The sequence below is a fragment of the Pseudomonas helleri genome, from assembly GCF_045830615.1.
Classification (GTDB): domain Bacteria; phylum Pseudomonadota; class Gammaproteobacteria; order Pseudomonadales; family Pseudomonadaceae; genus Aquipseudomonas; species Aquipseudomonas helleri.
Map to the genome: position 1 here is coordinate 1,645,349 of NZ_CP174501.1, position 57,671 is coordinate 1,703,019.

Here is a 57,671-nt window from a genome sequence, read left to right on the forward strand (position 1 = left end):
GGTGTCGAAGTCTTGCGGCGCTACGGTGATGCGCGCCACGGTTTCGAATGGCGCATCAGACGCCTTCCATTCAACACTGGTGTCTTCAATCGGCATGTAGCGGTTGGCATCCTGACGCTGAACCTGCAACACAAAACAGGCAGGCGTGCGGTCTGTGCTGAGCTGCTGAGTCAACGCACTGCGCAAGAAGTTCGGCAGGTCCTGGTTTTGTTTGGGCAGGCTGTAGGCCGGGCAGCTGTCTGCGTCCGGTGCCACTCTGAATTTGGCATTGGCCGTCCCGAACTTGTAAGGCGACACCGAGTAGTAGGTGGTTTGTGTCGGGCTGGCGGGTGCGGGTGCCAGAGTGGCCAAGGCAATAAACAAGTGCTGCACTTGCCAACTGCGCGGATCCCAGGACGGGAAAAACGCCAGCACTTTTTTGCCGTCGGCCTGGGCCGCGATGTTTTGACGATATTCCGCCACATCGCTGACAAAGAAGTTGGGGTGGTTGAACATCACAAAATCCTGTTCGCCGCGCCCTTGCTGGCTGGGCAACAGCTGCGTGCCCGGCACGTCCTGCAACTTGATCGCCATGCCGCGGGCGTCGCGGATGCTGTCAAATTGCGGGTAAGCATTACCGTTGGACAGGCGCATCACGGCTTGCCAGGTTTTGCCCGGCGCCGCAAATACGCCTTGGCGCAAGGCCGGGGCCAGGTCATCGAGCACCTTGACCTCAGCTTTGACGCAGCCATGCGCCTTGGCGTGTGCATCGCGCAGGTAGCGCGTGTTCTCGCGGTACTGGTCGACGATTTTAATCGCCGTCTGGATCGTGTCTTGCGTCATCGCGGCTTCACCAGCCGGGATTTGCTCCTGGGCCGAGACCGGGCCGCGGTACTTCCAGGCATACCAGCCTGTTGTCAGCGCCCAGCCCAGCAGCCCCAGCACGATGAGGGCGAGCAACAGCTTGCCCAGCCAAGTGCCGAGTCGAAGCCATAAAGTGGTCAGCATGCAAACATCCTTTTAATCGTTATTCGTTGGGCAACTGGTGTTCGAGCGGGCCGCCGAGCACTTTCAGGTACTCGATCAAGGCCCAGCGCTCTTCAGGTTGCAGCAGGCGACCAATCACGCCGTTGCCCTGTGGTCCGGCCCGGAACTCGTGGCCGCTGTTGTGGTTGCCACTGATGCGGGTGTCCAGCACGAAGCCGCCGTCAAAAGCGTCTGTGCGGTAGCCCAAGTGGCGCGGGTCGTACTCAAAATTGCCGCGGTAGAAGGTTTGTGCACGTTCTGACTGCGGCGACAGCAATTGATACACCGTCGGTACAGAACCGTTGTGCAGGTAGGGCGCGGTGGCCCAGATGCCATCCAGCGGGCGTGCCTTGTAGGCGCGCAACTCGAGTACGCCAATCGGCAGGCCAAAGCCGTTGAGGCGTGCTTGCTCTTCAGGGCTGACGGCAGCGTCCTGGTAGGCGCGCTTTTCAACAAAGGCGGTGACATAGGCCAGGCCCTTGGCGACGGACAACTGATGCATGTCCAGCGGCTGCTCGCTCTTGGGGAGGAGGTTGACGTTCATGCTGGCCAGCTCGGCCGGGTCCCACTGCAGAGCGCTGAGGTCGTAGCGATTGTCTGCGATGTTAGTGGCGGTATTGGGGTCGGTACCGATCACTTCGACCGGCAGCATTTTAAGTTGCTTGACCAGACGGCCGTTGTCTTCAACCACGGGCGGCACGTGGCAACCTGCGCAGTTCTCGGTAAAAAGACGGCGGCCTTTGGCGGCCAGCGGGCGGTCGATCTTGCCGAACAGGTCTTCGGGCCAAACGGGAGGTTTGAGTCGTTGTAGGGTTTCTTCAATCAGGTGCAAGTCGTTGACCCGCACGCTGGACGGGTAGCGCTGGTCGCCTTGCAGCGGCTGACCGTGGCTGTCGAAGAAGTTCAGGGTTGCGCCGACGCCCAAGGCTTCACCAATATTGCGTGCCATGGGCTGTTGGGCCGAGCCATTCCATTGCACCCAGTCGAACGTCCACATGTCCCACAGGTGCGGGTAGTCTACCGGTGCATTGGCCACTCGATAGTTGTCGGGCGAGATCGCGTCGCCGAAGCTGGCATTGGCAATCCGGCCAAAGGCATCGGTGCGCCCCGGGCCTTCGAGCGTCGGGTAAAGGCCGCGATGGGTGTCGTTCCAGGCCACGGCCAGAAAGGTGTCCAGCGAGGCCTTGAAGTCCTTGCGCAGTTGCTTTTGCCCGGCTTCATAGTTGTCGCCCAGAACCGTGCGGGCAAAGCGCTCAAATTTCCAGGGGTTGTAATACGTGGCTGCCAGGCTTGCGACCAGCGCCTGGCCAAAGCTGCCGCCGCGCAGGGTCGGTACGCTGGAAGGCAGCACATGTTGCGCCGGGCCACCGTCAATGCGCAGGGCCTGGCCTTTGTAACGCAGCTCGCCGGTGTGGCAGGCCGCGCAGGTGATGTCCAGATACTCAACGGGGCTGCCGGGGTTCTGATGGCGGGTGAAGCCGACGGGCAAGTTGGCCGGATTGGCGGCGCTGGCTTGCTGCTGCGGGTCGATCAAAAAGCCAAACCGCGCCAAATACTCAGGCGCAGCGAAGCGTTGCGTCGAGAAGGGCAGCTCAAGGGCACTGAACCAGTCGTAATGCAGGCCTTTCACTTGGGTGCCCTGGGGCGTGTAGTAATAAAGTTGCCGATCCGCCTCGCTCCATTGGTCCTGGTAGTGCACGTGCTGCGGCGCGGTGTAAGCAGGCAGTTTTGGGTTGGCGATGAAGTAGACAACCACACACAGCCCTAACACCAAGGCCACGCCAAGCCCTGACAGCACACGGTAAAACAATCGCAAAATAACGCTCCTTGTAGGAATTTTTTCAGTCTTATGCCTGAGCGAGCGGCTAGCATCAAGTGGCTATCGGTTTGATCGGGGAGGGGAGGGACAGGTTTGACAGCATGCTTGAAGTGTTAGCAAAAGTTGCGGTAATTATGAATTGTGATTTAGACATGAACTTATCCGCGATTTGCCTCTCTCATGCCGGTAGCCATTGGTTGCGGCCGCCTGATAAGCTCGCGGCTTTATTCGATTGCCCATTTGGCGCATGAACAAGGAAATAGCATGAAACAGCATCGGTTGGCGGCAGCTGTGGCTCTGGTAAGCCTGGTACTGGCGGGTTGCGACTCGCAGACCAGCGTAGAGCTGAAAACCCCGGCACAAAAAGCCTCTTATGGCATTGGCCTGAACATGGGTAAAAGCCTGGCTCAAGAAGGCATGGATGATCTGGATTCCAAAGCCGTAGCCTTGGGCATCGAAGATGCCGTCGGCAAAAAAGAGCAAAAGCTTAAGGATGACGAACTGATCGAAGCGTTCGCCGCCCTGCAAAAACGCGCTGAAGAGCGTCTGGCCAAGATGAGCGACGAAGCCTCTGCCGCCGGTAAAAAATTCCTCGAAGAAAACGGCAAGAAAGCGGGTGTTGTCACCACTGCTTCTGGCCTGCAGTACGAAGTCATCAAAAAGGCCGATGGCCCACAGCCAAAGCCAACTGACGTCGTGACCGTTCACTACGAAGGCAAGCTGATTGACGGCAAGGTTTTCGACAGCTCGATCGAGCGCGGTAGCCCGATTGACCTGCCAGTCAGCGGCGTGATCCCGGGTTGGGTTGAAGGCCTGCAACTGATGCACGTCGGTGAGAAGTACAAGCTGTACATCCCTAGCGAACTGGCTTACGGCGCACAAAGCCCAAGCCCGGCGATCCCGGCCAACTCGGTGCTGGTATTCGACCTGGAACTGCTGGGCATTAAAGACCCTGCAAAACCAGAGGCCGATGCTGCCAAGTAAGCAGCCTCTGTTTTCACACAACGCCCCGTCCTGACGGGGCGTTGTTGTATCTGGGCCTGGCCCGTCTGTTTATCCCCCCGACCAGCGGTTATTTGTCGCATCTGTTCTGGTGGCTAGTAGTTGCTGACCATCAAGTCAATGAATTTATGGGTTTTTTTATGTGTGTAAAAAATGCCCGATCTAAGCGCAGCCCTTATAGAACGTGGCTTTCAGAGCGAAAAATCTGCTCTGTTCACAAGGTTATCCACAATTTGTGTGGATAACATTTCGCGTTTATCGGGCTTATTCCTGCGACGAAGGTGAACACGAGCAAGAAGATCAAAAACCCCAGAGACCTCAGCGGCTGTTAGGATTAAGCTTCTAAGGAAAATTCCGACTTGATCTGTCTAAAAATCTGACGGGGTTAGCAATGGATCTTCAAATCATCAAGCGCAATGGAGAACCCGAATATGCGGTTCTTTCGTGGCAGAGCTACCTGGCGCTACTCAAGGCCGCGGGTATCGACGCTCCGGTAGCGACAACACTCATCCCTGATACTGAACGACAGCCGCCTGAGCCTGTACAGGCGCTGCCAGGGCTCGATCAACTGCGTGGTCTGCGCGAGGGCAAGGGTTTGGCCCTGGAGGTGCTGGCACGCACGGTAGGCATTAGCCCGTCGTACCTGGGAATGATCGAAACCGGTGAACGTCTGCCGGATCTTGCCATTCGCCGCAGCCTGGCCTGGGAGCTGGGCGTTGCGGGCTGGAGGGAAGCCTCATGAACGTGCGCATCAGTCGTCAACACTGGGATGGGTTACTGGCTGAGCTTGATCAGGCGCGTCGACAGCGCCATTTAGTGACATACCGGGCATTGCTGGAGCGTTTGCAGTTGCCCAGCCCGGCCATGTTGACCCTCACCTCCGCGCTGGAGCATCTGGCGGCAATGGACGTGAAGGCTGAACAGCCGCTACGCAGTTCGCTGGTGATCAGCCAAGGGGCGAGCCGTCTGCCCCGCACCGGTTTTTTTGAATGCGTGGGGCGCCTTGGGCGTTTTGCCGGGCCGCCGGATGGCGTCGCGGCCGCCTCCTGGCACGCCTCGGAAGTGGTTCGGGTGTTTGAACACAGTTACGAACACGAAGAAGCGTAAATAAAAAAGGGCGGGCCGCATGATGCGGCCCGCCCTTTTTACACCAAAACCCCGTAGGAGCGAGCTTGCCTCGCGATCTTTTAAACGTTCAAAAGATCGCGAGACACGTGAAAGTTACTTCTTCGCTGCCTGTGGGTTGAGCTTGAGGTAGTCCAGCAGGACGCGCCCGGTTTCACTCAGGTAAGCGTCGTCTTCTGGCTTGGTCTTTTCAGGCTCCACCGGCAAGGCGTCTTCGTCTTCTTTCTTCATTTCCTTGAGCGGTGCTTCGCCTTTGGCCTTGCGGCGGGCGTTTTCCATCACCAACTGCTGGGCATCGATATCGGCGTGTTGTGCGCGACGGTCGGCCTCGTTCAGGCTCACGGTTTTCTCGGCCATCAGCTTGTCGGCCAGGGCCAGCTTGTCGCGGATAAAGATGAACTCGGCATCTTTAGCCACACGCGCATCGTGATCCGCTTTCAGTTGCGCAATGAACGGCTTGAACGGGTCAGCCGCAGGCTTGATCGCAGGGCGGATAGTGTCCCACGGCATGGCCTCGGGCAGTGCACTTTCACCGATTTCCTTGGTGTCGATAATCGACGGGAAGGCAACGTCGGGCAGTACGCCCTGATGCTGGGTGCTCTGCCCGGAAACCCGGTAGAACTTGGCCAGTGTCAGTTTCAGTTCGCCGTGGTTCAGCGGCTGAATGGTTTGCACCGTGCCCTTGCCGAACGTTTGGCCACCGATAATCAGCGCGCGGTGGTAATCCTGCATGGCCCCGGCAAAAATCTCCGACGCCGATGCCGACAAGCGGTTTACCAGCAACGCCATCGGGCCTTTGTAGAACGCTCCCGGGTTTTCGTCTTCAAGCACGTCGACTTTACCGTCAGCGTTACGCACCAGAACCGTCGGGCCTTTGTCGATAAACAGGCTGGTCAGCTCGGTCGCTTCCTGCAACGAACCGCCACCGTTGTTGCGCAGGTCGATAATCACGCCATCGACTTTTTCATTCTGCAACTCGGTCAGCAGTTTTTTAACGTCGCGGGTCGTGCTCTTGTAGTTTGGGTCACCGGCACGGTAGGCCTTGAAGTCCAGGTAGAACGCCGGGATTTCGATCACGCCCAGTTTATAATCTTTGCCATCCTGCTTGAGGTTGAGGATCGACTTTTTCGCCGCCTGCTCTTCAAGCTTCACCGCTTCACGGGTGATGGAGACAATCTTGCTGGTCTGATCGTTAGGCGCATTGCTCGCCGGAATCACTTCCAGGCGCACCACAGAGCCTTTAGGGCCGCGAATCAACTTGACCACTTCGTCCAGGCGCCAGCCGATCACGTCGACCATCTCTTTGTCGCCCTGGGCAACGCCGATGATCTTGTCAGCCGGAGCGACTTGCTTGGTCTTGTCGGCGGGGCCCGCCGGCACCAGGCGCACGATCTTCACCTGGTCGTTATCGCTCTGCAACACGGCGCCGATGCCTTCCAGCGACAGGCTCATGTTGATGTCGAAGTTTTCCGCGTTATCTGGCGACAGATAATTGGTGTGCGGGTCGTAAGACATGGCGAAGGTGTTGATGTACGCCTGGAAGATGTCTTCGCTGCGGGTCTGATCAAGACGACTCAACTGGTTCTTGTAGCGCTTGGTCAGCAGTTCCTGAATTTTCGACGGCTCTTTGCCAGCGATTTTCAGGCGCAGGACTTCGTCCTTGAGACGTTTGCGCCACAGATCATTGAGTTCGGCTTCAGTCTTGAGCCACGGAGCGTCCTTGCGGTCGATCTGCAGGGTCTCTTTGGTGTTGAAGTCGAACGAGTCCACGCCTTTGTTCAGTTCGCCAAGGGCGAAGTCCAGACGCGACTTGACGCGATCCAGGTAGCGCTTGTAGATGGTGAAGCCGGGATTGAGATCGCCGCTCTTGAGGAAGTCGTCAAACTGGAATTTCCATTTGTCGAATTCGGCGATATCACTGGCCAGAAAGTAACTGCGCGAAGGATCGAGCAGCTTCAGGTAGCTGTCATAGATGATCGCGGAACGTGCGTCATCCAGTGGCGGCTTGCTGTAATGATGGCGTTTGAGCAGCTCAACAACGTTAAGACTGGCAATTACCTCATCACGATCGGGCTGAAGGTTATCCCAACTGTTAGCGGCGAACGTAGTGGCCGAAAACGGCAAAACGCCTAAGCCAATGAAGAGTGCGAGAGCGGTGCTAGGGAATAAATGCTTCATGCTGAGTCGACGCGGGGGCAATTGATAACGCATATTAGGCCGTCTTTGAAGTCGCCGGTTCCCTAAGAACCGGCCGCATAATGCAAGAAGCCCGATGCAGCAGCACCGGGCTCAGTCCAGACTCACTATGGAGGCACTGTGAAAGCATTGCAAGGCGTTGAGGGACAAGTGAAGTGGGTTGAAGAACCAAGCCCACGTTGTGATGTAGGACAAATTCGAATTCGTGTGGCGGCAGCGGGCCTTAATCGCGCCGATCTTTTGCAAAGCCAGGGGTTGTATCCGCCACCGCCTGGCGCCAGCCAGATGCTGGGGCTGGAGTGCTCGGGTGTGGTCAGTGAAGTCGGGCCGGGGTCTTCCTGGCAAGTCGGAGACCGCGTGTGTGCGCTGTTGGCGGGCGGCGGCATGGCGCAAGAGGTCGTGGTTGATGCGCGCCATGCCTTGCCGGTGCCCGAAGGGTTGTCGCTGATTGAGGCGGCTGCCCTGCCCGAGGTGTACAGCACCGCCTGGCTTAATCTGTTCCAATTGGCGGCCCTGAAGCCGGGCGAAAAAGTGTTGCTGCATGCCGGAGCAAGTGGAGTTGGTTCAGCCGCTATTCAGCTGTGCAAAGCCTTTGGCAGCCCGTGCTGGGTGACGGTCGGTTCGGCCGAGCGTCTGGCCTATTGCGAGGCCCTGGGTGCCCAGGGCGGCGCAGTGCGCACCGAAGGGCTGGGCAGCCTCAAGGCGCTGGGGCCGTTTGACGTGGTACTCGACCCGGTGGGCGCCAACTATGTCGAGTCCAACCTCAAGTTGCTGGCACTGGACGGGCGTTGGGTGTTGATTGGCTTGATGGGTGGACGCAAGGCCGAGCTGGACCTGGCCTTGGTGCTGGGCAAGCGCATCCAGTTGCTGGGTTCGACATTGCGCAGCCGAGGTGACCAGTTCAAGGCGGATTTGCTGAGTGATCTCAATCAGCAAGTATGGCCGTTGTTTGCCGAAGGCCGCTTGAGCCCGCAGTTGGCCAAAACCTTCCCGATTAAAGAGGCTCAGGCGGCGTTTGCCGAATTGGCCAGCAATCAGGTGTCGGGCAAGCTGGTGCTGGTGATCGACGCGGAACTGGTTTAAGTCATACACAAATCTGTAGGAGCGAGCTTGCCTCGCGATCTTTTAAAAAAGATCAAAAGATCGCGAGACAAGCTCGCTCCTACGATTTTTCCATTTTACTTCCAGTGATGAATCGGCCAGCCTGCCTTCTCTGCGTGCTCAAGCAATACCGGGTCCGGGTTGACCACATGCGGGTGATCCACTTTGAGCAGCAACGGCAAGTCGTTGCGTGAGTCGGAATAAAAACTCGCGCCCTCAAGGTTTTCTTCTTGCTCGTCCAGCCATTCCAGCAGGCGCGTGATCTTGCCTTCACGGTAGGTCAGGGTGCCCACGGTGTTGCCGGTGTACATGCCGTGTGCGACTTCCAGTTCAATACCCAGCACTTCATCAATGCCCAAACGCTCGGCAATCGGTTTGACCAAATGCACGCCCGATGCCGAAATAATCAAAATGCGATCCCCGGCCTTGCGGTGAGCGGCCACGGTTTTGGTCGCGTCACTGAAAATGATCGGTTCGATAAAGTCTTCAACCCATGGGCCGACCAAATGCTCGACTTCTTCAGGGGTACGCCCGATCAAGGGCTCCAGGCTGAAGGCCATGTAGTCTTCCATCTTCAATTCGCCTTGGCTGTAGGCGTGCATCAGTTCGTTATTGCGCTTTAAAAACTCCTCCGGATCGACCCACCCCAGGCGGCCCATTTGCTCGCTCCACAAGGTGGCGCAGTCGCCATGAATCAACGTTTCATCCAGGTCAAAAATTGCCAGGGCCATCAGTGCAACTCCCTTTTCATGGTGCTCAAAAGCATCAGGCTACCTCACATAAGGCGCTGGAATCGATGGTCAACGCCACGCGCTGACCATCCGCGTACAGGTCGGCCGCAGAACGGTTGAGCACATCCACGATCAACTCCACGCCACGGACTTCGACCCTATAGCGGATCACGTTGCCCAGCAGGCTGTGGTTGCGGATGAGTGTGTCGGCCTCGCCGTGCAAGCTCAAGCCCAGGGTTTCCGGGCGTATGGCGATGCGGCTGGTGACCGGGCGCTGCAACAAACGGCTGGCGGTGTCGGCGTCCAGCAAGTTGTAGTTGCCAATAAAACTCGCGGCAAACACGTCCACCGGCGCGACATAGAGGCTTTCGGCATTGCCGCTCTGGACGATCCGGCCCTGGTTCATCAGGAATATACGATCACTCATGGTCAGCGCTTCTTCCTGATCGTGGGTGACGAAAATAGTGGTCAGCCCCAGTTCGCGCTGGATCTGCCGGATCTGCTCGCGCAAATGCTTGCGGATACGGGCGTCCAGTGCTGACAACGGTTCGTCCAGCAGCAACAGGCGCGGGCGCGTCACCAGTGACCGGGCCAGCGCCACACGCTGGCATTGGCCGCCCGAGAGTTGATGCGGGTAGCGCTTGGCAAAGTCATTGAGCTCGACCAGTTGCAGCACCTCAGTCACGCGTTTTTGGCTGTCATTGGCGTTGACTTTTTGCATGCGCAGGCCAAACGCAACGTTTTGCTCAACGGTCATGTTGGGGAACAGCGCGTAGCTCTGGAACACCATGCCAATCCCGCGTTTTTGCGGATTGAGCGGCACGATGTCCTGGCCATCGAGTAGGATCTTGCCGTCATCCACCGGCGTCAGCCCGGCGATGCAGCGCAGCAGCGTTGACTTGCCGCAGCCCGACGGGCCGAGCAGGGTGACGAACTCGCCCTTGCTGATGGTGAAATTGATGTCGCTGAAGACCGGCGTGCCGGAGTAGGTTTTTTGCAGGTGTTCGACGCTGACAAAACTCATTGGCTTTTGTCCTTGTTCAGGAAGGTGGCAACCCAAGTCAGCACCAGTACAAATAGGAAGTACGAGATCACCAGCGCACTGGTGAAATGGCCGCTGCTGTTACGCATGTTATTAAGGAACACCTGCAAAGTTTCGTAGCGGGTGCCGACCAAGATGTTGGCAAACACAAACTCGCCAAACAGGAACGAAAACGACAGCAGCAACGCCACCAGCAAGCCTTTGCGCAAGTTCGGCAACACCACCAGAAACGCCGCCTGCCAGGTGCTGGCGCCGAGCAGTTGAGCGGCGTCCATCAGGTCGTGCAGGTTGATGGCTTGCAGGTTGTTGGTGATGGCCCGGTACATAAAAGGCAGGGCCACGGTGAAGTAGCAGCCGATCAGGATCCACGGCGTACCGACCATGGCCATCGGCCCCGAGCCGTAGAGTTGCAGCAGACCAACCGACGACACCACCGGCGGCACCGCAAACGGCAGCAAAATGAGGATGTTCATCAGCGCGTCGAGCTTGGGGAAGTGGTAATGCACCACAAACAGCAGCGGCAGAATCAACACCACCGATAGCAGCAAAGACCCGAAGCAGATCAACAGGGAATGGCCGAATGCGGTCAAAAAGCGCGGGTCGCTCCACAGTTGCAGGTACCACTTGAAGGTAAAGCCGCTGGGCAACACGGTGGCGGACCAACTGCTGGCGATCGAGTACACAAATGTGCCCAGCAGCGGCAACAGCAAAATAATAAACAGCAGGTAAACCACCGTGCGGTGATAAACGCTGGCGGTTCCGGTTTCAGCGCGCGACATGGTAGCTCCTCTTTAACAGCCACTGATGCACCAGCGTCACCAGGGTCATCAACCCAACCAGAATCACCGCCAGCGCACTGGCCATGTTCGGGTCCAGGCTGATGTCACCCGAGACCATCGCGGCAATGCGGATAGGCAATACGTTGAAGTTGCCGGTGGTCAGCGCATACACCGTGGCGTAGGCGCCCAAGGCGTTGGCCAGCAGGATCACAAAGGTGCCCAGCAGTGCCGGTGTGAGGACCGGCAAGCCAATAAAACGCCAGAACTGCCAGCTGTTGGCCCCCAGCAATGACGCTGACTCGCGCCAGTCTTCACGCAGGGCATCAAAGGCCGGGTACAGCAGCAGAACACCTAGCGGGATCTGGAAGTAGGTATACAGAATAATCAGGCCGGTTTTGGAGTAGAGGTTGAAGTCCTCGATGATCCCCGCCTGTTTCAGCATGATCGTGATACTGCCGTTAAACCCCAGCAGGATGATGAAGGCAAAGGCCAGCGGCACCCCGGAGAAGTTGCTGGTCATGTTGGCGAAGGCGTTAACGAAGTTGCGCAGCTTTGAGTCGACTTTGTGCAGCGAGTAGCTGCCGAGTACGGCAATCACGATGCCGAACAGGCTGGACCAGAAACTGATCTCCAGGCTGTGCTGGATGGCCTGCAAATAGAACTTCGAGGCGAAGATCTTGCTGAAGTTATCCAGGCCCCAGCCGGTGTCTTCTGATTGCAGACTGTGTACCAGCACCCACACCAGCGGGGCAATCTGGAACACGATAAAGACAATTGCAAAGGGCGCGAGGCACAACAATGCCAGCCATTTACCACGGGTCATGGCGCGGGTCTCAATAAGGTCTGGCACAGCGGTTTGTCATGGGCGACGCCCAGCAATTGGCAAATCGTGCCGCACAGTTCGGTTTGTTTGGGGGTGGCCTGCGGGTCCAGGCTAAAGGCGTCGCCAAGTACAAACAGCGGCACTTCACGCTCTTCGGGTAACAGGCCATTGTGCGAGCGGTCGTTGTTCATGCCGTGATCGGCGGTCACCAGCACCTGGTAGCCCGCGTCCAGCCAGCCTTGCAGGTAATCGGCCAGCACAATGTCGGCAGACCGTGCGCTGTTGCGGTACTGCGAGCTGTCGAGGCCGTGCTTGTGGCCGGCATCGTCGATGTTCATCGGGTGCACCAGCAAAAAGTCCGGCGCATGGCGCAGGCGCAGGCTTTCGGCATCGGCAAACAAATGGGAATCGGGGTAGTGATCGTTCCAGTAAAAATGCCCGTGCTGGATGGGCAGGTCGCTGTCTTCAGTGTGGCGGTCACGGGCCGCGATAAAAGGCGAGCGGTTATACAGTTCGCTGACCCAGTGGTAAGCCGCGGCGGCGGTGCTCAAACCTGCCTCGCGGGCGTAATGGAACACGCTGCGCTGGTGAGACAGGCGCGAGACATTGTTGTGCACAATGCCGCTTTCAATCGGCGGCACACCCGTGAGGATGCACTCGTAAAGAGGGCGCGACAGCGCTGGCAATTCACAGGTGAGCTTGTACAGCGTGGCGCGTCCTGCGCTGACATACGCCTGCAAATGCCCCATGGCATGGCGGGCAACGTCATGATTGAGTCCGTCGAGTACCACCAAAATGACCTTGTGTTTCATGTACTGCGACTCCGCGGGTAAAGCACAGAATGTGTAGGAGCGAGCTTGCCTCGCGATCTTTTAAACGCTCAAAAGATCGCGAGACGAGCTCGCTCCTACAGGGGAGGTACAGCTCTTTACTGCATGTTGATGATGACTTCTTCCTGCCATTTCTGAGGCAGGGCCTTCGCGGTTTTTTCCCATGCGTCGGCGTCTTTGATCGGCGTCACGTTCTTGTACTGCTCGTTAGGCAGCAGCTTGGCCTTCACGTCGTCTGGCAGGGTCAGGTGTTCGGCGCGGATCGGGCGGGCGTTGCCACGCGCCAGATTGGTTTGGCCGGCATCGCTGAAGATGTATTCGCGGGTCAGTTTGGCGGCGTTCGGGTGTTTGGCGTATTTGTTGATGATGGTGGTGTAACCCGAAATCACAGAGCCGTCCGACGGGATCAGTACCACGTAGTCATCCGGGTTGGCCATTTTGGCTTTGTAGCTCAGGCCGTTGAAGTCCCAGACCACGCCCACTTCAACTTCACCTTTTTCCATGGTGGCGATGGTCGGGTTGGCCAGTGACAGGCGGCCTTGCTTGGCGATATCAGCAAACATCAACAAGGCTGGCTGAATGTTCTTTTCATCACCGTGGTTGGCAAAGGCCGCAGCCAGAACACCGTTGGAGGCTTGCGCGGCGGTGCTCACGTCACCGATCGAGACCTTGTATTTACCGGATTTGAGGTCAGACCATTTGGTAGGCACTTCAGAGCCGTGCAGCAGCTTTTTATTGACGATAAACGCGATGGTGCCGGTGTAGGCCAATGCCCAGTTACCGTCTTTGTCCTTGGCCCAGGCCGGGATCTGTTCCCAGGTGGTGGGTTTGTAGGGCTGGGTCACGCCTTTGGCCACCGCGATAGGGCCGAAGGCGGCACCGACGTCACCGATATCAGCACTGGCGTTGTCTTTTTCGGCGGCAAACTTGGCCACTTCCTGAGCCGAACTCATGTCGGTGTCGACATGCTTGAGGCCATACAGCTTGTTCAGGTCTTCCCACGTGCCTTTCCAGTTGGCCCAGTCATCGGGCATGCCGACACTGTTCACGGCGCCCTCTGCCTTGGCGGCAGTTTCAAGTGCTTTTAAATCGACATCGGCGGCCATGGCCGAGGTGCAAAGGGCGATGCTGGTGCCTAACAGTGATGCCAGAAAAAACTGTTTCATCTGAAGCTCCTGTGGGGGGTGTTCACGCTGGTTTTTTTAGAGTTTTGCAGTGGATTGGTCTAGGTCAGCAATACCTGAGCCAATTTAAGGGGGCTGCATGACACTTTAATGTCGGCATTGGTTGTGCAAGCACTTTTACAGGCCCGCCACGCGCCGTGAGCTAAGCGTAGACCATGGTCAAGGCCCCGGCGGGTGTGGACTTGAGGGTTAAAAGAGGTGTCAGTGTCATCGAACAGTCATCTGCACTGCCTAGGCTGGCATCCTCAAGAGTTAAGTGTTTTGCAGGCCGAGCCTGCCCACATTTGGTGCTGGACTAGTCCAGATAGGTAACGTTGATGCGTGAAGGTGCACCCAAAGCGGTGACAGCCATTGGTTTGGCCCTGCAAGAGCAAATCGAACATGGCTTGCTGACCTGCGGCAGCCAATTGCCGGCTGAAAGAAAACTCAGCGAACTGTTCGCGACCACCCGCATCACGGTGCGTGAAGCGTTGTTGCAACTGGAAGCGCAAGGCGTGGTGTATCGCGAGGAGCGGCGCGGCTGGTTTATTTCGCCGCCGCGCCTGGCCTACAACCTGATGCAGCGCAGCCACTTTCACGCGATGGTCAGCGCCCAGGGACGAGTGCCGACCACCGAGGTGATTTCGGCGCGCTTGCAGCCGGCCTCGGCCGCCGTGTGCGCACGTTTGCAGTTACCGGCGTTTTCCAGCGTTATCCAGATCTGCCGGGCGCGGCGCATTGATGGGCGTTTGGTGCTGTATGTCGAGCATTACCTGAACCCGCAATACTTCCCGCAGATTCTGGATTTTGACCTCACGCAGTCGATCACCGAGTTGTATGCGCGGCACTACGATTTGCATTACGGGCGGGTGCGTTTTGAGATCGTGCCGACCGCCTTGCCCGCCGAGGCGGCGGCAACGCTTAAAGTGTCGACGGGCAGCCCGGGGTTGAGGATCGAGCGCATCAACTATGACCAGCACCAGCGGCTGATCGACTGTGACATTGAGTATTGGCGACATGACGCGATCCACGTTGGTGTGGATGTGCTGGAGCGTTAGGCCTGCGGCTTGCCTTGCGAGCTTTTAAAGGTCAAAAGATCGCGAGGCGAGCTCGCTCCTACAGGGGGGGTTATTCCTTTTGTAAGTTCCCGCTGCTGGCGGTCACTACCTGCACGCTCAGGCGTGGTGTCGCGAGGTCAAGGCCGGCTTCATCCAGATGGCGCTTGAGCGACAGGTTGAACGCCCGTGACACTTCCCATTGCTTGATCGGCGCGGTTTTGAAGCGTGCGCGCAAAATTGCGCTGCCCGACTCGAAACTTTCGACCCCTTGAATCTCCAGCGGCGACCAGATGTTGCGGCGCTGCAGCGGGTCGGTGCGCATCTTTTGTCCCACCTCGCGCATCAGCTTGATGGCGTCGTCGATTTCCATGTTGTACGGGATCGCCACGCGGAAGATCGCGTAACCGAACTCGCGGGAATAGTTTTTGATGCTTTTGATTTCACTGAACGGAATGGTGTGCACGATGCCGTCAATGTCGCGCAGGCGCACGGTACGAATCGTCAGGCCTTCGACCGTGCCCAAGTGGCCGCCGACATCCACGTAATCGTCGATGGCCAGCGAGTCTTCAATGATGATGAACAAGCCGGTAATCAGATCGGCAACCAGCGACTGTGCACCAAAACCAATGGCCAGACCGATCACGCCGGCACCGGCCAGCAGTGGCGTGACGTTCATGCCCATGTTCGCCAGTGCGACGATCAGCGCAATGATGAAAATGGCTGCAAACAGCACGTTGCGAATCAGCGGCATCATGGTTTGCGCGCGGGCATTGGCCAGGCCTTTGCGCGAACGGGTCAGGGCGTGGTGGATGGCGGTATCGGCGAGAATCCAGATCAGCCAGGCAAACAGTAACGTCCCCGCCAGGCCGAACAGCTTGACGCTGATTTCATGGCCTTCACCCTCGGTGAAACCGATCAGAGAGAGGCCCCACACGCGCAACCCCAGCTCGATGAACACCAGCCACACAATCAAGTGCGCCAGGGTGTAGACAAAGCTCTTGAGCCGTTCCGAATACAGCGCGTGGCGCTTGGGCCCGCGTTGTGGCTTTTGCGCATGGCGGCGCACCAGCCCGTTGATCACCATGCACAGCACCACCAGCACGGCGCAGATCAGCGACTGGCGCAGCGCGGTGCTGGTATCGCCCGCCGACAAGAAGGTGGCGAACAGTGAGATGCCCACCAGAATCAGCGCGGCGATGTACCAGTAAGTGCCGAGGGTCTCGATGCTGTCGCTCAAGGCGCGGCGGGTGAGGCGGCGTGACAGCGGCTGGTTACGGATAAGGTGAGCGATGGGGCGGCGGAAGCGGATGATAAACAGCCCGGTCGACAGCGCCGCCATCACGTTGGCAAACGTGGCCACGGTATGTGCCAGGTGCACGCCCAGTGAGGCGACCATGCGCGGGTCGCTGAGTGCTTCACCAAAGGCGGCAAAGCTGCCGATCCACCACAACGGGCGGAAGGCCTGATGCCGCAGAATATGCAGGGCGCGATGACGGTGCGGGCCATCGAGCAATGAAAACAAAATCACGCAGGTGGCTGAGAAGCAAGTGCCGATCACCAAGGCGTAAGCCAGCGCCATGGCCAGGTCTTTGCCCAGTGACGATGGCAAGGCGTAACTCATGTACACCGTGATCACCAGCGCCACCAGCCAGGGGCCGAGCTTGCGCAAGGCAAAGCGCAGCATGTCGACGGCTTTAGGGTGCTGCGGCAGTTCCTCGCTCAGGCCAAAGCGCAAGCGCACGCGATGGCTAACCCAAATCAGCAGTGAAGCCAGCAGGCTCCAGATCATGATGATCAGCGCAAAGGCAAAGATGATGGGCACCCATTCCTTGGCGGGCAGCATCAAGGCCACCAGTTCATCTTTGGCCTGGCCGATTTCTTCGCTCCAGCGCGAGGTGGGGCTGTCGTTACCCGAGAACTGTTTTTCGAGGTCGGCGAGGGTGCTGCCGATCAAACCCAACACGCCGATTTCAGCTTCGGGCTGGGCTTTTTTGGTGGCATCGCGAAGCTTTTTAAGGTCCGCCAGCAACTTGCTGCGTTGCTGGTCGTTCTCAAGGTTTTTGATCACCTCGTCCAGCGACTGGCCCAAAGGCTCGGTGGGTTGCGTTTGGGTTTTATCCGAACTGGGAAGCAGGCTGGTTATGCCCACAGCTTGGGCCGAAGCGAGCGGCAGCAAGGTCAGCAGACAAATCAGTAGCCAATAGGGCCGGGCAAAGAGACGAAGAAACACTAGGCGATCACCCTCGGAAAGTACGGATCGGACGAGTGTACGCTAGGCCCCGCGATCATTCATTTCTTGTCATACATAAAATAAGTGATCGCGGATGCGGTGCTATTTATTGATTCAGTTTGGCGAGAATTTTAAAAACGATGGTGCCGAAGATCAGCAACATGCCAAACCAGATCGACAGTACACCGGGTTTACTGTCGCGAAAGTTGAAGCCAATGGTGAGCAGCAACATACCAATCACAATGGGGATCAACATGGAATTAAAGGCGGATATTTCGAGCATGTTCTGGACCTGAAGAAGTTAATCACCCAAGTCTAGGTGGCTTTACGCAGAAGTGGGGTGATGTGTATCAAAAATGAATCGCCCGGGCACTGTGCCTGTGTAGGAGCGAGCTTGCCTCGCGATCTTTTAATTGTTTAAAAGATCGCGAGGCAAGCTCGCTCCTACACAGGTTGGGTGTTTTACGGAAGTTCGTTGCTGGCGTAGAACGCGCTCAATACTTTGACCAGGTGCGCCAGGTCGTGGCTACCGGCCAGTTCACGGATGGAGTGCATGGCGAAGGTCGGCAAGCCGATGTCTACCGTACGCACACCCAGGTGGCTGGCGGTGATCGGGCCGATGGTTGAGCCACAGCCCATGTCGCTGCGCACCACAAAACTTTGCACCGGCACTTCAACCGCCATGCACAGATGACGGAAGAACCCCGCCGTTTCACTGTTGGTGGCGTAACGCTGGTTGCTATTGACCTTGATCACCGGCCCGGCATTAAGTTTGGGGCCGTGGTTGGCGTCGTGCTTGTCGGCGTAGTTGGGGTGCACGCCGTGGGCGTTGTCGGCCGAGACCAGCAGCGACTTCTGAATGGTGCGCACAAATTCGTCACCTTCCGGCAGTACGCGCTGGAGGATCTGCTCCAGCATCGGGCCGTCCGCGCCGCACGCCGAACACGAGCCGACTTCTTCGTGGTCATTGGCCACGAACAGGCAGGTTTCGTCGGTGTCGGTGTTCAACAGCGCTTGCAGACCGGCGTAGCACGACAGCAGGTTGTCCAGGCGCGCACCGGCAATAAAATCACCGTTGAGGCCGATCACCGCAGCGCTTTGGGTGTCGTAGAAGCTCAGCTCATAGTCGAGCACCACGTCGGCGTTCAGGCCGTGTTCGCGGGCAAGCTGGTCGGTGAGCAGGGCGCGGAAATCCACGCGCTCATCACCTGCAACCTGCGCCAGAATCGGCGGCAGTTCGGTTTGCGGGTTAATCGCCCAGCCTTCGTTGGCCGTGCGATTAAGGTGGATAGCCAGATTGGGGATGGTCGCAATCGGCGCGCGAAAGTCGATCAACTGGCTCTCGACCTTGCCGTCACGGCGGAATGTCACGCGCCCGGCCAGCGACAGGTCGCGGTCAAACCAGGGGGCCAGCAACGCGCCGCCGTAGACTTCCACGCCCAACTGCCAAAAACCCTGGCGTTGCAGCTCAGGTTGAGGCTTGACCCGCAGGCAGGGGCTGTCTGTGTGAGCGCCGACCATGCGGATGCCGCCTTGCAGGGGCGAATGACGGCCCAGCTTGAAGGCGACGATGGAGGAGTCATTACGGGTGACGTAATAGCGGCCGTTGGCTTCGGTGTACCACGTCTCGCGCTCGTCGAGGCGCTGGTAACCGGCGGCTTCCAGGCGTTGAACAAGGCTGGCGGTGGCATGGAACGGGGTAGGGGAGGCCTTGAGAAAGTCGATCAGGCCTTGGTTCAACTCTTCGCGCATAAGTTACTCCAGACAGCAAGGCCGCGAGTTTAGCGCATTGATCATAAAATTTGACCAGCAAAAACGTGCAAACCCTTTGTAGGAGCGAGCTTGCCTCGCGATCTTTTAAAGATCAAAAGATCGCGAGGCAAGCTCGCTCCTACAGGGCGTGAAGCTTTTAAAACGGGGCGGGGCACTCGAAGCGCAGGCGTTCGCCGGTCTGCGGATGGGTGAAGCTGAGCATGCTGGCGTGCAGGCACAAACGCGGGTAGGCCGCCAATGCCTGCGGGTGCGCGTACAGGCCATCGCCCAGCAGCGGGTGGCCAATGGACAACATGTGCACGCGCAACTGATGCGAACGCCCGGTAATCGGCGTCAGTTCAACCCGGCAATAATCGCCGCAACGCTCCAGGACTTTCCAGAAGGTCAGCGCGTTTTTACCAAACTCGTGGTCGACCACGTGGCGTGGCTTGGTTGGCGGGTCGTAGCGCAGGGGCAGGTCGATGCTGCCACTGTCCAGCTCCGGTTGGCCCCAAGCCAGCGCGGTGTAGGCCTTTTCAGTTTCGCGGTCGTGAAACTGACGCGACAACTCGCGGTGCGTGTCGGCATCGCGGGCCAGCAGAATGATCCCCGAGGTTTCCCAATCCAGGCGGTGCACGATGCGGGCTTCGGGGTAGCCGTTTTCTTGCAGGCGGGTGATCAGGCAGTCTTTGTTGTCTTCGGCGCGGCCCGGCACCGACAGCAGCAAGGTCGGCTTGTTGACCACCAGAACGCCTGCGTCCTGATGGATGATGTGAATATTCGACAACGGCATTAAAACAGCCTCTTAACAAACGCCAACGGCGGCTTGGAGATCCCCCTGTGCAGAGAAACCTCCAAGCCGCCGTGGTATCAGCCGGATCGATTAACGATCTGGCAGGGTGATGTTGAGTTCCAGAATCGAGCAGCTACCCTCGTTTTCAAGGGCGATCTGTACTTGATCATCGCCGATGTTGACGTATTTGCGGATCACCTCGACCAGCTCTTTTTGCAGGGCTGGCAGGTAGTCCGGGGTACTGCGTTGGCCGCGTTCGTGCGCCACGATGATCTGTAGACGCTCTTTCGCGACCGACGCGGTGGTTGGCGTTTTGCGGGTACGAAAGAAGTCAAAAATGTTCATTGTTTAATTGCCTCCAAACAGGCGCTCGAAGAATCCCTTCTTCTGTACATCGAGGAACCGATGCTCCACGGTTTTGCCCAGCAAACGATCAACCGCATCGCTGTAGGCCTGACCGGCGTCACTTTGGTCATCAAGGATCACCGGCACGCCCTGGTTGGATGCCTTGAGCACCGCCTGGGATTCCGGGATCACACCCAACAGCGTAACCGCCAGGATTTCCTTGACGTCTTCAACGCCGAGCATTTCACCCTTGCTGACGCGATCCGCGTTGTAGCGGGTCAGCAGCAGGTGTTCCTTGATCGGGTCTTCGCCCAGTTCGGCGCGGCGCGATTTGCTGGCCAGCAGGCCCAACATGCGGTCCGAGTCACGCACCGAAGACACTTCCGGGTTGGTCACGACAATCGCTTCATCCGCGAAGTACATAGCCAGGTGAGCGCCGGTTTCGATGCCCGCCGGAGAGTCGCAGACCACGTATTCGAAGGTTTCTTTGAGTTCCATCAGAACTTTTTCGACGCCTTCTTTGGTCAGGGCGTCTTTGTCACGGGTCTGGCTGGCAGCCAGCACGTACAGGTTTTCCAGACGTTTGTCTTTGATCAGCGCCTGTTGCAGGTTGGCTTCGCCGTTAACCACGTTAACGAAGTCATACACCACGCGACGCTCGCACCCCATGATCAGGTCGAGGTTACGCAGGCCAACGTCGAAGTCGACGATGACGGTTTTGTGCCCGCGCAGTGCCAGGCCCGTACCGATAGCGGCGCTGGTGGTGGTCTTACCCACACCACCCTTGCCGGATGTAACCACTAGAATCTTGGCCAAGGTGCTTCACCCCTAAGGAAAAAGGACTTTTTAGTCCCTGAATAACATCTCTAAATAAACGACAACAGGTGAACAGTCTTGGTGGACATCCCCCAAGCCAAGCCTACATAACGTAAACACTGGCTGATTGCTGACTTCCTACAAAGACTAGTCTGTTTTCTCTACGTAATTGAGATGGTTGGAAAATGGCGTGAGTATCCGTTAAAGACGGGTGATGTTCAACATGTCACTTGACAGACTGATTTGAACCCCGGCGCCCCACAAAGGATCGCGTCGCAGGTCTTCGGACACTTTGTACATTCCGGCAATGGACACCAGTTCGGCGCTCAGTTGCTGGCAAAAAATTCGCGCTCGGGTGTTGCCTTTGTATCCGGCAAGCGCTCGGCCACGCATGGGGCCGTACACATGGATGTTGCCATCGGCCATAAGTTCCGCACCGGGGCTGACCGAGGCGATGACCACCAGGTCGCAACCCTCGGCGTATACCGTTTGGCCACCACGTACTGGCGTGGTGATGATGCGGGTCGGTTTGATGGCCGGTTCGGGCGGTTTTTCGGGCTTTTTCGGCGCGATGATTACTTCAACCGGGGGCTCAATCGGCCGCTCGCGTGCACCGGACGGCGGCAAGACTGGCAGGTCGATGGCGATGGCCGCGGCGATGTCTTCGATGCGGTTGGCGCGAATGGCCAGGGTGCGCAGGCCATGTTGGCGACACACGCGCATCAGCCCGGGCAAGTCGACGGCTCCGGCACCGACGGGCAGCTTGTCGAGCGCCAGCACCAGCGGGGTGTTACTGAAAAAATTCGGCGCCTGGGCAACTTTGGCGGCCAGTTGGCGATCAAGGGCTTCAAGGTTGTTTTGGGCCAGTTCCAGCACCGTAATGGCGAGCATACTGCCCTTAAGCTGAAACACGGGGGCTTGGTCTTGCGATTCGGTTTGGCTCATGGTCGGCTTAATGCGGCTTGTCACTTAAAGTGCAGAGACTTATAACGAGAACGCCCGCGAGCCGCAAGCCGGGTCTAACGATGTAGAATGCCCGGCCCTTGTGTCTGTCCGGAATCATTAATGGATCGCCCGCGTTTTCGAGCTGCTTTTTTTCATCCGCGTTTTTGGCTGCTGTGGTCAGGGCTGGGCGTGCTGTGGCTGGTGGTGCAACTGCCTTATAAGGTGCAGCTGCGTATTGGTCGTTTTCTGGGGGCTTGCATGTTCCGGGTGGCCGGTGAGCGCCGGCGCATTGCTGCGCGCAACCTTGAACTGTGCTTCCCCGAAAAAAACGCCGCTGAGCGCGAGCGCCTGCTTAAGGAAAACTTCGCCTCAACCGGCATCGCTTTTTTTGAAATGGCCATGAGCTGGTGGTGGGCCAAGCCGCGCCTGGCCAAGTTGGCGCATGTCGAAGGGCTGGAGCACCTGCAGCAGGCCCAGCGTGAAGGCAAGGGCGTCATTTTGATGGCCTATCACTTCACCACCCTGGAAATTGGCGCCGCCTTGCTCGGGCAGCAGCACACCATTGATGGCATGTACCGCGAACACAAAAACCCGTTGTTCGACTTTATCCAGCGCCGCGGCCGCGAGCGCCACAATCTGGACTCGCTGGCAGTGGAGCGCGATGACGTGCGCGGCATGCTCAAGTTGCTGCGCGCCGGGCGGGCGATCTGGTACGCACCCGACCAGGACTACGGCGCCAAGCAAAGCATTTTTGTGCCATTGTTTGGCATCGAGGCCGCCACAGTGACGGCCACCAGCAAGTTCGCCAAGCTGGGCAAAGCGCAGGTTGTACCCTTTACTCAACAACGACTGGCGGATGGCAGTGGTTATAAGTTGGTGATTCATCCGCCTTTGAACGACTTTCCCGGAGAAAGCGATGAGGCCGACTGCCTGCGCATCAACCAATGGGTCGAGCGTGCGATACGCGAATGCCCAGAGCAGTACTTGTGGGCGCACCGCCGCTTCAAAACCCGGCCACCGGGCGAGCCAAAGCTGTACGACAAACGCCGCAAGTAATCCGCGCTGCAAAGGCGCTGAGGTATGAACGGCAGAGCGTCGGTGACCGGGTTGATCCTGTCGGGCGGCGGCGCCAGGGCGGCGTATCAAGTGGGGGTGCTGGCGGCCATTGCCGAGTTGTTACCTGCGGGTGCGCCCAACCCGTTTCCGGTGATTGTCGGCACCTCGGCCGGGGCGATCAACGCAGTCAGCCTGGCCAGTGGCGCGATGAACTTCACCCAGGCCGTCGAGCACTTGACGACCTTCTGGCAAAACTTTGAAAGCCATCGTGTGTTGCGCAGTGATTGGCCGGGGGTGATTCACCAGGCCAGTCGCTTTCTGGGCCACAGCTTGTTGGGCCTTGGCAGCCACGTGCCGGTGGCGCTGCTCAACAGTTCGCCGTTACGCGAATTGCTCAACGACAAAATCAACTTTGCCGGTATCGATCCGGCCATCGCTGCGCAGCACTTGCGCGCTGTGGCGCTCACGGCTTTTGGCTACTCATCGGGCCAGGCCGTGACGTTTTATCAAAGTGAAGGTGCCATCGAAGGTTGGTTGCGTCATCGGCGCATTGGCCTGCCGACGGCGTTGACCGTCGAGCACTTGCTGGCCAGCTCGGCCATACCGCTGTTGTTTGCCCCGGTCAAAATTGGCGAAGAGTATTTTGGCGATGGCGCCGTGCGCCAGTCTGCACCCATCAGCCCGGCGCTGCATTTGGGCGCCAATCGCGTGCTGGTGGTCGGGGTCAGCGGCAACCCGCGCGGGCCGGATCGTCAGGGCGGGCAAGCGCGCCAGTACAACGCCCAGCAACCCACCTTGGCGCAAATTGGCGGGCACATGCTCAACAGCACCTTTATTGACAGCCTTGAGAGCGATATCGAACTGCTGGAGCGCCTGAACCACTTCAGCCGGTTGCTGCCAAGGCAGCCCGACAACCTCGGTTTGGCGCCGGTTGATGTGCTGGTTATCGCCCCCAGCCAGCCCATTGACGAAATCGCCGCCCGCCACCGCCACGAACTGCCCGCTGCCCTGCGCCTGTTTTTGCGCGGGCCGGGAGCGACCAAAACCAGCGGTGCGGGTGTACTGAGTTATTTGTTGTTCGAGGCGGGCTATTGCAGCGAGTTGATTGAATTGGGGCGCAAGGATGCATTGGCCCAGCGTGCGGCGTTGGTGGGGTTTTTGGGTATTACGTAGCAGTTGACGAGCCTCGCAAGGCTCGTCAACTGCTACGGACAAAGATGGGGGAGCGGGGTAAACGCGCCTGCTTGCACTCAGGCGCGTGCTGCGTCAGTGCGTTGTCAGACCTTTCAGCGATTTGTCGACATAGGCGCGGGCCATCGTGACCAAATGGCCCATGGACAACGCAACAAAAATTTTGATTGTCAGGGATCAGCAACGTCGCAATTAGCGAGACGGTGTGCGGATAGTTTAAAGAAAGGAATTAGAGGTTTATTTAAATGGGGCGGATCAGTTAAGGCTTTGATTTATGATGCCTTTCCGTACGAGGCGATGCTGAATGTATTTTGGTATTTATCTTTTTACGGTCTCTAACAGACCCCAAAAAGCTTTCTGTACCTGTTACTTCTGACAGTATTCATCCTATTTGATTGGGTGTTAAATCAGGGCAGTCATGAGTGTGGCGCTGGCCTATGTGAGCAGGCACATTGGGTTTTTTAAATCCTGGGATTATGTGTAAGCACGTGATTGCGGGCTGGATTGTTTATTTTCTGGTTGGAGTGCGATGCGATGTCGAGTAAATTCAGAGGTTATAAACAAACAACATTTAAACCAGCATCAGGTAATTCTGGGGCGTCATTTATAGATCCTAAACCCACGGTCGTTCAGATAATTCCTGGGGATACAGATGGGCTTATTTTAGCTGTCGACTCTTTGAAAGATTTAGATGTGGAAATTCCGCTGTGGTCTAACAGGTCTACCACTCCTCGACCTGATTATTTATTTTTGGAGTGGCTGCCAGAGGGTGAGAATACCTACATTCCAGTTTCTGAGATGGAAGAAATACCGTCCAGTGTTCCTGTGTCGGATTTTCCACTGAAGCGAGTCATCCCGTATCGCTATTTTCAAAATCGCACAGGAGGTTTTAAGTTTAGATACCGCCTTGAATTGTGGAATACATCACCCAGTCAATCTGAAGATACGGCTATTTTGATTGATCGTCTGGGGCCGGTGTTTGTTGATAATGAACCTCGAGTGGCGGTGAGTGAAACGCTGATCACAGATGCCTCGCTGGCCAGGGATAATGGCGTCATTTGTGAAATACCTGACTTCTCGGAACTTCGACCTCTGGAGGTGAGGGCTGCCGTTGCTTGGTTGGATGAAATTGTGGATAACTTGCCTGATGCAGCGGATTTGGATTATTTTGGCCTGTTGCCAGATGATCGATTAATTACTATCCCTGAGGCTAAATTGAGAGCGTTAGGCTCAGGTTTGCACTATGTATTGTGTGTGCTGATAGATAAGGCAGGCAACGAAAGTAAATTGACATTCCCTACCGAAGTGGTTGTGGCGTTAGGTGAGCTGCCTAACTCATTACAGCCACCGACTGTGCCTCAGGCAGACGTCGACGGTATTACCCGTCAAGATGCTTTTGATGGGGTTAAAGTTCATGTTGCGCCCTTTTTGGATTATGAAGAAAACGACAGTATTGTGATTGATTGGGGGGGCGAGCGGACAGCGCCGATTACAATATCTCAGTTATTGCCATTTGATCTTAAAGTACCAGTGCCTTGGTCGTTGATGAAGGGGCTCTATGATTTCACCGAGGGTGGGGATCAGAAAGTTTCCGTGAAATATGAGGTGTTACGAGGCGTTCACCCTATTTCATCAAGTGCCATTGACATACAGGCCAACTTTGCATATGCCGGGCCGGAGAATCCAGATGAGCCTGATCCGGTTAATCGAACTCTAACAGCCGTGAGTGTGTGGGGGGCATCTAATATAAAAGATGCACTGGTGGCAAGTGACGAAGGCAAGGATGCAACCGCTAAAATTAATCTATATGACTCGCCAAAGGTAGGCGATGTCTTGACAGTGTTTTGGAACGGTGTGGCACTTAGCTCAGATCCGTATACGGTTACGGGCAGCGAATCTGCAAATCAAGAGATAGAGTTTGTTGTTCCGTGGAATGATATTTCGCCTAACCCTATCAATTTAGAATTGCCTGTTTATTACACAATCGCCGTTCCGGGGTCAAAAAATCCTCAGTTTTCCTTGAACAGCAAAGTGAATGTTCAGGCGGTTAAAATTGTATTGGACGAGGCGCAATATGAGACGGGTGGCATTGGTATGTACGTCTGCAGTGGGCTAATTGAAGTGGCGGGTGAGTGGGGGGTTAATGTATTGATTCCGCCGTCTGAGTATTTGAAAGAGGGGGTGGATCTGAGCTTGGCTTGGCGCAGCTATTATAGTGATGGTTTAACCGAGATACCGGGCACTTCTTTGATTATGACTAAATATCCTGTTAGCAAAGAAGATGAGCAAGACGGTATTCTGTGGTTTATCCCTTACGAAAAACATTTGAAGCCCACTTATGGGGGGGAGGCCGAGCAGTATGGTTATGGCCGTGCCCAGTACCAGATTGTAATTCTTGGGGAGCCTGTGCCTTCAAATTCCTCGGCCATCATGATCGCTATGGGGCGAGGGGGCTCACCTGATTCATGTGAAATTCCGCCACCACGTCCTATAAAACATGACTAAGCAGCTTATATTTTAGGTGTAGGAGAAGTCTTCAGTCGAGCGGGCATGTAGGGCGTTTCCTGCAAATGTTAGGAAATGCCCTACATAAAAAAATCGGATAGGGCTGTAGGCTCATTCCCTTTTTGCAGTGTTCAGGTGACTGGCACTAAACCTTTTTGAAGTAAGACTTTTCCTTAGGCGGTAATAAGCATGAAAAAAAAGCATTTTCATAAATCTCCATTGCAGTCGAGTCAGCTGTGTATGTTGGGGCTGGTTCCTTTGTTGTTGACAAGCCCTATGGCCGTAGCTCTTGTTATAGATAATAGAGAGGCTACGATTAACGGTACTTGGGCTCCTGATGATTATCAACTTATCAATGCGGCTAAGCTCACCGCCACAGGCGCTCAGACACATGAAATTAGCGTCACCTCCCAGTCAGAGCTAATCCTCGCGGGGTCAACGGTACAAGCTCAAGGTAGTGCAGCAGGGATTACGGTGACCAATAGCAAGGCGACGATCACCGATAGCACGGTGTCTAGTGCCAGAACCGGTCTGCTGATCAATAGTTCTCCAGGAGATATCCCAAAACTCGTCAGTGTTGCTCAGAGTTCTATAACGGGTGCTTCTACAGGTGCCGCAGTAGGGCTGGGGCTTCTTGATATCACGTCGACAAGTATTACGGCCACTAATGCAGATGGTTTTGGCTTGCAAGTTTCGAACGGACAAGTCACTGCCTCTGACAGCAGAATTACGGGGGGGGCGAATGGCGTTTGGGTTGTACCGAATAACGACTTGTCGCAAAACGGGCGGTTGGAATTTAATAACAATACAATAGTAGAAGGGCAATCCGGTGCGGCTATTTTGGTTGAGGATTTTGGTCTTGCCAATACACCCATAGATGTTTTTGTTAACAGTGGTTCCTCCTTGGTTGGCGGCAATGGTGTGTTGCTTCAAGTTAACGGTGCGTCGACTGCCAATATGACTGTCAATAACAGTCAATTAGAGGGTGATGTGGTTGCTGAACCAACGGCGACCGCTCATTTGACGCTTGAGAATTCAGCAACATTAACCGGTAATTTGACACATGTTTCAAACTTGTCACTTAACAGTCAAGGTCAATGGATTATGGTCGGTGACAATATTGGTCAAGTAAGTAATTTGTCGATGAACGGTGGTTCGGTTCAATTCGGTAAGAATGATGATTTCTTCAAGTTGTCCGTGGCCAGTCTTCAGGGGAGTGGCACTTTCATAATGGATGCTGACTTTGCTCAGGGCAAGACAGACTTTTTTGAGGTGACTGGCCAAGCTAGCGGCTCGCATAGTTTATTGGTAAGCAGTAGTGGTCAAGATCCGCTGGTCGATACGAAGTTGCATGTGGTGCATATAGGCAGCGGTGATGCACAGTTTTCGCTGGTCAACGGTCGTGTTGATCTCGGTACTTATTCTTATGACTTGGTGCAAGAGGGCAATGACTGGTATTTGGGGTCGACAGGTACTATCAGCCCAGGTACGCGTTCAGTATTAGCGTTGTTTAATACAGCGCCGACTGTTTGGTATGGCGAGTTGACCAGTTTACGTAGCCGCATGGGTGAGATTCGCCTGGATCAAGGCAGCAGCGGGTTATGGATGCGTGCTTATGGTAATAAGTTTGATGTGTCCGAAAGTTCGGGATTGGCTTACACCCAAAACCAGCAGGGCATTTCCTTTGGCGCTGATGCACCTTTGCCCGTGGCCGATGGTCGTTGGTTGGCCGGTGTGATGGGCGGTTACAGCAAATCGGATCTTGACTTGGCGCAAGGAACATCTGGCACAGTCAACAGTTACTATGTGGGCGCTTATACCACTTGGATAGACGAGAGCGGCTTTTACTTTGATGGCGTGCTCAAGTTCAACCGTTTTAAAAATAAATCATCCGTCAGCTTGAGCGATGGTGAGCGTACCAAGGGTACCTATGACAACAGCGGTGTCGGTGCATCGTTGGAGTTTGGTCGCCATATTAAACTGGGTAATGACTATTTTGTTGAACCTTATACGCAGCTGTCAGGTGTAATTATTCAAGGCAAAAGTTATGACCTTGATAATGGTTTGAGTGTCGAGGGTGATCGGACGCGCTCTCTGCTGGGTAAGCTTGGTGCCACCGCAGGGAGAGATTTCAATCTGGGTGACGGGAAAGTTATACAACCTTATGTCCGCGTTGCTTATGTTCATGAGTTTGCCAAAAGTAACGAAGTTAAAGTAAATAACGATGTATTTAATAATGATCTATCAGGTTCGCGTGGTGAGCTGGGCGCAGGTATTGCGATGTCGGTCTCGGATCGATTAAGCCTGCATGCCGATTTTGATTACAGTAACGGTGACAAAATTGAGCAACCTTGGGGCGCTAATGTTGGGCTGCGCTATAGCTGGTAAATAGCACTCTTCAACACGCCGGCAGTGTTGTGTTATCACCGCTGCTGGTGACGTGTGCCTGATTCCGACTGGAGATAGCACAATGTCAAACTCTTTTTGCAGTAATCATATGCCAGCATATTTAGCGCTGGAGCCACCGGAGGTCCTGGATGCGCTTCCTGATATTGAGGGAGGGCAGAATAATTTGGTACCCGTTGCGGCGTTAGCAAGCGCCGTGCGTGTCTTAATTCCTCAATGGGGAAATGCTTCACCTCACTTGGATAAATTCGACGAGGTTGAATTGATGTGGAGGGGTGGTAAAGTTGACGCTCTAAAAGTAACGGGGCAAACTTCAGATGCTGAGCGAACTTTGTTAATACCTAGTTCTGTGCTTACTAATGGAGTGCATCAACTGTTCTACCGGTTTAAGGCGTGGAACGAAATAGATTTCCAAAATGTTCCGCCCATTGAGGTCACCATAGATACGATAGCCCCTATTTTAAATGCTGGTAATACTCAGTTGCTTTTTCCGGCAGAAATTATTGAGGATGGCGTAACAGCTGGTTATCTCGAACGCGAAGAAAATCACGATCAGGTGACGAGTGAAGTTCCACCTTATATAGCACCCATGCCTGGAGATATCATTCGCTGGTATTTAAGTGATAGCCAGAGCGACGAGCACTATGTTGATGAGTTAACACTGAACATAGATACAGCTGTTGATCCATTACCTGCGCTCGTTTATGAGGGGCAGGTCTTTCGCGACAGTGGCGACGGCCGGCGCTATGCTCACTATCAAATCCAGGACCGTGCCGGTAACTTGAGCCTGGCTTCGCAGCGTATTGAATTGCTCGTGGAGGTCTCTCCCATTCCTCGTGATTTGCCCTTTCCAAAAGTGACTCAGGCCAGTGGTTCGGGCTCTATCAGTAAGCTAGATCCTTTTAATGCAGGTCAAGGCATTACGGTTGAGATACCCGCCTCAGTTGTTTTGTATGAAGGGGAAGAAGTAAGGGTGTCATGGGGTGTGGCAGGTAAGGTTGGATACTTTTTGGGTGAATTTTCAAGTGTGCCCGCAGACAGAAAGTTGAATGTCGGTAAAGATTATGTACCTCAACACATGGGTAAATCGATCACAGTTAAATATGAGGTAAAGACTGTTACAGGAAAGGTATTACCTTCAGAGCGCTTGACAGTCGATATGGGCATGATACCTCGTGACTCGATGCAGTATGGTTACTGTGATGTCACGCAAGTGAGCGCGTCAAGATTTCCGGATGCTGGCTTGGTGGTTAGATTGTTGACGCGTTGGTTTTTGATTATGCCTGGGCAGTATGTGAATATTTATGGGAGAGGTGTGTCGGCCACTCCAGGGCTTGCGGATATTACGTTTCCGATATTGACGGATTTTGAAGTCACTCAACAGTGGATTGATGAAGAGTATATAACTGACTTGATTGTTAAGGCAGATATAATGCCTTTTAAAGTACCCAGTGAGCTTACAATCATTACCCGTTTCAGTTTTGATGGTAAAGAAACCTGGACGACGGAAGAGGGCAGTCCACGATCAAAGCTTCAACTCATCACGTAATACTGCCTTTTAACGGCCCCGCTTGGGGCCGTTTCTTATTTGTAGGTAATGGTAAAGGCCAATGCGCCTTTTGCTGTACCGGGCTCTATGGCTGATGTGGGACCTGTCTGATAAAGCCGCGCTTTAAAATCCAGTACCACATTGCCAGGGGTGATAGCCAAAACGGGGATTTCTTTTTCGAGCTCAAAAGGTGTTATGCCATCACGGGTGAGCACTTGTATTCCGATACCTCGCGCATCTGAATCAGCGCTGAGGCTAAATAGACCTTTTGCTGAATCAATAGGAACTGAATCTTTAGCACCATCGAGCCGTATATGGGCGGTGGCGATATTATTGTTCGTAGGGTCAGCAACACAATTTTCCAGGGCAATGGAAAAAGGAACAGGGGTTGTGCCGGTATCAGGCCCTTTGAAATCAGCGATATTCCATTCTTTAAGGTCGACAGGGTCTGCACTCACCGCCGTGGCTGAGACACTGCATTGCGCTTGAATGACGGTGCCGGAAATCCCAAAATCAAAACCTTTTCCGACCCCTGTGAGGCTCGAAGTTGCCAATGTGCCGCCATCCAAAGGTTGTGGGCCGGGAGTAATGTCGCCCGTCTTGATCAGTGTGACTCGAGAACTCAGTCTGCTCAGGCTGAACTCGACTGACATTCGTTGGTTGTGAATGGCTGTAAAAGGTATGACAGGCGGGCCCATCGGTGTAAAAGCGTTAGTCGCCCCGCCTGAAAAAGGAAAGCCCAGTCGTACATATGCCCCTACTCCGCTGATATTGGTTTCAATGACCTTACCATTAACGTCCTCGCCATTGATGGGCGGCAGCAATACTGGCGAGATCGCTCTCACAGCATTAATAGTGAAGTCCAGAATGACGCTGCCATCATTCGTGCATCTCAATGAGGATCTGTTTTCATCAGTGGGGGTTCCATATTTATTGAATTCTCCAATGATGCTGCCGATCTCTGCATGTCGAGGAATATAAACACTGCCCATGTCTTGACGATATAACTGAGGACCTGGAGGCAAATTCACCTCCCAGTAGCATGTGTTTGCCAGCCCTGTTTGGCTATAACCAATAAGCCCGAGGCCGGTCAGTAAAATCATTAAACGCTTCATGTGTGCTCCGATCAGGTAAGCGGTACTTTCATTTAAACCGGTGCATTGGAATATGATGTTATTGACACTGCAAAGTTTGCAGGTAATAGCCATCTATTTTTTTCATTGTTAAGGGGTCTATGTTCAGCAGGCAGCGTTGATGGTTTTCATCGCCCCATATGACTTCAAAACTTTTAGTATCTTCAGCACTGGTGAGCATGACTTGGCCGGCCTGGCCAACCATGCCATGTTCTTTTCCGGTTGAATCACTCACGCGTGCACCGAAGGGCAGGGGGGTGCCATCTGCTGTATGGCTGGTAATGATCAACCGTTTGACGGTGTGTGCAGCAAATGTCGCTTTTACCACTGCCCCTCTGCGGGGGATCAATTGGGTAGTACCGTTTTCAATTTCAACTTCAGGCCCAAGGTTATCTGTTTGCAACTGTACATTGTTGACACGATAAGGCTGTAGATAAGGGACGATGGCATAACCGCGTGAGTTAGTGCGCACTCCGGTTGCATTGACTACACCGGCTCCCGGAATGCCTGGAACTTCGACCAGGCCTATGGTTTCACCCAAGTAAGGGCCTAACTCGATACCGTCCCCATGTAAAAGGACAGCCCCGCTCGCGTTCATGCTTAGACTGCGGTAATCACGGCCCATTGTTAGCCCTGCGCCCACGCTGGCGAAGGGCGCTTGGTAACCTAGCGCCAAGGTAGAAGCAGTTTGTTGAACGTTGTCGTGGCTTACTGAAGCCCGATAACTTAAGCGACTCTCATCGGTAGTGCCGCCTACACTGGCTCGCTGGCTTAAACGGTCGCCAAATTTCTGAACGTCGAAAGTCGCCGAAGTGGAGTGTCCGAAGTCTAGCGGCATGGAAATACTTAAACCTACGATACGGTTTGTTTCCATGTTGCGTTGGTTGCTTAACGCTTGAGAGGCGAACACGTTATAACTGATGCCTTTGTATTGGGTATTAAATTGAAGTTGGAACTGACGCTGTGTGTAGTTGCTGAGCCAATAATCCTGGTGTGAAACATTCAAACTCATCGAGCTTTGTTTGCCCACATTCTGTGATACTGACGCTTCGAGCCGACTTCGCCGGCTGCCATAGAACGTCGCGTCCTGGTTGCGTTGGCGCAAGGCTTCGTCAAAGTCTCTGTAGCCTTGGGTGGAATAGCGATAACCGGCAAAGCGCAAGTTGGTGCGTGACGCAAACGATTTGCCATATTTAATGGCGTAACTCATGCCTTGCACATTGTGTGTGTCGCCAGAGTCGATATCGGCATTGGAGTGCGTCACATCGAGTGAAAAAGCACCCGCCACACCAAAGTCTCTGGCCACGCCTAATGTGCCGGCCTGGTAGTACTCACTGCCCAGTACGCCGCCATACAACGTTGAGTTCCATAGCGTGCCGAGCGCTAAAGTACCCTGCCATAGCAATGGGTCCTCAAGATCGTAAGCGTCGTTGTACCGCGCCACAGTGGCGCTATAACGCCAAATACCCTTACGTAACAAGTTGCCGATGCTGGCATAAGGCTGGGTATATCGATAGACATGGCCGTCTTCTTCAGTCAGGAGGATTTCGAGTTCTCCGCTGCCTCCGGCGGTACTCAGGTCTTCAATCGCATAGGGGCCAGGGCTGACGTAAGTCGAATAAATGGGATAGCCGTTTTGAAGTACTTCCAATTTGGCGCGGGTCTGTGCAACACCTCGAATGATAGGTGCGTAACCCTGTAATACGTCAGGTAACATTCCCATGTCCGAGTTGATGGTCAACCCTTTGATGGGCATGCTGCGGAACACATCGCCCGAGGTGAATGTTTCCCCCAGAGTCAAGTTGGCCCGTGTATTGGGCAGGTCACGCTGCAGGTAGGTAAAGGCTCTAGCCCACTTGCGTCGCCCTTCCTCATCTGTACGCAACGATTGGTTGCTGCGAAAACGCCACGCTCCCACATTCAGACCGCTGGTCACATTCAGATCCTCGTTTCGGCGTGTACCCATATAACGCCCAGCGCCTTGTTGAGCAGAAACTTGATAGTTGATGAACGCTGCATTGATACCTGTTTGCCACAGGTCTGAAGATACATAACCGATTACGTCGCGGCGCATGGCTATGTGAGGGATCGATATGTCTAGCCGCAGCGTGCTGCTTTCCATTTCACTGGTTGCGCCTGGTACAAGGCTCGGTAAATCAATGCATTGTTCAGTGATGTTCTGTGTCGTAAAAGTTTGCATCCTGACGCCCATGGCTTGTAAGTCTTGTGCATTTAGGCAGGGCGTCAGTCGTTGACCATCATCGCTCAATGAGAAGGTCACTTCTCGATGGGCAAAATAGTGTTGATTGATAAATATCGCGACAGAGTAACGATCAGGAGGCAGCGTGTGAGTACGTGCAAGTGACTTGAGAATCATGACACTGGACTCATTACCTTGTGTGTTGGCCTGGCGCATGAACCCTGATTGAAATTCGACGGGTTGCGCCCTCACTGTTGGGAGTTCAAACATCACGATAATCGCCATCGTGGCAGTCAATAATGGAGCGGCGCGCACGCCCTGAGGGAGCGCTCGTTCAAGAGTGCAAGTCATGAGCATGTTCCTGAGGATTAAGCACTAAGGGGGCTGGCCCCTTAACGTGCCGCCTGAATGGGAAGGGTCAAGGGTTGTGTATAGGCGCCGTAGTCGTTGATGGCGGAGAACACCACTTGCATGCCTTCCTGATATTTCAACCCCTCAAGTTCAAATGCCCGCTCGCTAAGCGGGGCCGACATATCAGGGTTTTTCACGAGATGTGTTTTTCCGTTGGCCATAATATCCAGGCGCACGAAGGAAACGTGATAGGGGGTGGGGTTGCGCACTATTAGCTGTGAAACCCCGTTCACTTCACGCAAAAACCATTGCAAGTCTGCAAGCTTCGCTACCGAGCTTCCTTCAAGCGTGTGTGGCCGATAAAACAGCTTGATGCGAGTACGTATAGCGATGTTAAGGGCATTGCCAGACGTGTCATTAGTTTGAGGTATTTCCTGGACATTAAAGTAAAACAGCGATTCACGATCTGATGGCAGAGTGTTTGGCAGGGCATTTATTTGCACCTGTTGATCTTTGCCAGGGTCAAGCCGAAACAGTGGCGGTGATGCGATCAAGGGCACCGCAGTGGTAGTGTCGTCAGCCTCGGTATTAACCCAGGCTTGTGCTGCGTAGGTTTTTTTACTGGGGTTACGCACGATGATGGAAACGCTACGTTGATCACTTTTTATGACTACTCGAGTGCCACTGATGCTCAAGGCTGCTTGGCTGGTTAACGGCTGGAGAGAGAGCACAAACGTCGCCACGCCATAACTGAGCATGCGCCGGGTCAGGGTTGAAACAAACATGAGGGAGTACCTTGGACCAGGGTAAAGAGGCACCCTGGTCTGTTTCTTTTAAGTCAGTTCAGCCCCCTGGAACGGGAGCCAGTGCACTTAAGAGGTGTTAGTTGATTTTCACCACGAAGGCGATGTCGGCCGAGGCTACTCCGGCTTTCACGTTGGCAGCGGTTGAGCGATAGAACGCTTCGAATTGCATGTCAGTGGGGTCGGTTGTGCTCAGATCGTATTCAGCAGATGCGTCGCCATTTTTAACGGGGGACCCCGTCTTGTCCTTGATGACGATCGCCACACCTTGTGCTGCGTCAGCCGAACTGCGTATTGCAAAATGATCACCATCGGCCAAGCCATTGAAAGTGACGGTGGCTGTGTTGCTGTCGGGGGGAACAGCAAGCCCGCAGCCGCTGTCTGGGGTGAGGCGCAGACTGAAGGGTTTTCCACCGCGGTCCTGGTCTACAGCCGTGTAACGGCTGGCTTCAACGTCGACCATTTTTACGAGGTTCCCAATAGAGCCATCACCGGGATTAACGATCTCAATTGGGCAGGTACTGCTAGTGATCTTGCCTTCAAAGTTGATAGTGCCAGTGGTTGCAAACACGGATGTGCCAAACAGGCTAAGGGCAATGCCCATAGAAAGGTGAAGGGGTAAAGCACGCATAAAAAGAACCTATTGAATAAGGTGTCCCCTGTCTCGATACGCCGAGACGTTTTAGGGACTTAATGGAGTGGCGCTCTAAGCGCGTGTCTCGGCGGTGGGCAATGCTATAGAGCCGGGTGTTGCGTAGATATGAGAGAACTCTCAATTTCAGGAGTAGAATAATTTGGTAACGATGAGGTTTCAGATAATGAAGCCCAATGCACTCATTGCGAATGCATTGGGCAGAGCTGAGTTTAAAAAACACTACGTTGGAAGGGGCCGTTTGTTGCTCGTACAGATGTTGGTGGAGCAACTGTGGGCCAGTATTTACGAGCAGGGGCATTAACGGCTTGTGGAATAATTGCCGGTAGTGAAGGTGACGGAGGTTGAATTGGCGGAGTGGGGGGGGTGAGTATTTGATGAGACGTGTTTGTTATGGCAGTGTCGGTGGTCATTTCACGGGTGATATCAGGTCCTACTCGGTAAGAGGGATTAGGGGCAGTGTCGGGACTTGCAGCCCCATCAATTTTGCGTCTTTTTGAAGGGCTGGATTGCAGGGGAGAGTTGGCGCGCTTAATGGCGGGGTTCGATTCAATGAACATAGGATTGTCACGTCCTTTAAGTAAATTGATTCTCTGGCGCGCTGAGGCCTCTACAGCGCGCTCAAGGACATCTGGACCTCGCAGAGTATTTTTAACCAACTTTTTACCTAGCGAGTTTGGCAGTGGCATAAAACCGATGAGCAATTCCGAGGATTCCAAGTTTTTACTGAGGGTGCCTCTGGTATATAAACCCCATGTCCCGAGCGAGGTTGCAACCACATCTACGGACAGACTGATGAATATAGGAGCTGCAGTACCGCCAGTCGCAATGGTTACGCCTACTCCGATCGCCATCATGGCCGCAGTAATCAGCCCTTGCTCTAGGCTGAATCCCTGGATAGGCGCTGCCTGTTTATAAACAGGATTTGCACGATCTATTGACTGATCATAGTAGGAATAATGACCCGTAGGATCGCTGAATTTAATAGGGTTGCCCAGGCAATAAACATAGGGGTTTATTCCTCCAGCACCAAAAGGGCTCAATGAGTCGGGGCTATGAAAGCGCATCAGTGAAGGGTTGTAGGCGCGGTAGCCTTTGCCCAGCAGGTACCATCCCGTATCCTGCTCACGCATCTCGCCGTTGAAAGCCAGCGAACCGGTTAATGACCAGTCGCCGCTGTCTCCGTAGGCGTTATAGACGGCAGATTTAACCGCCTGATCTTGGCTTTGTGCTATCACCGTTTTATTGGCATCGCACATATACAGCAGTACCTGATCTGGATCGTCTGACTGTTGGCCCAAGGTTTGATCGGCATCACGGAAATACCGGGTGTGTATTTCATCTTGTAAGGTACCGACCAACTCATACCCTTCATACATTCGAAAGCATTCACTTTGGCCCTGGTTAGTTGAGGCGATCAATTGGTTGTGCCCATCGTATCGATAATGGGAAAGTGAAAGGCTTGAGCTGTCGTTACCAGCGTTCAGCAAGCGCCCCTGGCTGTCGTATTCCAAGCGATTACCGAATTCGTCATTCCGTTGGTGGCCGTCCTCATCGTAGGTAAAGACACACAACCCTCTACCCGCCTCTATGTAGCGTTGATGGCTATGGCTTACGCTGAGTAGCTGGCAGGGATCATCAGTTTGATAACTGAAGATAGCATCGTCTGTTGTGTCGTCGTCGTAAGTAGTGAATCGTTCAGTGATATTGTCTAGCGCATCGAAAAAGAATAATTGCGAACGAATACGTTGACCGTATTCATCTTTTGGCAATGTAGCGCCCTGGCATTGGTGCTCAATTAAACGGCCGCGGGTATCATAATTAAAGCGCTCAGCAATCAGGCTGTAGCCGTCATGTTCAAGAACACGTGTTTCGAGTAATCCACTAATACCCCATGTTTGCGTAATAACCCGGGGTGGTTGATTGTTAAGTATTATTGTGCGTTGGGTTTCTTGATCGTATTGGTCGTATTCAATCGCGGTGACAAGAACGGCGCCTGATTGTGTGTCCGTAGTGGTCGTGCAACTTACGCGTCCAAGCGTGTCGTAAATATACTCTGCTTTGAGTACACCCTGTGTCATTTGGTGCAGGCGTCCATCCGCATAGTAATCACAAGTGTTCGTGGTGCTTATATTATTAACGACCGTTGTTCGTGAGAGCTGTCGACCTTGCAAAGTACTGGTGTAGTCCGTCTGTAGCGTCGTGCCGTTCGTATCAGTCCAGGTATCTTCGAGCAGTTGTTGCGATTGGTTATAGACATATTTTCGAACGCCTTCGCTCGTCGTCACCTGGGTTAAAAGAGCACTGCTTGGGTGGTACTCAAAAGTAGCCGTTCCTTCTTGGGAAATCATTTGTCTAGGTGATGATGTTAAATTAAAGTCGTACGCATAACTAATAATTTTTTTCTTAAGCGTTTCACGTTTACAAACTTGCATTTGTCCATCTGTATAAGAGAGTGTTTGAACGCGAGAGCCTACTGAAGAAGACGTCATGCGTCCTAGGCCATCGAAGGTTTGTTCGCCAATGACTCTTTTAATGTTTGCGCCGTCTATGACTTCAAGCCGGGTCGGTAATGCCTCAGTGCTGTGGGGCGTGTAGGTGTGAAGCACGCGGGTGCGATCCGGCAGCGTGTTGCTGACCAACCTGGACCAAGCGTCATAAGCATATTGACTGGTGTTACCAAACTCATCCACTTCTTTGATGCAGTTACCAACACCATCATAATTATATTCATAGTAGCTGATGACTGCATTTTGTGAATCGCGCATTTCAACTTTAAGCGGTTTGCCTAACGAGGAAAGGCGAGTAACATTTAAGCCATGTTGCACCGCTACGATACCAGGTGCTTGGCGCCAACGAGTGATTGTCGGTTCAAATTGTTCCTCAGAATTTTTTAAACCGATGGGGTCGTGGACTTCACAGTAAAGTATGTTGTCTGGTTTTTTAGTGGCTTCAAGTTGATTCCAGTGATCGTAAAAAAAATGGCTGGTTAGCGCCAACGAGTTGGTCTCATCAATCCAGTCGTAGTAAGTCTCTTGCGCCAAATGACCGCGGTTGTTATAAAGGGCTTCATACGTTTTCCTATAATCGCGGTTCTGCGGGTTTGTATTGTCCATTAATTCTTGCGAGATCATACGATCAAGGCCGTCAAATTTAACGCGTGCCTTTAGCCCCATGACGTCGGTGATAATGTGTTCTGTTATCAAGCCCTGAGCCGTTGGCAGATAGTATTCATAGCGTCGAGTTGCACTAGCGTTTGTATCAGGGGAAGTAGTCTCGGATTTAAGACGCCCTAGAGAATCGTAGGTGTAAGCGACCGTCGAACCGTTGTCTTGTATTTCAAACACGGGTTGGCCCGTGATAATAGATGTGTGTGCTTCGGTCGTGCGGTAATGGCTGTCCAGACTGCTCCCCAGGGTTTTACGTGTCACTAATACGGGCACTGTTTCTGGTAGCGATAACAGTCCATATTCAAAGTCGATGAAGCTTGAAGAAGTCTCTAGTGTCAGCGTTTGACGTTTGAGGCGGCCATGACTTACAAGGTTGCCAAGAGTATTGTAATAAGTTCTTTCAATCGTTTGTAAGGGTACAAATAATTCTTTTGATTGACCATTGGCTGGTTGCTCAACAGTGACCTGGAAGAGCTTTTCTGTGGTCAGAACTTGATGATTTGCAAACCCTTCTATGATCGAAGGTAAAGAATCATAGCGGAACTGACATTGCAAGGTGGGTGCATTCCCAAAAGATGAAGGGGCAGGTATAGTTGTTTTTATTTTAAGTGAGCGTACAAAAAGTTCTGGATCGGGGGGGCAGTAAAAGTCATCTGTTGGAATGCCCTCTCCGGTGGGGGCGTAGTAAGTGCTGAGCAGAGTTGTACCGTCAGCTAAAATCTTTGAAGTTTCGTTGCCGTGCGTGTCATATTGGGTCGTGACAGTTTCGGTGCGAATCTTGTTTTTATCAGATGTTAAGTACCAGGATTTGGTGACCGTATGTGGGAGTTGGAAAAAGTCTGGTTGTGCTGAGAACAGTGCGTTTTCGAGAATGTGGTAAGTCGTCTCAATGGCTTGAATATGCCCGGACTGTTGTATTTCTTCTCGGGAGAGCAAGTGAAAACGATTGTAGGTTCGTACAACCGAATTAACTGTAGTATTGCCATCTAGAAGCGATTGTATGGAACCGTATTTATAGTCAGCCACGACTTGATAAAGATTATCATAGCCGGTGTTCCCCCACACTAATCCCGGTGCATGATACCCCAAGAAATTATGCTGATTGTTTTGCTGAGGTAAGACATACGTGTACTTATAGTTAATATCATCTTGCCCGGCGCCAGGTTTAATAACATGATGAGTGACCCTGGGTATACGGAACTCATCGCCTGCTGGATGTCCATGGCCTCCGTCCTCATACCGCACATATTCATGAGCACCGTCGGGCGATAAAACTTCAGTGATACACAGCAAATTACGGTGCTTGGCAAAGGTAAAATTCCAGTAGGCATGATCATCTGTAGGTAATGTGACCCGCGTTTCAAAACTGCCTGGAACAGAGCGCCACTCGTAAGTGGATAACACATTACTGTCGTGATTGAAGCCGGAATACAATAAAATTTTTAACTCAGAACTGCCCAATCCGGAAATTGATACAAGCGCAGTACCTTGAGCGTCGCTTACCTGCTCCAGGGCGTAAATGACACCCGTGTTAGCAGTGATGGGTTTATAGGAGAATATTAATTTGTGGCCCTGTGCTGAATATAACTCTTTAGGTAAATACAAAGAACCATAAAGACTGAGTCGTTCTGAAAGCCCTGATTTGTGCTCGATACGATAGGTGTCAGCACCTTCATAGTAAAAATTAAAAGTGACTAGTTTTTGCTCGTTGAATTCTGCTTTGGCGTCTACCCAATTACTAACTCTCAGTGCCTCCCCCGTGCTTAATGTCAACATTTCAGTTGCAGGGTCGTACTGAGAAAGTTGCCAGGACCACCCCGCGCCGAAACCACTGTCGAGGGTGTTTAATGGGTTGAAATTCAAGTTGAGCGGAAGTGCCGGGCCGCACAAATTGTTAGCATTAATATCTGGAAAATTTACAGATGCAGTGTATTGGCCGGTACGTGGGTCTACCTGATGACTCATAAAGCTAAGAAAGTTGAAGGCATTGGAGTGCAGGTTGCTCGCCATGATAATAACCTCTGGGTGCAATAATAAAGCCGTTCCGGTGCAGTGCTATATCCATAACACTGTGCATCGCCCAAGTGCGAGCGATGTCATTCGCATATTTTCCTGTACGAGCCTACCAATAAATTTAAGTGTTAGTACCTAGTAGTTCTGCTAGTACCCACCTAAATCTTTAGGGTGTAAAAAGAGGTGACCAGGCAGTACAAAAATGCCCCGTTGAATTTAATATTTTCAGGAAATCAGCTAATGCATGACCTACTTCCAATGCCGGTCGTCGCCAATTTAAGCTCGGATAATGTCCTTGATCTTGCTGCATTAGGTGATTTGGCGCTTGCTACCTACATTCCAGTTGGCGGTATTGAGGATGATGATGAAGTTTACATTTACCCGAATTGGCGTGGTTGCGGGCCTTCTGGCGCCGTATTCGATGATTCGGGCTCGATGGTGCCGCTGGACAGAGATCAGGTAAAACCTGAAGGCATGCCGGTGTCAATTACCAATTTATTGCTCAAAAGCCTGGATCAGGGTTGGGTTTTTTATTCTTATTCGTTAGAGATCAATGGAACCCGTACTGAAGAATCAGCACGTCGATTTTTTTATGTAGGCAAGCGACCTCAGAAAGTTGCTCTTTTACCGGTAGCCCAAGTACGCGGGGCTCACGACCTGCATATTGATGCTGATACTATATCGGATAATTTTTTAACTGTGGTGGTATTACCTTACGAAAACATGACTGCAGGCGATGTTGTCACGTTTGTGTGGCAAGGTTATACCGCCACCGGTACCGCCAGGCCTGTTATTAAGAGTGTTATCGAATTGGTGAAAGAACAGGTGGGGCAGCCACTGGAATTCACAGTTCAGAAAGGTCAAGTGACCATCATTAAGAACGGCAAAGCCGAGATTAGTTACTCCATAACATATGCTGATGACACTAAGCCGGTGACACAGTCTATTGTGCAGACGTTCAATATAAAAGCGTCATTGACGCCATTCTTGCCAGCTATTGAGATACCCGGTGTAATTGGTTATTTAGACCCTAGTCAGTATACACAGGGCCTTAAACTATCAGTTAATAACTACGGTACGATACAGGCAGGTGACTATATTGTGCTTTATGCTATGGCTCCACGAGCAGGCAGAAGCACGTCTATTGTAATGCCTGTGGATGCCAGCACGGTGGATCGTGGTACTTTTCACGCGCTTTTGGAATATCAGTGGTTGCTAGATAACACCGCTCAAGACGTGGTTTTTACTTACCAGTTCTCTCGGCTTGGAGCGGCAGGCGCCAGTCTGCCATTACCAGTAAATATCAATAAAGAGCGTAAGGTAACAGAGTTTCCTCATGTTCCACGCGCCACTCCGGGTAATGAGGGCGAAGGCGAGCTGGCAGCCAATATTGCTGTTAATGGTATTGACATTGAAATTCCGGCTGAGGTTGAACTGTTTGCTTCTGATAGCGTGCATGTACGTTTCAATCAAGAGGGTGAAACGGGCTATTACTTAGGGCTGAATAACCCAGATAACCAGAGATCTTTCACGGTGCCCATGGAAGCAGTCGCCCCAAACATAGGAAAAAAGGTCCAGGTCTATTACCAGATCACTCCCGCGGGCACGACCATTCCTCTTGTGTCCCCTGCGTACACGTTAACGGTGCTTGACCTCGGCTCGGGTCAGGTTATTGCGCCCATTTGTACAAAGCCTGCTAGTTCAGGCCGATTAAGTAAACGAGCTGTTATGGCCGTCGAGGTTGCTGAGTTTACGCAAAATAAATTCATGTTCTTCCAGGCAGGGCTATGGGTGAAGGTCTATGCAAGCGTGAGTGGTGTAAAAACTTATTTTCGAGGCACTGCACTGCAAGGCGTCCAGGTGAGTAGTGAAGAAGCTGTTGAAGAGAAATTGATCATCTCCATAAATAAAGACTACGTTAATGGTATTGCAATTAATAATAAAATGGTTGTTGGGGCAGAGATAAGTTTCGATGGCGGTGAGGAGTATAAGCAGTTTGATACTGTTTCGTTAACCGTTGTTGAGTGAATAGATAATACTCAAAATTTTAGCGCATGATGAATATGAATGAGGCTCGCAATGAAAACTATAGTCAATTCGGCAGAATCCATACTTGCAAAAATGAAAGGCCAGTCTGTAACGAGTAAGTGGGACGCTATCATATTTTATAACCGCAGCATGTCAAACCACGTGCTGGAGCAAGAATATATAAAGTTTTTTACAGAGGGCAAATGGTATAACCCAATGACGCAAACTTTACAGGCGCAGGGACAAACGGAGAAGGTTTATCTCTCTGAAGTCGTTTTTTCACAGCCAATGGTTTCTTTTGTTTCTCGTCACGATGGTCAAGATCCGGTATTGCAGTTGACATGGTTCATCAAGAGTGGGGAGTATATTCTATATGATGGAACGGATATTCGCTCTGAAGGTGACTTTAATCCAGTCACAGGGCCTACTTTAACGTGTCAACTGGGTGTTTCAGAGGGTGGTATCAAGGACGGAAAAGTTGTCCTGAATTTGGAAACGGCTTATGACTGGAGATTTAATTTTACCCATAATGCTGATTTTGATTACCAATACGGTTATCTGGCAATGGGGACGCTGTTGAACCTGCTGTACCCAGAACAAAAAGAAATTGTTTTAAGCCAAATAATCTCGACGGGCGGCGTGGACTGGAACCCGACCAGTTTTCGGGTTGAAGTAAAAATGCCAGAGACTGCACGCTTACTGGATGGCTACAGTTACGATGATGGTGCAATCAAGGTTTACGTAGGCCTGGATGGAAATACCGAAGGTGGTATTCCGACACCCGATTCAGATATCTACATGATTCCTGACGATGGGGATTATACCGCTGCCATTGTAATCAGTAATAAAGCGATTATGGAAAAAGTCCTTAGTAAAGGATTCGTCACCATGGGTGACGCTGGTCCAGGGTCGGCGACAGCAATTGAAATACAAGAGAATACCGATCTTTATAAGCTGGAGGCAGTTCAGGGTAGCCTCAATATCCAAGGTCATTGGTTTAATGATATTCCTGGGTTAACGGCTGTGCAAATTGCAATGCTTATTGGGAAGGTTCCTGTTTCTGATATTCAGAAAGCCGAGTTCAGCATTGCAATGGTTGATGATCAAGTCAGTGCCGAGTGGAAAGGCTACCAGCCGCTGACTTTTGATTATAATAACAGCCAATACACCGGTGAGCTGAATTGGCAAAAAAATATATCCGGTGAGTTTCTGACTCTGTCCGATACCGAAGTTGGTCTAAAGCTCACGGATAATAGTGCTGTCGATTCTCTGTTGATACCTGGCCCAGGTATGCCAGATGAAATAGTAGAGAAGTGGTTGTATGTGTCTAACGTCTACAATGATAATGTTGTAAAACCCTCAGTCGAGCGTGGTCTTGAGCGCTTGATTAGTCGCGTGCCAAGCTTTAACACCTTCGCTTTACAAAGTGTTCTATTCAAAAATGGAAATGTGATTGCTCTTGAAAAAGCTCACACGCCTGGGGATATGGTTGTATTCGGAAAGTTTCGTCCGGGATTGACGTCCATTGAAATGGTCAATGCGATGCCTCATCTTGTGATCGGTGAAGTGTATAAGTTCGACGTTAATGAGTCAGCTAGAGGTATGAAGCTCATATGGTCGGTTGCACCGTTAAACACTGGCAAGGAGTATTACGAGGGCGACATTGGCACAATAAATAGGCTTACTGGGGAATATACGGCGCCATTAACGATCAGCGGGGAATACATTCAAGTTAAAGTGACGGTGGCCGATGAGCATTCAGACGCTACCAGTGTGGCGCTGGTGTCTATTTCCAAAGATTCAATCCAAATAGTTCCGCGTAAATTCAAAGTCGATCAAGACGGGGGGGAACTTCGCTTTAAAGCGCTGAGCCATAACAAGACAGAAGTGACGCGAACAATGCCTGCGAACTCAGTCAGCAGTTGTGAACGGGACCCAAGTATCATAGATCAATGGATCTTTAAAGCAGGTAAGTTACCTTTTGTGGATCCTGAGTACCCTGAATATGGAACAGTCGCTTTTCATCTTGAAGAGGTGACTTTCAGTACCGCGTTAGCAACTAAAACAGCGGTTGCTCTGGTCGTATCGAAAACTCAGTCATTTGAATTGAGTTATACGTTAAGCGACGATAAAAAAACAGCTTTGTTCATTGCGAAATCGAGGGGAGTACCCAAAGAATGTGAATGGGTTAAGTTGATTGGGCCGGGATCAATGAGCAAAGAGGGGGTTTATACATTTGATCCAGAGTCCGACGACGACCAGAGTATCATCGTGAATGCAAGTCTCATAGCGGACCCTTCGTTTAGCACCGCTGACTTTTTTTCATTTACTAATTTAGAACTTCTAACTCAGCAGATTCGCTCAGGCAATGCCCCGGCTTGTGTGCCTTGTGACATAGCTGCAATGGAAAGGCATAACCGAATCAATCGTAACCTTTACATTAAGTAAATAAGACTTTGGAGTTCTGCTATGAGTATCAATTCGCGTGACACGCTGTTGGCTTCTATGAACGGCGAAAATACGACTAGAGGCTGGGGGGCTATTACGGCTTTTAGTCGGAGTCGGTTAAACCGCTTGCTGGAACAACAGTTTATTAATGGGTACGGTAAAGCAACCTATTTCCCTAGGATCTCCAAAAACTTCGACCTGCCCAATTCACGAAAAGTGGCATTGGAAAATCTAATTCTTGGTCAACCATTGATTTCATTTGAAAATGCTTCTCTGGATGCATCAAAAGTTACGGTGACTTTCCGTTTAGTGGGCGGCGCGTACAGCGAAGTTAAGAGTTTTTCGGGTGAGCCAGACGTTTTATTGACACACACTAAAATCAAAGAAACTCATGGTTTTACTATAACGGCTACCATTAATTTGGCGGTGACGCGAGGTGATATTGATCGTGTCGGCCGTGTGACATTAGATCTTTCTGATGCCGTGGATTTTACCTGCAATTTTGGTTCTTTGACGGGTATTAAACAAGAAATCAGTAAATTATTGAGTGCTTATTTCAAAGCCTTGCCTGCTCATAAAAGAATTTTCCAGTTAGGCGTGCTGGATCTTTCAGGCTACAACCCGTTAACCCCTGTGAGATTTTATTTACGCACCCAGCGAGCGCCCGGGGCAGAGGTTTCGGGCGCCGACAATGTAGGGGATGGGGCTGTATTGGTGTTCATCGATTTGGCTGGCAGCGCGGCCGGGAAAGATTTTCCAACGCAATCCAGCGGTTTTCGCTATTTCATCCCTGACGATACCCTAAACGGGCAAGACCAATATTCTGCCGCTCTGGTCCTCCATCACTCTATGCTGGCCGAGGCCAATGCAGACAACATGGCGTTATTGACGACCTTATTATTTCCTGGGCATAACCACTTTGAACCCATTTCTACCCATGACCCTCATGACAGGATTGTATTGGGTAATTTAGCCCCGAGCATCACGCTGTACAGTGTTGAACCCACTTTTTCGACAGTCCAGGCCGGAGGCACGCAAACGTTCATCTTTGAAGATGGCGAGGGCAAACAGGTCAACGCAACGTGGCGTGCACGTAGCTTGAACAGTTTTGGCTCTGAAGGTGCGGGCTCTATGGTTGGCAACGTTTACACGGCAGCCCCACGATCAAGCATTGGTCATGACACGTTACGGGTTGTTGTGACAGGCACTTATGAGAAGGGTGGAATTAAATACGAAGCTTCAGCATTGTTGCTTGTTGCTTACGAGGCGGCGTCCATCTCGCCTTTGGTCTCTGAGCGACAAGTCTTTGCCGAGGCTTCTGATTATCTGCCTGGTTCTCCCAAATTCGCGATTGCGAAGCAGTGGATCAATGCCGAACCTATCAAATTCAGTGCGTCAGCTGCGGACACCGATGTGGTTGAGTGGACGCTGCTCGATGAAGGGTATGGGTCCATTGAGCTGACCGGTAATACGGTTAATTACTCATTGCCAGATCCTTCCGAGATCGCAGGCAAGGACCTGTTTGTTCAGCGCGTTAGAGCCTATAACAAGACGACTCAGCAAGAGATGGTGAGCTCCGTCCTTTTATCGTCATGGGCGCATAACGTGCATATTGCGCCTGCGTTTGTTGAGAACCTTATACCTAATGCCCAGGTGCAACTCAGTACTGACTGGAATCGTCCAGGCACTGTGACGTGGTCAGTGGTCAACGGTGATGGATCTGTCGATGAAAATGGCATGTTTACGGCTTCTAACTCATCTGAGCCGCAAACGAATGTTGTGCTTTACAGTTATATGTCAGATACAGGCGTGGGCATGTCGGGCTTCAGCGTTATAGAAACGTCAGGGTATACACCGCAAAAATCTTGGGACACCGTTGTCATTACTGTGAAAGTGATTGATGGCAAGAGCCCGGCTGACAACGAATACCAAGGGAGCGCTTATGCAAACGGATGGCAACAGGTTCGTTTACAAACCTACTTGGTGACCACAGGTGGAGAGTTATCCTCAGAAGAAATAGACTCATTAGAGGTTATGGATTTTGAATCGAACCAACCGGTCCAAAACACAGACCAATTTAATGAGTATGGCATACCTTACGGTTCTGAGTATGACTGGGCTTTTGCAAAGCAGAGCAACAGCTTTACGATGATTGGGGCAAGTAATGCTGTAAGCAATGAACTATTTGCGAATGCCACCGAAGATCTTTATGTTGTGGGTCGGCCGTTGACCGCCGGTCAAATTCAAACGCGCACATTCTTTGTGCGTTTCATTGACAGCAATGGTACACCGCATACTTCTTTAATTGCTGATAATGCCGACGCTGGTAAGGTTTTTATTAAAGCGCTGCCCATACCACAATTAAATAGAGAGTCGTATTCATTCACCAAGACAAGAGTACTGACAGAGGGTGATATCGTATTGGATCCTCAGCGTCCAGCCGATGAGGCGCCTTCTTATGATTATAATTATCGGACGATAGATTATTATACAATTGCTTATACGGGTGGGCAGTTTAAATTTGCTAACTTTGAACGCACGGATCCCACGCTCAATCGTAAAGACATAAATCAGTCAACGATTCAATGGGAAAGTGACGTGCTTGAAGAAACCATGTTTAGCTACACGGGTAGTGCATTTTTTCCACCAATCGGCAACGCACCTAAGTACCTTAGATTTGATCCGCAGTTAATCTCTATGAATGAAAACTTAATAGCTAAACTTGCTACGCTGGAGGTAGATACTGCATATAGTCCGAGCGCAGGGCAGTTGCTGGTGAGTCTTCACCGCACCGATGACGTTAGCTACCTTTCACGTTCAAATGCTGTGAGGATCAAGCTTTATAAGGGCGTGGACTTCGAGTTTCAGGATGTTTATGGTAATTTTCATGGAATTAAAATTGCATTTCCTAATGCGTCAGGTGAAAACAGTCGTAATGATCTGATACTCAGCACTTATCTGCGGGATCGCGAATCAGGTGAGGTAATAAAATCATGAAACGATTAATGACCCCTCTGAATTTTTTGTGCTTTACAGTCATCATGAGCAGTACTGCTCCAGTCTGGGCAAGTAATGCGCAGACTCAACTTAAAGCTGTGGAAGATGTAACGTCTGAGGTTGTTATTTATAATGCACTGTCAGATGGTAAGCCCAAAGAGCAATGCAGAATCCCGTTTTCTAATGAAGTATTGAATGTCAATATGGGGGATAATAAGTACGGGTGCAATAATGATGATGCTTATTATATTTCCCTGCAAAACGTACCTTCTGCAACTAAGATATGGTTGATGTCTGAGAAGGATTGTAATTTCAACAACACTAACGCTGACTGGGTTTTTAAATTAATAGCACGCAAAAAAAGCGTGTCGACGGATACTCTCAATATCAACGGATTGCGAGTAGCTTTAGAGACGAAGCAATCTAATCCCGATAAAGCGGTCATCGTAACGGCCGGTGTTGAGCTAACCGGAGGGCAATTTGTGAGGCCGGAAATTAATGGTAAACTTTCGTGTGTTCGCATTGAACCCTCGACGCCAGATACTTCGCAATCACCGAACGTTACTGCTCCATCATCAGCATTTCTCAAAAATGTGAATGGGGGTGCAACGTCGCCTGAGTTACATGCGCCAGTGCCCGTTATTAATTTTTATGGCAAGCCTGACAGTGGCAGTAAATTATACTGCTCAATCCCTATTAAAAATTATACGTACCATTTAGCTGCTTGGGAGGACCGCGACGGAGTACCTCATGATAAAGATGATGGCGGTTATGGTTGCCCGAATGATGATATATATGCGTTAGAGCTTAGTAATGTGCCCTCGGCGACGAGGATTTATTTGTCTTCCGAGTCAAGTTGCGATATGAATGAGTACCCCGAGGCCCCGGGAACAAGTTGGGCTGACTGGATCATAAAACTTAAAACAACGCAAAAAAGCGTTACCACCCCAGGAAATGATGCGCCTTATTTGCAACTCAATGATTTGATTTCTATGGAGAGTAATAAGGTAGTGGCCCCGCCCCATGCCGGCTTGCTATTAACACGTAAGATTCATAATCGTGGCAAAGTGGGCGGTAAATTATCCTGTGTTCAGATCATTGTGCCTACACCCGATATTTAATTTCCATTAGCACTTCTGCTTGCTCGAGCGGATTTAATAGAAGGCCCGTGCTCTTTTTATTGAGCGCGTGCCTAAAAGTATTATTCAAACTAGGGGTATTCAAGATGGCATCATCTACAGCAGTGCATTCCAATGCCTTCAATTTTATGAGCTACTTGCAAGGTGGTGTAGATCCACGTACAGGGCAGTACAGCGTTTCCATAAACTTGCCGGAACTAAAAGCTAATAATTTAACCGGGCCAGTGGTTCCTTTAGTGTTGATGTTCAATCCACTTAATTTGCGTGATAGTGGTTTTGGTCAAGGATGGTCATTGCAACTTACCGAGTTTAATTTAGTCACTCGAGTGTTGTCATTGAGTTCTGGTGAAACCTTCAGGGTTACGGGCAAAGATCCGGATGGGCAGTTGACCATGGAGGAAAAAAAACTCGACAATTTTCATATTTATGAAGAGGGCGATGAGTATCGAATCGTGTATAAGTCGGGGGGGACTGAAATACTCAAGGTTTATGGATCTACAGCACTGCCTGTCTATATGTATTCTGCAGAAGGGCGTCGGGTAGTTTTGGACTACGTTCCCTACCTCGCAGACTATAGGCTGAATACCGTCAAAGATGAGTCTGATATGACGCTTCTTTTATTTGCTAGCGATGGCATCACTGTTTCGATGCAAGCTTATCCTTATTCGAGTGAGGCGGGTGGGGCGCTGGCGGTTTATACGCTATTCCACAATCAATCTGAGAGCACGACAGCTCTCACGCTGCCTACTGAAGACGGTGCCCGTTGGCTATTCACGTATGCAGATAAGCTCGGGTTCAATTGCATTTGCCGTGTTGAGACACCCACCGGAGGCCTGGAAGTTATTGAGTATGGTGACGGTGGACACAAGCATCCTGACCCTACTGCGTCAAATTTACCACGTGCTACGCTTCATAGTGCAGACCCAGGGTGCGGCCAACCCATCGTCACCACAGAGTATCGTTACGATCTACCCAATCAAGCAACGCAGAATAATTTTCTGGGCTTTGGAGCATCAGGTCTGAATTGGGATCCAACAGGCATTGATAACCTGTATCAAGTCATAAACTATGATTACAGTACAGTTGAGCGTTTATTGAATGGCGAAGATGAGGTTCGCCGTGTACAGCGAACTTTCAATTCATTTCATTTGTTGGTTAAGGAAGAAACCTACCAGAACGAATCTGTAATGCGCGTCACAACGACTTACCATGCTCTAGCGGACACTATTTTTGCCAGTCAGCCCCTGAATTTTCAACTACCGGCCAGCGTTGAAACACGATGGGAGAAGAAGGGCAGTTCTCGTTATGAAATAGTCAAAACCACGTATGACAAATATGGAAACCTGATCGAAGAGATTGGAGCGGACGGTGTTACTAAGCGCAGCACTTATTACTTAGCTGAAGGAGGCGATGGCTGTCCTAAAGATCCTGAAGGATTTGTCAGGAGTGTAAAAGACACAACTGTCATCCCGGCCTCCGGTGCTTCAGATGTGGCACAGCAGCTGACAACGGCTTATCGCTACACATCGTTCGGCGCGTTAAATGCCGCACGGGCTGATTGGTTGGCGGTTGAAAGTGAATCACTGTTTGAGGTGAACAATAAGGTTGAGAAATTGCTGCACAAGGTTACGTACAACTATAACAATGACGTCACGCAACCTTTGGTCTTTGGGCGTATTAAGCAGCAGGCGCTAGAACGGCCCTCCCTGGACGAGGATACCTATAAATTCTTAACCGACTATGATTACAATTTGTCGCCTGCACGCTACAGTCGCGCAGCAGAGACAGTATTGCAGACAATAGAAACAATAACTAATTTCGATGGGACGACAAAGAAGATAACCAGTGAAACGTCCACGGTTCATGGCCAACCCTTGTTAGTAGAGGATGACAATGATGTGAAAATTGCCTATGTCTATGATGCCTTGCAACGTGTCATCCAAGAAACCGTGGCACCTGACCTTACTAACTATATTGCGCACCGTTACTATACGTATGAACTATCTATGCGGTGGGGAGTTGCAGCTAAACAAATAGCTACCAATGTAAAGGGTGTCAAGACAACAACTCTGTTAGATGGTTTTAATCGTGTGGTGGGTGAGACCCGCCAAAATGCTGACGCTGTTAACCGAACGCGCGCAGATGACTTTAGAGAAACGTATCGTGCGCAATATGACGTGTTAGGTAACCTTATCGCTGAGACCGAAATTGATTGGCTTGATGAATCTGAACCACTGGAGTTAACAACATCCTTTTTGTTTGACGATTGGGGGCAGCAACAAACTGAAGTTCGCCCAGATGGGGTTAAGGTGCATGAGGAAACTAATCCGATTGGTTCTTCGCAGTGGAATGGGCCTATTATTACGACTTGGACCGAAGTGCCAGGCTCGACGATCAAGTACCTGTTGAGCGTCAGTAAACTGAACGCGTTTGAAAAGCCTGTCATGATTGAACGATATGACGGGAGCGGTGATGTTTTCTCTAGCCGACATGAATATTTCTATGACGGTTTAGGGCGTATGGTCAGAGAGGTTGATGGCCGCAAGTGCGAGACACGCTACGAATATGATGCATTTGGCCGGACGATTAAAACAACGCTTCCTGATAAAGCGAAGGTGGTGCGTGAGTACGCTGCACACAGTGCGGAGGACTTGCCAACCTTAATCAGTGTTGAGGGACAAGTCTTAGGTACTCAAGGTTTTGATGGGTTGGGCCGTATGACGTCATCGACGACGGGGGGCAGGGAAAAAGTATTTGATTTCAGGGCTGGAGAGCTACAGCCGTGGAAGGTCACCACAGCGCGGCACCATGAAATTGAGTATACGTATGCTCCACAATTGGGAGAAGAGCCAACGCTGCGCAAAGTATCTGGCTCGGCTAACAGTGCGAAATATGAATACGACCCCCAAAATGCACGTTTGAAGAGTTGCACTGATCAGGACCAAACGCTCGAACGTGAGTATTTCTCGACGGGTGAAATCCATACAGAGAAAGTTTCTCAGGTCCAAGGCGAACCTTTGACCATGACCTATGATTATTCGCTTCGTGGGCGTATTCGTTCTTATAAAGATGTCTTGGGACAAACACAAACGTATGATTATGATTCTTTAGGGCGTTTGGATAAAACGACGTTAGGGAATATAAGGTCTACCTTTGAATATAATAGCCTGGGTTTGATGGCTTCGATTACAACAGAGGATGGTCCGCTAGGTGATCTCGGTAATCCACAAGTGATCATAAAGCTGGAGTACGATAAGCAGGGTCGAGAAGTAGCAAGAATATTTTACCTTAATGAAGTTGAGCAAACACTTGTGCAGGACTATGACGAGGTCGATAACTTGTCGTCCAGAACCTTGAAAGAAGGTGATGTTATCATCAGGCAAGAAACCTATGTCTATGACGTGCGCAGTCGACTCGTATCTTATGAATGCACAGGTACTCAACCGCCCGAGGATCCGCATGGCAGATCGATTAATTCGCAGTATTTTACGTTCGATGCATTGGATAATATTACTCTCGTAGACACTATTTACACGGACGGCACGTACCTCATGGCAGAATATGCCTTTGATAATACCGACCCTGTTCAGTTGTCTTCTCTGACTTATACCTTTGATGGTGGGGTGCCACAGACCACATCATTTACTTATGATGAAGAGGGCAATATGACCAGTGATGAGTTAGGCCGTGTTTTGGAGTATGACCCATTGAACAGGTTGTCTAGCGTGAGCCTCATTTCTTCCTGAGTTCTCTGATGGGTTTCAGTATTATATAAATTGATCGGTTTTAGCCTGTGGCGTGGCTAAAACCGATTTTATTGATAAAACCTGAGCAGGTATTGCAACCTGCGCTGGTTTGGTGCCAAATATTTAAAGTTCTGCTTAGATAGCGCCTATTAAGTATCAATACGATTGTTGAACAGGCTGGTTATCGGAACAAACAGAGGTAGCGTTACAGGTTGTTGATCTCTGTAAAGCGGCAACCACTTACGCATTACGTTAACATTCTTGCCGTGACTGATGGCGACAGTGGAAATGCATGCGCCGAGTTACAGGCCTTTCTGGACAACGTGGGCTTTTAACGATAGGGATAATAACTTCTGTTAAGCATTTAAGGGCTATGGCGTCTGCTTTAAAAAGACGGACGCCATTGCCCTTGAATGAGGAGATCTGTAGAGGGTCAACTGTTCGCGTACTTTAAGAGGTTATTACAGGGCTCGAACATAACCACAGGTATACGTGCTGGAGGCTTTTTCATCACATTTACCATCGTTGTCGCACAGGTGGCTTCGCCCAATCATGATTTGCCCTGCTGGGCAGGATTTTTCATGGTCATCTTCTGGGAATTTCAATACGGTTCCTGGCCTTAATTTTTGAACAACACCGTTTATCGAAAATGCACTGCAACGATAGTAAGTCGATCCGTTTTCATCATCTTTATGTTTAATGCCTGTCATGAGTGTACCTTCGGGGCATGTGTATGTATGGCCGCTTGGTTTGCCTTCATTAATTGCACTGGACCAATTGCCGTAGGCATCGTCTCCCTTTTCAGGTTCTGGGGTTTTGTAGTTCGACATAGTGCCTGCAACGCCGTAAGGGGCGTAGGCGGAGCAAACTATAACCGGGTCTGTATTCTCATCTCCATGTCGAGTGCTTTTAATCATGGCTTCATTAGGATTGCACGTCTTGCCGTAGTCACCGCTGGCTTTAGTTTTTCCCGCTATATCACTAGCCGATGGGGTAGTTGATTGGGGGGAGGATACTGCCATGGCGTGTGCACTAACAGTCAAAGCCATCGCGCTCGCCATGAATAGGCGCATAAGGGGAGGTGCTGAGTTTAGAAACAAGGATTTAGGCATTTTCATTTCCTGCTAGGTCACGTTGAGTTTGCCGATTGACTACCGGTCTTATCACCTTACGTTTTAACTCCTGTAGGGGGTACTAGCAGTTCTGATAGGTAGGGGCCTCATGTGTGTCTATCGACGCTGAATGTTAAATGTTTTCTTCAGGCTTTAGTCTTGGGATGATTCTTTTATGCACTTAAAGTGCTGGACGGCGCTATGGTACATATGCGTTGCTTGCTAATTCATGGGCTACGGTATAGCCGACGCCTATCAGATGTGCGTTAGCAGCCAGTTCACTCAGGCTTCGCAATCCCAGCTTGTGCATGGCGGTCCGTTTTTGGCGGCTGATAGTTTTTTCGCTTCGGTTGAGTCGTTTTGCTATTTCACGGCCCCCTAAACCCTGTCCATATAAGCGTACGACTTCTAATTCTTTAGCTGATAGCGATTTATGAGCTACTTCGCCTATTTTGATAGTTGCCAGTGACGCGCAGAAACTGGAACTCACATAACGTTTACCCTTAAGCACGCTGGCTACAGCATTATCAAGCTCATTAAGAGGCCGATGTTTATCGAATGCCCCGCTTATCCCTAAGTTCAGTAATTTACGGAGCATGATCTGATTGTTAATCATGGTCATGATAATTATTTTTGTTTTTTCGAAATGCTTACGAATATGGCTGATTAGTGTCAACCCATCGGGAAAGCTCCCGCCCGGCATTGACAAGTCAGTAATAATTAGATCGTAGGTGTCATTTTTTAAAAGATTTAATAACGATCCGGTGCAAGATGCCTCGATAATAATGCAGTCGCCGGGTTTGAATAAAGATTCCAGCGCGATGCTTGCGCCAAGCAATACGACGGGGTGGTCGTCGGCAATAATTATTTTTAATGGGAGGGGAGAATGCATTAATTCAATCCTTCAGCAAGACGCGAAAGGATTACGTTATCAAAGAAACGATCATATGCTCTGTAAGTTGTTTCCTTAATAAAGGTGCAATAATCTGTGCCTACGGATCTTTAGAGATTCTTTTCTGTAGGATTTATTTCCAATCAAACTGGCTGAGTCGTGCGCCGGGCCGTGTCTCAGCCACCTTTATAACTGGCTTATTCAGTAATCTGCAATTTTCTAGCCTCAGTATAGATATAACGCAATTTGTCATATTCAAATGGTGAGTCGAATTGCCCGTAACGGAAGCTGGTGTTGTAGCGTTTATCGATGGCTTGCAGCAGCCAGATTTCCGGGTGGCGCGAGCTTTCGCGCGGTACGTTGAGGAAGTTGATTTCTCGATTGGCGCCGTAGTCGACCACCAGCCCTGTGGTGTCGCGCAGGTTTGAAGGGCCCAGGATCGGCAGCATCAAATAGGGGCCGTCCGGGACACCATAAAAGCCCAGGGTTTGCCCGAAGTCTTCGCTCTGACGCGGCAGGCCCATGGCGGTAGCAGGATCCCACAGGCCGCCAACCCCCAGCGTGGTGTTAAACAGCAACCGTGCGGTGGTTCTCAACGAGCGGTCACCCTTGAGCTGCAGCATGCTGTTAAACAGGTTGGGTACATCACCCAGGTTATTAAAGAAGTTGGTGACACCAGTGCGAACAAAACTGGGGGTGACATACCGGTAGCCGTCGACTACCGGCAGGAACACCCACTGATCGAAACGGTAGTTGAAGTGGTAAATGCGCCGGTTAATCGACTCCAGCGGGTCATATACATTGAGCGCGTCCATGGTGGCGCGTTCAAATTCACGCTGATCGAGGCCTGGATTGAACTTCAACAGTTTTAGGGGTTGTGTAAAGCCATCAACGTCGTGTGTAGGTTCGATGTTGGCTTTGCTGTCGTCTGCCTGGGCGTAGCCGGCACTGAGTAGGGCGGCGAGAAGCACGAGATGTTTAGCCACGGAAGAACTCCAGCATGTCTTTGGTGTTAACGCGGTAGTTGAGATTGCCGCAGTGGCCACCATACGGGTAGACAGTCAGGCGGTTGCCGAAGGTCTTGCGCAAGAAGCCCAAATCACCAGGGCCCAGGATGATGTCGTCGGCATTGTGCATAACGGCAATTTTGGGGCTGTTTCTCAAATAGTCCTGCAAGGCATACAGGCTGACCTGGTCGATCAGTTGCAGCAAGCTGCCGCCATCGGTGCGGGCGCGCCACATCGGTATGACTTGCTCGGTGAGGTAACAATCGAAGTCGCACAGCAGTGAGCGCTTGAGGAATGGCGTCAGGCTGGTGCCTTCGGTAATGGGGTAGTTAGGAGGCGTGATCAGACCGCGACGGTTTATCAAGTCTGAAGTGAACACGATGTCGGCAGATGAGAACCGGAACATAGTGCCAATCAGCATTGCCATCTGTTCGTTGGTCAAACGCTCTTTGGAGTTCTGCAAGTCGTAGACCAGCGCGCCATTAAGATCGACGTAGCCTTTCTGCTTGAAGTACTCGGTGAGCTTATTCAGTACCAACTCGTAGAACGTGGTGCTGCTATTGATGCCTTTAACTTCCGTTTGTACCAGCTTGTCGAGGTTGCTGATGGACGTATACAGGTTCACCGGCGGGTTAAGCATCAAGACTTTCTTGAAGTTGAAGCTTTTGCGGGTTTCGTCCAGGTGGCTGACGAAGGCCGCGTCCAGTGCGCCAAGGCTATAACCCGCGAGGTAGTACTCAGTCACCGCCACATTGGCTTGTTGGGCGCGAACCGCTTGCATGACGTGATACAAGTCTTCGGCATCGTATTGGCTGATGCCGGGTGTGGCAAAGCGTGAAGCCGCGCTCATAAAGTCATAGCTGGTTGGCGACGACAATTGCACAACGTGGTAGCCGGCTTGATAGAACAGCTTTTTCAAAAACTCGTTGAGGCTGCTGTCGTAGGGCGCCCCTGTACCGGCGATCAGGAAGATCAGCGGGGCCGCGTGGTCTTGCTTGGCGATTCGGTAGGTGAGCTTTTTCACTGCCCAGAAGTTGGCCGGCAAGGTGAACTCGCGCTCTGGTCGCAGCTTGAGGGTGTAATCCGATTGGTTGATGTCATCTTCGCTGGGCAGCAGTGGGCGCATTTCCGGCGGGGTTGTAGCAATTGTGGCTTCGAAGGGGTTGGTCAGGGGGTAGCCATAAGTGGCGGGGTCGACATCGACCGCTTGTGCGGACGCACTCAAAATAAGGCCGCACAGCAAGGCGGCAAAGGGTAGAGAACGAAGCATGACGACTATCCCTAATAAAGTGCGGAAAATGATTCGCAGGCTATGACCACAGGGCTACAGTCGAAGTGCCATTGTCTGACACAAAATACATCCCCCGGGCAGAAGAAAGCAGGCAATGAACTACCAGAAGATACACGTTGAATGACTTTAGTGAACAGTTATCTGATTGCAAGGCTTGCATACCCCTAAAGGGCGATTAAGCTGGGCGCCGCTTTTGCCTATTGGAGTTTTGTATGCACCCTCGTTTGCCGTGGATCTTGCTGCTCATTGCCTTGCCATTGTGGCTGGCGGCCAGTTATGGCCTGCGTTACGGCTTGATGGAGGACCCGCAATGGGTGGGAACGTGCGTTGCTGAGGCCGGGCGTTGGGAATGCCAGTTGCGCTCAAACCTTGGCTGGTTGATTCACTTCAGGGCATTGGGCTGGGCGGCGTTGGTGACGTCGGTGCT

41 protein-coding genes (2 of these 41 running past the window's edge) are annotated in these 57,671 nt (G+C 51.9%); 16 read left to right on the forward strand and 25 right to left on the reverse strand.

Annotated elements, in window-relative coordinates; genetic code table 11:
- A protein-coding gene (locus ACJJU9_RS07650) for a catalase family protein (RefSeq protein ID WP_407730374.1) crosses the window boundary here: on the reverse strand, positions 1-987 show its 5' portion. Its footprint begins 150 nt before the window's first position; the window shows 987 of its 1,137 coding nt (coding positions 1-987); it begins with the start codon at positions 985-987; its stop codon lies beyond the left edge, outside the window.
- A 19-nt stretch (positions 988-1,006) separates the two neighbouring features.
- On the reverse strand, positions 1,007-2,821 hold the full coding sequence (locus ACJJU9_RS07655) for a di-heme-cytochrome C peroxidase (protein WP_407730375.1): 1,815 nt from the start codon (positions 2,819-2,821) through the stop codon (positions 1,007-1,009).
- 267 nt (positions 2,822-3,088) lie between these two features.
- On the opposite strand from ACJJU9_RS07655, the gene ACJJU9_RS07660 reads away from it, so the two are divergent.
- From ACJJU9_RS07660 to ACJJU9_RS07670, 3 genes are all read left to right on the forward strand, one after another.
- Positions 3,089-3,808, forward strand: coding sequence for an FKBP-type peptidyl-prolyl cis-trans isomerase (locus tag ACJJU9_RS07660; RefSeq protein WP_048368617.1), 720 nt, complete (start codon positions 3,089-3,091; stop codon positions 3,806-3,808).
- A 409-nt stretch (positions 3,809-4,217) separates the two neighbouring features.
- Positions 4,218-4,568, forward strand: a complete 351-nt coding sequence (locus ACJJU9_RS07665; RefSeq protein WP_048368616.1) for a helix-turn-helix transcriptional regulator — start codon at positions 4,218-4,220, stop codon at positions 4,566-4,568.
- Positions 4,565-4,933: a hypothetical protein gene (locus tag ACJJU9_RS07670; protein ID WP_048368615.1), complete on the forward strand. Its 369-nt coding sequence runs from the start codon at positions 4,565-4,567 to the stop codon at positions 4,931-4,933. Before ACJJU9_RS07665 ends, ACJJU9_RS07670 begins: the two co-directional genes overlap by 4 nt.
- A gap of 114 nt (positions 4,934-5,047) precedes the next feature.
- Here ACJJU9_RS07670 and ACJJU9_RS07675 read toward each other — a convergent pair whose 3' ends face one another.
- Positions 5,048-7,129, reverse strand: a complete 2,082-nt coding sequence (locus ACJJU9_RS07675) for a carboxy terminal-processing peptidase (RefSeq protein WP_173430632.1) — start codon at positions 7,127-7,129, stop codon at positions 5,048-5,050.
- A 138-nt stretch (positions 7,130-7,267) separates the two neighbouring features.
- Here ACJJU9_RS07675 and ACJJU9_RS07680 point away from each other — a divergent pair, with 138 nt between their 5' ends.
- Positions 7,268-8,230 carry a zinc-binding dehydrogenase gene (locus tag ACJJU9_RS07680; protein WP_407730376.1) on the forward strand — a complete coding sequence of 321 codons (963 nt, stop codon included), beginning with the start codon at positions 7,268-7,270 and terminating at the stop codon, positions 8,228-8,230.
- A gap of 95 nt (positions 8,231-8,325) precedes the next feature.
- Here the strand turns inward: ACJJU9_RS07680 and ACJJU9_RS07685 are convergent, their stop codons facing one another.
- The 6 genes from ACJJU9_RS07685 to ACJJU9_RS07710 all read right to left on the reverse strand — a co-directional run bounded on the left by ACJJU9_RS07685 (position 8,326) and on the right by ACJJU9_RS07710 (position 13,619).
- Positions 8,326-8,979 (reverse strand): HAD family hydrolase, encoded by a 654-nt coding sequence (locus tag ACJJU9_RS07685; RefSeq protein WP_407730377.1) that lies wholly within the window; start codon positions 8,977-8,979, stop codon positions 8,326-8,328.
- 34 nt (positions 8,980-9,013) lie between these two features.
- Positions 9,014-10,003 (reverse strand): ABC transporter ATP-binding protein, encoded by a 990-nt coding sequence (locus tag ACJJU9_RS07690; RefSeq protein WP_407730378.1) that lies wholly within the window; start codon positions 10,001-10,003, stop codon positions 9,014-9,016.
- Positions 10,000-10,800 carry an ABC transporter permease gene (locus ACJJU9_RS07695; RefSeq protein WP_123750370.1) on the reverse strand — a complete coding sequence of 267 codons (801 nt, stop codon included), beginning with the start codon at positions 10,798-10,800 and terminating at the stop codon, positions 10,000-10,002. The genes ACJJU9_RS07690 and ACJJU9_RS07695 overlap by 4 nt, the downstream gene beginning before the upstream one ends.
- Positions 10,787-11,623 carry an ABC transporter permease subunit gene (locus tag ACJJU9_RS07700; protein WP_048391213.1) on the reverse strand — a complete coding sequence of 279 codons (837 nt, stop codon included), beginning with the start codon at positions 11,621-11,623 and terminating at the stop codon, positions 10,787-10,789. Before ACJJU9_RS07700 ends, ACJJU9_RS07695 begins: the two co-directional genes overlap by 14 nt.
- Entirely contained in the window at positions 11,620-12,435 is an 816-nt protein-coding gene (locus ACJJU9_RS07705; protein ID WP_153334573.1) for an alkaline phosphatase family protein, read from the reverse strand. Before ACJJU9_RS07705 ends, ACJJU9_RS07700 begins: the two co-directional genes overlap by 4 nt.
- Before the next feature lie 116 nt (positions 12,436-12,551).
- Positions 12,552-13,619 (reverse strand): ABC transporter substrate-binding protein, encoded by a 1,068-nt coding sequence (locus ACJJU9_RS07710; RefSeq protein WP_048368607.1) that lies wholly within the window; start codon positions 13,617-13,619, stop codon positions 12,552-12,554.
- Between the two features lie 335 nt (positions 13,620-13,954).
- Here ACJJU9_RS07710 and phnR point away from each other — a divergent pair, with 335 nt between their 5' ends.
- Positions 13,955-14,674 (forward strand): phosphonate utilization transcriptional regulator PhnR, encoded by a 720-nt coding sequence (phnR, locus tag ACJJU9_RS07715; protein WP_407730379.1) that lies wholly within the window; start codon positions 13,955-13,957, stop codon positions 14,672-14,674.
- A gap of 70 nt (positions 14,675-14,744) precedes the next feature.
- On the opposite strand, the gene ACJJU9_RS07720 is transcribed toward phnR, so the two are convergent.
- From ACJJU9_RS07720 to minC, 7 genes are all read right to left on the reverse strand, one after another.
- Positions 14,745-16,904 (reverse strand): mechanosensitive ion channel family protein, encoded by a 2,160-nt coding sequence (locus ACJJU9_RS07720; protein WP_407730380.1) that lies wholly within the window; start codon positions 16,902-16,904, stop codon positions 14,745-14,747.
- A 106-nt stretch (positions 16,905-17,010) separates the two neighbouring features.
- Positions 17,011-17,187: a hypothetical protein gene (locus ACJJU9_RS07725; RefSeq protein ID WP_164488139.1), complete on the reverse strand. Its 177-nt coding sequence runs from the start codon at positions 17,185-17,187 to the stop codon at positions 17,011-17,013.
- Positions 17,188-17,366: 179 nt separating this feature from the next.
- Positions 17,367-18,656 carry a M18 family aminopeptidase gene (locus tag ACJJU9_RS07730; protein WP_123750373.1) on the reverse strand — a complete coding sequence of 430 codons (1,290 nt, stop codon included), beginning with the start codon at positions 18,654-18,656 and terminating at the stop codon, positions 17,367-17,369.
- A gap of 157 nt (positions 18,657-18,813) precedes the next feature.
- On the reverse strand, positions 18,814-19,449 hold the full coding sequence (locus tag ACJJU9_RS07735) for an RluA family pseudouridine synthase (protein ID WP_048368603.1): 636 nt from the start codon (positions 19,447-19,449) through the stop codon (positions 18,814-18,816).
- A 90-nt stretch (positions 19,450-19,539) separates the two neighbouring features.
- Entirely contained in the window at positions 19,540-19,794 is a 255-nt protein-coding gene (gene minE / locus ACJJU9_RS07740; protein WP_019410761.1) for a cell division topological specificity factor MinE, read from the reverse strand.
- 3 nt (positions 19,795-19,797) lie between these two features.
- Entirely contained in the window at positions 19,798-20,610 is an 813-nt protein-coding gene (gene minD / locus ACJJU9_RS07745; RefSeq protein WP_048368602.1) for a septum site-determining protein MinD, read from the reverse strand.
- 201 nt (positions 20,611-20,811) lie between these two features.
- The gene (gene minC / locus ACJJU9_RS07750) at positions 20,812-21,555 is read right to left on the reverse strand and encodes a septum site-determining protein MinC (RefSeq protein ID WP_153390241.1); all 744 of its coding nucleotides are present in this window, start codon (positions 21,553-21,555) and stop codon (positions 20,812-20,814) included.
- 120 nt (positions 21,556-21,675) lie between these two features.
- Here minC and ACJJU9_RS07755 point away from each other — a divergent pair, with 120 nt between their 5' ends.
- The 5 genes from ACJJU9_RS07755 (at position 21,676) to ACJJU9_RS07775 (ending at position 30,262) form a co-directional block, all read left to right on the forward strand.
- On the forward strand, positions 21,676-22,611 hold the full coding sequence (locus ACJJU9_RS07755; RefSeq protein WP_407730381.1) for a lipid A biosynthesis lauroyl acyltransferase: 936 nt from the start codon (positions 21,676-21,678) through the stop codon (positions 22,609-22,611).
- 24 nt (positions 22,612-22,635) lie between these two features.
- Complete coding sequence (locus ACJJU9_RS07760; protein ID WP_407730382.1) at positions 22,636-23,784, forward strand: patatin-like phospholipase family protein; 1,149 nt, start codon at positions 22,636-22,638, stop codon at positions 23,782-23,784.
- A gap of 552 nt (positions 23,785-24,336) precedes the next feature.
- The gene (locus tag ACJJU9_RS07765) at positions 24,337-26,307 is read left to right on the forward strand and encodes a hypothetical protein (protein ID WP_407730383.1); all 1,971 of its coding nucleotides are present in this window, start codon (positions 24,337-24,339) and stop codon (positions 26,305-26,307) included.
- Between the two features lie 189 nt (positions 26,308-26,496).
- A complete protein-coding gene (locus tag ACJJU9_RS07770; protein ID WP_407730384.1) occupies positions 26,497-28,695 on the forward strand; it encodes an autotransporter outer membrane beta-barrel domain-containing protein in 2,199 nt (732 codons plus the stop codon).
- Between the two features lie 82 nt (positions 28,696-28,777).
- The gene (locus ACJJU9_RS07775; protein ID WP_407730385.1) at positions 28,778-30,262 is read left to right on the forward strand and encodes a hypothetical protein; all 1,485 of its coding nucleotides are present in this window, start codon (positions 28,778-28,780) and stop codon (positions 30,260-30,262) included.
- A 35-nt stretch (positions 30,263-30,297) separates the two neighbouring features.
- On the opposite strand, the gene ACJJU9_RS07780 is transcribed toward ACJJU9_RS07775, so the two are convergent.
- The 5 genes from ACJJU9_RS07780 to ACJJU9_RS07800 form a co-directional block, all read right to left on the reverse strand.
- Entirely contained in the window at positions 30,298-31,377 is a 1,080-nt protein-coding gene (locus ACJJU9_RS07780; protein WP_407730386.1) for a fimbrial protein, read from the reverse strand.
- Positions 31,378-31,435: 58 nt separating this feature from the next.
- A complete protein-coding gene (locus ACJJU9_RS07785; protein WP_407730387.1) occupies positions 31,436-33,946 on the reverse strand; it encodes a fimbria/pilus outer membrane usher protein in 2,511 nt (836 codons plus the stop codon).
- 41 nt (positions 33,947-33,987) lie between these two features.
- A complete protein-coding gene (locus tag ACJJU9_RS07790) occupies positions 33,988-34,731 on the reverse strand; it encodes a molecular chaperone (protein ID WP_407730388.1) in 744 nt (247 codons plus the stop codon).
- Between the two features lie 97 nt (positions 34,732-34,828).
- Entirely contained in the window at positions 34,829-35,380 is a 552-nt protein-coding gene (locus ACJJU9_RS07795) for a fimbrial protein (protein ID WP_407730389.1), read from the reverse strand.
- Between the two features lie 233 nt (positions 35,381-35,613).
- Entirely contained in the window at positions 35,614-40,581 is a 4,968-nt protein-coding gene (locus ACJJU9_RS07800; protein WP_407730390.1) for an RHS repeat-associated core domain-containing protein, read from the reverse strand.
- A gap of 243 nt (positions 40,582-40,824) precedes the next feature.
- On the opposite strand from ACJJU9_RS07800, the gene ACJJU9_RS07805 reads away from it, so the two are divergent.
- From ACJJU9_RS07805 to ACJJU9_RS07825, 5 genes are all read left to right on the forward strand, one after another.
- A complete protein-coding gene (locus ACJJU9_RS07805; RefSeq protein ID WP_407730391.1) occupies positions 40,825-42,612 on the forward strand; it encodes a hypothetical protein in 1,788 nt (595 codons plus the stop codon).
- Positions 42,613-42,663: 51 nt separating this feature from the next.
- Positions 42,664-45,060, forward strand: a complete 2,397-nt coding sequence (locus ACJJU9_RS07810) for a hypothetical protein (protein ID WP_407730392.1) — start codon at positions 42,664-42,666, stop codon at positions 45,058-45,060.
- A gap of 21 nt (positions 45,061-45,081) precedes the next feature.
- Entirely contained in the window at positions 45,082-48,057 is a 2,976-nt protein-coding gene (locus ACJJU9_RS07815; protein ID WP_407730393.1) for a hypothetical protein, read from the forward strand.
- The gene (locus tag ACJJU9_RS07820; protein WP_407730394.1) at positions 48,054-49,178 is read left to right on the forward strand and encodes a hypothetical protein; all 1,125 of its coding nucleotides are present in this window, start codon (positions 48,054-48,056) and stop codon (positions 49,176-49,178) included. Before ACJJU9_RS07815 ends, ACJJU9_RS07820 begins: the two co-directional genes overlap by 4 nt.
- A gap of 104 nt (positions 49,179-49,282) precedes the next feature.
- Positions 49,283-52,942, forward strand: coding sequence for a sugar-binding protein (locus ACJJU9_RS07825; protein WP_407730395.1), 3,660 nt, complete (start codon positions 49,283-49,285; stop codon positions 52,940-52,942).
- Positions 52,943-53,403: 461 nt separating this feature from the next.
- Here ACJJU9_RS07825 and ACJJU9_RS07830 read toward each other — a convergent pair whose 3' ends face one another.
- The 4 genes from ACJJU9_RS07830 to ACJJU9_RS07845 all read right to left on the reverse strand — a co-directional run bounded on the left by ACJJU9_RS07830 (position 53,404) and on the right by ACJJU9_RS07845 (position 57,223).
- The gene (locus ACJJU9_RS07830; protein ID WP_407730396.1) at positions 53,404-53,991 is read right to left on the reverse strand and encodes a hypothetical protein; all 588 of its coding nucleotides are present in this window, start codon (positions 53,989-53,991) and stop codon (positions 53,404-53,406) included.
- 262 nt (positions 53,992-54,253) lie between these two features.
- On the reverse strand, positions 54,254-54,946 hold the full coding sequence (locus tag ACJJU9_RS07835) for a response regulator (protein ID WP_407730397.1): 693 nt from the start codon (positions 54,944-54,946) through the stop codon (positions 54,254-54,256).
- 197 nt (positions 54,947-55,143) lie between these two features.
- A complete protein-coding gene (locus ACJJU9_RS07840) occupies positions 55,144-55,932 on the reverse strand; it encodes a VacJ family lipoprotein (RefSeq protein ID WP_407730398.1) in 789 nt (262 codons plus the stop codon).
- Positions 55,925-57,223 carry a serine/threonine protein kinase gene (locus tag ACJJU9_RS07845; protein ID WP_407730399.1) on the reverse strand — a complete coding sequence of 433 codons (1,299 nt, stop codon included), beginning with the start codon at positions 57,221-57,223 and terminating at the stop codon, positions 55,925-55,927. The genes ACJJU9_RS07840 and ACJJU9_RS07845 overlap by 8 nt, the downstream gene beginning before the upstream one ends.
- A 233-nt stretch (positions 57,224-57,456) precedes the next feature.
- Between ACJJU9_RS07845 and ACJJU9_RS07850 the strand changes: the two genes are divergently transcribed.
- Positions 57,457-57,671, forward strand: the 5' portion of a protein-coding gene (locus ACJJU9_RS07850; RefSeq protein ID WP_407730400.1) for a hypothetical protein. The gene runs 154 nt beyond the window's last position; the window shows 215 of its 369 coding nt (coding positions 1-215); its start codon is at positions 57,457-57,459; its stop codon lies off the right edge, out of view.

Coding starts and splice junctions, on each gene's coding strand:
- ACJJU9_RS07660 (WP_048368617.1), top strand. CDS start 3,089: ATGAAACAGCATCGGTTGGCGGCAGCTGTGGCTCTGGTAAGCCTGGTA.
- ACJJU9_RS07665 (WP_048368616.1), top strand. CDS start 4,218: ATGGATCTTCAAATCATCAAGCGCAATGGAGAACCCGAATATGCGGTT.
- ACJJU9_RS07670 (WP_048368615.1), top strand. CDS start 4,565: ATGAACGTGCGCATCAGTCGTCAACACTGGGATGGGTTACTGGCTGAG.
- ACJJU9_RS07675 (WP_173430632.1), bottom strand. CDS start 7,129: ATGAAGCATTTATTCCCTAGCACCGCTCTCGCACTCTTCATTGGCTTA.
- ACJJU9_RS07685 (WP_407730377.1), bottom strand. CDS start 8,979: ATGGCCCTGGCAATTTTTGACCTGGATGAAACGTTGATTCATGGCGAC.
- ACJJU9_RS07690 (WP_407730378.1), bottom strand. CDS start 10,003: ATGAGTTTTGTCAGCGTCGAACACCTGCAAAAAACCTACTCCGGCACG.
- ACJJU9_RS07695 (WP_123750370.1), bottom strand. CDS start 10,800: ATGTCGCGCGCTGAAACCGGAACCGCCAGCGTTTATCACCGCACGGTG.
- ACJJU9_RS07700 (WP_048391213.1), bottom strand. CDS start 11,623: ATGACCCGTGGTAAATGGCTGGCATTGTTGTGCCTCGCGCCCTTTGCA.
- ACJJU9_RS07705 (WP_153334573.1), bottom strand. CDS start 12,435: ATGAAACACAAGGTCATTTTGGTGGTACTCGACGGACTCAATCATGAC.
- ACJJU9_RS07710 (WP_048368607.1), bottom strand. CDS start 13,619: ATGAAACAGTTTTTTCTGGCATCACTGTTAGGCACCAGCATCGCCCTT.
- phnR (WP_407730379.1), top strand. CDS start 13,955: ATGCGTGAAGGTGCACCCAAAGCGGTGACAGCCATTGGTTTGGCCCTG.
- ACJJU9_RS07725 (WP_164488139.1), bottom strand. CDS start 17,187: ATGCTCGAAATATCCGCCTTTAATTCCATGTTGATCCCCATTGTGATT.
- ACJJU9_RS07730 (WP_123750373.1), bottom strand. CDS start 18,656: ATGCGCGAAGAGTTGAACCAAGGCCTGATCGACTTTCTCAAGGCCTCC.
- ACJJU9_RS07735 (WP_048368603.1), bottom strand. CDS start 19,449: ATGCCGTTGTCGAATATTCACATCATCCATCAGGACGCAGGCGTTCTG.
- minE (WP_019410761.1), bottom strand. CDS start 19,794: ATGAACATTTTTGACTTCTTTCGTACCCGCAAAACGCCAACCACCGCG.
- minC (WP_153390241.1), bottom strand. CDS start 21,555: ATGAGCCAAACCGAATCGCAAGACCAAGCCCCCGTGTTTCAGCTTAAG.
- ACJJU9_RS07755 (WP_407730381.1), top strand. CDS start 21,676: ATGGATCGCCCGCGTTTTCGAGCTGCTTTTTTTCATCCGCGTTTTTGG.
- ACJJU9_RS07760 (WP_407730382.1), top strand. CDS start 22,636: ATGAACGGCAGAGCGTCGGTGACCGGGTTGATCCTGTCGGGCGGCGGC.
- ACJJU9_RS07765 (WP_407730383.1), top strand. CDS start 24,337: ATGTCGAGTAAATTCAGAGGTTATAAACAAACAACATTTAAACCAGCA.
- ACJJU9_RS07770 (WP_407730384.1), top strand. CDS start 26,497: ATGAAAAAAAAGCATTTTCATAAATCTCCATTGCAGTCGAGTCAGCTG.
- ACJJU9_RS07775 (WP_407730385.1), top strand. CDS start 28,778: ATGTCAAACTCTTTTTGCAGTAATCATATGCCAGCATATTTAGCGCTG.
- ACJJU9_RS07780 (WP_407730386.1), bottom strand. CDS start 31,377: ATGAAGCGTTTAATGATTTTACTGACCGGCCTCGGGCTTATTGGTTAT.
- ACJJU9_RS07785 (WP_407730387.1), bottom strand. CDS start 33,946: ATGACTTGCACTCTTGAACGAGCGCTCCCTCAGGGCGTGCGCGCCGCT.
- ACJJU9_RS07790 (WP_407730388.1), bottom strand. CDS start 34,731: ATGTTTGTTTCAACCCTGACCCGGCGCATGCTCAGTTATGGCGTGGCG.
- ACJJU9_RS07795 (WP_407730389.1), bottom strand. CDS start 35,380: ATGCGTGCTTTACCCCTTCACCTTTCTATGGGCATTGCCCTTAGCCTG.
- ACJJU9_RS07800 (WP_407730390.1), bottom strand. CDS start 40,581: ATGGCGAGCAACCTGCACTCCAATGCCTTCAACTTTCTTAGCTTTATG.
- ACJJU9_RS07805 (WP_407730391.1), top strand. CDS start 40,825: ATGCATGACCTACTTCCAATGCCGGTCGTCGCCAATTTAAGCTCGGAT.
- ACJJU9_RS07810 (WP_407730392.1), top strand. CDS start 42,664: ATGAAAACTATAGTCAATTCGGCAGAATCCATACTTGCAAAAATGAAA.
- ACJJU9_RS07815 (WP_407730393.1), top strand. CDS start 45,082: ATGAGTATCAATTCGCGTGACACGCTGTTGGCTTCTATGAACGGCGAA.
- ACJJU9_RS07820 (WP_407730394.1), top strand. CDS start 48,054: ATGAAACGATTAATGACCCCTCTGAATTTTTTGTGCTTTACAGTCATC.
- ACJJU9_RS07825 (WP_407730395.1), top strand. CDS start 49,283: ATGGCATCATCTACAGCAGTGCATTCCAATGCCTTCAATTTTATGAGC.
- ACJJU9_RS07830 (WP_407730396.1), bottom strand. CDS start 53,991: ATGGCTTTGACTGTTAGTGCACACGCCATGGCAGTATCCTCCCCCCAA.
- ACJJU9_RS07835 (WP_407730397.1), bottom strand. CDS start 54,946: ATGCATTCTCCCCTCCCATTAAAAATAATTATTGCCGACGACCACCCC.
- ACJJU9_RS07845 (WP_407730399.1), bottom strand. CDS start 57,223: ATGCTTCGTTCTCTACCCTTTGCCGCCTTGCTGTGCGGCCTTATTTTG.